At 71.9% G+C, this 57,671-nt stretch carries 51 protein-coding genes (1 of these 51 running past the window's edge); 25 read left to right on the plus strand and 26 right to left on the minus strand.

All coding sequences use genetic code 11. From position 1 onward, the window contains the following. The 6 genes from VET29_RS43525 to VET29_RS43550 form a co-directional block, all read left to right on the plus strand. The coding region (locus tag VET29_RS43525) for a TNT domain-containing protein (protein ID WP_324933336.1) at positions 1-3,136 on the plus strand (3,136 nt) is incomplete at its 5' end. Positions 3,137-3,153: 17 nt separating this feature from the next. Next, positions 3,154-3,609 carry a hypothetical protein gene (locus VET29_RS43530; RefSeq protein WP_324933339.1) on the plus strand — a complete coding sequence of 152 codons (456 nt, stop codon included), beginning with the start codon at positions 3,154-3,156 and terminating at the stop codon, positions 3,607-3,609. Between the two features lie 31 nt (positions 3,610-3,640). Further along, positions 3,641-5,236, plus strand: coding sequence for a TNT domain-containing protein (locus tag VET29_RS43535; RefSeq protein ID WP_324933341.1), 1,596 nt, complete (start codon positions 3,641-3,643; stop codon positions 5,234-5,236). 31 nt (positions 5,237-5,267) lie between these two features. After that, on the plus strand, positions 5,268-6,260 hold the full coding sequence (locus tag VET29_RS43540; protein ID WP_324933344.1) for a methyltransferase: 993 nt from the start codon (positions 5,268-5,270) through the stop codon (positions 6,258-6,260). A gap of 45 nt (positions 6,261-6,305) precedes the next feature. Continuing rightward, positions 6,306-7,142: an aldo/keto reductase gene (locus VET29_RS43545; RefSeq protein WP_324933347.1), complete on the plus strand. Its 837-nt coding sequence runs from the start codon at positions 6,306-6,308 to the stop codon at positions 7,140-7,142. 186 nt (positions 7,143-7,328) lie between these two features. Further along, positions 7,329-7,814, plus strand: a complete 486-nt coding sequence (locus tag VET29_RS43550) for a MarR family winged helix-turn-helix transcriptional regulator (protein ID WP_324933350.1) — start codon at positions 7,329-7,331, stop codon at positions 7,812-7,814. A 5-nt stretch (positions 7,815-7,819) separates the two neighbouring features. Here the strand turns inward: VET29_RS43550 and VET29_RS43555 are convergent, their stop codons facing one another. The 4 genes from VET29_RS43555 to VET29_RS43570 all read right to left on the minus strand — a co-directional run bounded on the left by VET29_RS43555 (position 7,820) and on the right by VET29_RS43570 (position 11,576). Further along, positions 7,820-8,614: a methyltransferase domain-containing protein gene (locus VET29_RS43555; RefSeq protein WP_324933352.1), complete on the minus strand. Its 795-nt coding sequence runs from the start codon at positions 8,612-8,614 to the stop codon at positions 7,820-7,822. Beyond that, positions 8,607-9,692 (minus strand): cupin domain-containing protein, encoded by a 1,086-nt coding sequence (locus tag VET29_RS43560; RefSeq protein ID WP_324933607.1) that lies wholly within the window; start codon positions 9,690-9,692, stop codon positions 8,607-8,609. The genes VET29_RS43555 and VET29_RS43560 overlap by 8 nt, the downstream gene beginning before the upstream one ends. A 20-nt stretch (positions 9,693-9,712) precedes the next feature. Continuing rightward, positions 9,713-10,357: a maleylpyruvate isomerase N-terminal domain-containing protein gene (locus tag VET29_RS43565; protein ID WP_324933355.1), complete on the minus strand. Its 645-nt coding sequence runs from the start codon at positions 10,355-10,357 to the stop codon at positions 9,713-9,715. A 67-nt stretch (positions 10,358-10,424) separates the two neighbouring features. Continuing rightward, the gene (locus VET29_RS43570) at positions 10,425-11,576 is read right to left on the minus strand and encodes a beta-ketoacyl synthase N-terminal-like domain-containing protein (RefSeq protein WP_414636770.1); all 1,152 of its coding nucleotides are present in this window, start codon (positions 11,574-11,576) and stop codon (positions 10,425-10,427) included. Between the two features lie 111 nt (positions 11,577-11,687). On the opposite strand from VET29_RS43570, the gene VET29_RS43575 reads away from it, so the two are divergent. Continuing rightward, positions 11,688-14,438, plus strand: coding sequence for a sensor domain-containing protein (locus VET29_RS43575; RefSeq protein WP_324933357.1), 2,751 nt, complete (start codon positions 11,688-11,690; stop codon positions 14,436-14,438). A gap of 17 nt (positions 14,439-14,455) precedes the next feature. Here the strand turns inward: VET29_RS43575 and VET29_RS43580 are convergent, their stop codons facing one another. Further along, a complete protein-coding gene (locus VET29_RS43580) occupies positions 14,456-15,082 on the minus strand; it encodes a helix-turn-helix domain-containing protein (RefSeq protein ID WP_324933360.1) in 627 nt (208 codons plus the stop codon). Between the two features lie 50 nt (positions 15,083-15,132). Here VET29_RS43580 and VET29_RS43585 point away from each other — a divergent pair, with 50 nt between their 5' ends. After that, positions 15,133-16,095, plus strand: coding sequence for a zinc-binding dehydrogenase (locus tag VET29_RS43585; protein ID WP_324933363.1), 963 nt, complete (start codon positions 15,133-15,135; stop codon positions 16,093-16,095). Between the two features lie 35 nt (positions 16,096-16,130). Here VET29_RS43585 and VET29_RS43590 read toward each other — a convergent pair whose 3' ends face one another. Next, positions 16,131-16,445 (minus strand): nuclear transport factor 2 family protein, encoded by a 315-nt coding sequence (locus tag VET29_RS43590; RefSeq protein ID WP_324933366.1) that lies wholly within the window; start codon positions 16,443-16,445, stop codon positions 16,131-16,133. A gap of 149 nt (positions 16,446-16,594) precedes the next feature. On the opposite strand from VET29_RS43590, the gene VET29_RS43595 reads away from it, so the two are divergent. Both VET29_RS43595 and VET29_RS43600 read left to right on the plus strand, forming a co-directional pair. Continuing rightward, a complete protein-coding gene (locus VET29_RS43595; protein WP_324933369.1) occupies positions 16,595-17,809 on the plus strand; it encodes an MFS transporter in 1,215 nt (404 codons plus the stop codon). A 78-nt stretch (positions 17,810-17,887) separates the two neighbouring features. After that, positions 17,888-19,486 carry a carboxylesterase/lipase family protein gene (locus tag VET29_RS43600; RefSeq protein ID WP_324933372.1) on the plus strand — a complete coding sequence of 533 codons (1,599 nt, stop codon included), beginning with the start codon at positions 17,888-17,890 and terminating at the stop codon, positions 19,484-19,486. Here VET29_RS43600 and VET29_RS43605 read toward each other — a convergent pair. From VET29_RS43605 to VET29_RS43625, 5 genes are read right to left on the minus strand one after another with little or no spacing between them, the layout of a single operon-like run. Next, entirely contained in the window at positions 19,396-19,803 is a 408-nt protein-coding gene (locus tag VET29_RS43605) for a hypothetical protein (protein ID WP_324933375.1), read from the minus strand. The genes VET29_RS43600 and VET29_RS43605 overlap by 91 nt on opposite strands. Continuing rightward, on the minus strand, positions 19,803-20,930 hold the full coding sequence (locus VET29_RS43610; protein WP_324933378.1) for a molybdopterin-dependent oxidoreductase: 1,128 nt from the start codon (positions 20,928-20,930) through the stop codon (positions 19,803-19,805). Before VET29_RS43610 ends, VET29_RS43605 begins: the two co-directional genes overlap by 1 nt. Then, positions 20,927-21,544: a class I SAM-dependent methyltransferase gene (locus tag VET29_RS43615; protein ID WP_324933381.1), complete on the minus strand. Its 618-nt coding sequence runs from the start codon at positions 21,542-21,544 to the stop codon at positions 20,927-20,929. Before VET29_RS43615 ends, VET29_RS43610 begins: the two co-directional genes overlap by 4 nt. Continuing rightward, positions 21,541-22,191: a TIGR04282 family arsenosugar biosynthesis glycosyltransferase gene (locus tag VET29_RS43620; RefSeq protein ID WP_324933384.1), complete on the minus strand. Its 651-nt coding sequence runs from the start codon at positions 22,189-22,191 to the stop codon at positions 21,541-21,543. Before VET29_RS43620 ends, VET29_RS43615 begins: the two co-directional genes overlap by 4 nt. After that, the gene (locus VET29_RS43625) at positions 22,188-22,838 is read right to left on the minus strand and encodes a glycosyltransferase family 2 protein (RefSeq protein WP_324933387.1); all 651 of its coding nucleotides are present in this window, start codon (positions 22,836-22,838) and stop codon (positions 22,188-22,190) included. Before VET29_RS43625 ends, VET29_RS43620 begins: the two co-directional genes overlap by 4 nt. A 142-nt stretch (positions 22,839-22,980) precedes the next feature. Between VET29_RS43625 and VET29_RS43630 the strand changes: the two genes are divergently transcribed. After that, on the plus strand, positions 22,981-24,330 hold the full coding sequence (locus VET29_RS43630) for a hypothetical protein (RefSeq protein WP_324933390.1): 1,350 nt from the start codon (positions 22,981-22,983) through the stop codon (positions 24,328-24,330). Here VET29_RS43630 and VET29_RS43635 read toward each other — a convergent pair. Then, complete coding sequence (locus VET29_RS43635; protein ID WP_324933393.1) at positions 24,317-25,369, minus strand: NAD-dependent epimerase/dehydratase family protein; 1,053 nt, start codon at positions 25,367-25,369, stop codon at positions 24,317-24,319. The genes VET29_RS43630 and VET29_RS43635 overlap by 14 nt on opposite strands. Positions 25,370-25,850: 481 nt before the next feature. On the opposite strand from VET29_RS43635, the gene VET29_RS43640 reads away from it, so the two are divergent. Then, entirely contained in the window at positions 25,851-26,015 is a 165-nt protein-coding gene (locus VET29_RS43640) for a hypothetical protein (protein WP_324933395.1), read from the plus strand. 46 nt (positions 26,016-26,061) lie between these two features. Here the strand turns inward: VET29_RS43640 and VET29_RS43645 are convergent, their stop codons facing one another. From VET29_RS43645 to VET29_RS43680, 8 genes are all read right to left on the minus strand, one after another. Next, positions 26,062-26,835, minus strand: a complete 774-nt coding sequence (locus VET29_RS43645) for a TauD/TfdA dioxygenase family protein (protein WP_324933398.1) — start codon at positions 26,833-26,835, stop codon at positions 26,062-26,064. Beyond that, positions 26,832-27,776 (minus strand): isocyanide synthase family protein, encoded by a 945-nt coding sequence (locus VET29_RS43650; protein WP_324933400.1) that lies wholly within the window; start codon positions 27,774-27,776, stop codon positions 26,832-26,834. The genes VET29_RS43645 and VET29_RS43650 overlap by 4 nt, the downstream gene beginning before the upstream one ends. Positions 27,777-27,943: 167 nt before the next feature. Continuing rightward, complete coding sequence (locus VET29_RS43655; protein WP_324933402.1) at positions 27,944-29,326, minus strand: pyridoxal phosphate-dependent decarboxylase family protein; 1,383 nt, start codon at positions 29,324-29,326, stop codon at positions 27,944-27,946. A gap of 42 nt (positions 29,327-29,368) precedes the next feature. Beyond that, positions 29,369-31,906, minus strand: coding sequence for a CHAT domain-containing tetratricopeptide repeat protein (locus tag VET29_RS43660; RefSeq protein WP_324933405.1), 2,538 nt, complete (start codon positions 31,904-31,906; stop codon positions 29,369-29,371). Between the two features lie 41 nt (positions 31,907-31,947). Then, positions 31,948-32,397 (minus strand): hypothetical protein, encoded by a 450-nt coding sequence (locus VET29_RS43665; protein ID WP_324933409.1) that lies wholly within the window; start codon positions 32,395-32,397, stop codon positions 31,948-31,950. 43 nt (positions 32,398-32,440) lie between these two features. Next, positions 32,441-34,051, minus strand: coding sequence for a S8/S53 family peptidase (locus tag VET29_RS43670; RefSeq protein ID WP_324933412.1), 1,611 nt, complete (start codon positions 34,049-34,051; stop codon positions 32,441-32,443). Positions 34,052-34,202: 151 nt separating this feature from the next. After that, positions 34,203-34,658, minus strand: coding sequence for a DoxX family protein (locus tag VET29_RS43675; protein ID WP_324933415.1), 456 nt, complete (start codon positions 34,656-34,658; stop codon positions 34,203-34,205). Between the two features lie 148 nt (positions 34,659-34,806). Continuing rightward, complete coding sequence (locus VET29_RS43680; protein ID WP_324933418.1) at positions 34,807-36,189, minus strand: PLP-dependent aminotransferase family protein; 1,383 nt, start codon at positions 36,187-36,189, stop codon at positions 34,807-34,809. Positions 36,190-36,319: 130 nt separating this feature from the next. Between VET29_RS43680 and VET29_RS43685 the strand changes: the two genes are divergently transcribed. The 9 genes from VET29_RS43685 (at position 36,320) to VET29_RS43725 (ending at position 46,057) form a co-directional block, all read left to right on the plus strand. After that, positions 36,320-37,567, plus strand: coding sequence for a Tm-1-like ATP-binding domain-containing protein (locus VET29_RS43685; RefSeq protein WP_324933421.1), 1,248 nt, complete (start codon positions 36,320-36,322; stop codon positions 37,565-37,567). Then, positions 37,567-37,905 (plus strand): hypothetical protein, encoded by a 339-nt coding sequence (locus VET29_RS43690; RefSeq protein WP_324933613.1) that lies wholly within the window; start codon positions 37,567-37,569, stop codon positions 37,903-37,905. The genes VET29_RS43685 and VET29_RS43690 overlap by 1 nt, the downstream gene beginning before the upstream one ends. Positions 37,906-37,917: 12 nt before the next feature. After that, positions 37,918-38,739, plus strand: coding sequence for a phosphoenolpyruvate hydrolase family protein (locus tag VET29_RS43695; protein WP_324933424.1), 822 nt, complete (start codon positions 37,918-37,920; stop codon positions 38,737-38,739). 87 nt (positions 38,740-38,826) lie between these two features. After that, positions 38,827-40,302, plus strand: a complete 1,476-nt coding sequence (locus VET29_RS43700; RefSeq protein WP_414636767.1) for a right-handed parallel beta-helix repeat-containing protein — start codon at positions 38,827-38,829, stop codon at positions 40,300-40,302. A gap of 60 nt (positions 40,303-40,362) precedes the next feature. Further along, positions 40,363-41,748 carry an APC family permease gene (locus VET29_RS43705; RefSeq protein ID WP_324933427.1) on the plus strand — a complete coding sequence of 462 codons (1,386 nt, stop codon included), beginning with the start codon at positions 40,363-40,365 and terminating at the stop codon, positions 41,746-41,748. Beyond that, positions 41,723-42,724, plus strand: a complete 1,002-nt coding sequence (locus VET29_RS43710) for an acetamidase/formamidase family protein (protein WP_324933430.1) — start codon at positions 41,723-41,725, stop codon at positions 42,722-42,724. The genes VET29_RS43705 and VET29_RS43710 overlap by 26 nt, the downstream gene beginning before the upstream one ends. A gap of 225 nt (positions 42,725-42,949) precedes the next feature. Beyond that, on the plus strand, positions 42,950-43,219 hold the full coding sequence (locus tag VET29_RS43715; protein ID WP_324933433.1) for a hypothetical protein: 270 nt from the start codon (positions 42,950-42,952) through the stop codon (positions 43,217-43,219). A 12-nt stretch (positions 43,220-43,231) separates the two neighbouring features. Beyond that, positions 43,232-43,645: a hypothetical protein gene (locus VET29_RS43720; protein ID WP_324933436.1), complete on the plus strand. Its 414-nt coding sequence runs from the start codon at positions 43,232-43,234 to the stop codon at positions 43,643-43,645. A gap of 3 nt (positions 43,646-43,648) precedes the next feature. Further along, positions 43,649-46,057 (plus strand): hypothetical protein, encoded by a 2,409-nt coding sequence (locus tag VET29_RS43725; protein WP_324933439.1) that lies wholly within the window; start codon positions 43,649-43,651, stop codon positions 46,055-46,057. Between the two features lie 19 nt (positions 46,058-46,076). Here VET29_RS43725 and VET29_RS43730 read toward each other — a convergent pair whose 3' ends face one another. From VET29_RS43730 to VET29_RS43740, 3 genes are all read right to left on the minus strand, one after another. Further along, positions 46,077-47,711, minus strand: a complete 1,635-nt coding sequence (locus VET29_RS43730) for an MOSC and FAD-binding oxidoreductase domain-containing protein (RefSeq protein ID WP_324933442.1) — start codon at positions 47,709-47,711, stop codon at positions 46,077-46,079. Positions 47,712-47,810: 99 nt separating this feature from the next. Continuing rightward, a complete protein-coding gene (locus VET29_RS43735) occupies positions 47,811-48,590 on the minus strand; it encodes a hypothetical protein (protein ID WP_324933445.1) in 780 nt (259 codons plus the stop codon). 64 nt (positions 48,591-48,654) lie between these two features. Next, positions 48,655-49,560: a MerR family transcriptional regulator gene (locus VET29_RS43740; RefSeq protein ID WP_324933449.1), complete on the minus strand. Its 906-nt coding sequence runs from the start codon at positions 49,558-49,560 to the stop codon at positions 48,655-48,657. A gap of 44 nt (positions 49,561-49,604) precedes the next feature. Here VET29_RS43740 and VET29_RS43745 point away from each other — a divergent pair, with 44 nt between their 5' ends. Continuing rightward, positions 49,605-50,342, plus strand: a complete 738-nt coding sequence (locus tag VET29_RS43745) for a maleylpyruvate isomerase family mycothiol-dependent enzyme (RefSeq protein WP_324933452.1) — start codon at positions 49,605-49,607, stop codon at positions 50,340-50,342. Positions 50,343-50,349: 7 nt separating this feature from the next. On the opposite strand, the gene VET29_RS43750 is transcribed toward VET29_RS43745, so the two are convergent. Both VET29_RS43750 and VET29_RS43755 read right to left on the minus strand, forming a co-directional pair. Continuing rightward, positions 50,350-51,564 carry a glycosyltransferase gene (locus VET29_RS43750; RefSeq protein ID WP_324933454.1) on the minus strand — a complete coding sequence of 405 codons (1,215 nt, stop codon included), beginning with the start codon at positions 51,562-51,564 and terminating at the stop codon, positions 50,350-50,352. A gap of 137 nt (positions 51,565-51,701) precedes the next feature. After that, positions 51,702-52,604, minus strand: coding sequence for a LysR family transcriptional regulator (locus VET29_RS43755; protein ID WP_414636771.1), 903 nt, complete (start codon positions 52,602-52,604; stop codon positions 51,702-51,704). 88 nt (positions 52,605-52,692) lie between these two features. Between VET29_RS43755 and VET29_RS43760 the strand changes: the two genes are divergently transcribed. Genes VET29_RS43760 through VET29_RS43770 form a run of 3 tightly spaced genes read left to right on the plus strand, consistent with a single transcriptional unit; the run spans position 52,693 to position 56,048 of the window. Continuing rightward, positions 52,693-53,379, plus strand: a complete 687-nt coding sequence (locus tag VET29_RS43760) for a succinate dehydrogenase cytochrome b subunit (RefSeq protein WP_324933460.1) — start codon at positions 52,693-52,695, stop codon at positions 53,377-53,379. Between the two features lie 3 nt (positions 53,380-53,382). Then, positions 53,383-55,299 carry a fumarate reductase/succinate dehydrogenase flavoprotein subunit gene (locus tag VET29_RS43765; RefSeq protein ID WP_324933463.1) on the plus strand — a complete coding sequence of 639 codons (1,917 nt, stop codon included), beginning with the start codon at positions 53,383-53,385 and terminating at the stop codon, positions 55,297-55,299. Then, positions 55,296-56,048 carry a succinate dehydrogenase/fumarate reductase iron-sulfur subunit gene (locus VET29_RS43770; protein ID WP_324933467.1) on the plus strand — a complete coding sequence of 251 codons (753 nt, stop codon included), beginning with the start codon at positions 55,296-55,298 and terminating at the stop codon, positions 56,046-56,048. Before VET29_RS43765 ends, VET29_RS43770 begins: the two co-directional genes overlap by 4 nt. A 101-nt stretch (positions 56,049-56,149) precedes the next feature. Here VET29_RS43770 and VET29_RS43775 read toward each other — a convergent pair whose 3' ends face one another. Beyond that, on the minus strand, positions 56,150-57,671 hold the 3' portion of the coding sequence (locus VET29_RS43775; RefSeq protein ID WP_324933470.1) for a hypothetical protein. It continues 542 nt past the right edge of the window; the window shows 1,522 of its 2,064 coding nt (coding positions 543-2,064); the start codon falls outside the window, past its right edge; it ends in the stop codon at positions 56,150-56,152.

The following is a 57,671-nucleotide window of genomic DNA, read 5'->3' on the forward strand; positions in this document are numbered from 1 at the left end:
GAACGGCGACGTGTCGCGCTCCCCCTCGCACCCGACGCGCGAACCGGACTCCGATAAGCCGGCAACCGCCGACACCGACACCACGTCCGACCCCGACGGCCCAGCCACCGACGACGGCCCACCCACCGACGACCAGCCGGACAACAACTCACCCGCCCCCAACACCGAGGTGGACTCCGACACCCGGCCGGACTCCGAGCCCACGCCTGGCACCGATCCCAACCCGGACACCGATCCCAACCCGGACACCGACTCCACGCCTGACTCCGAACACAAGCCCGAGCCGATCCACGGTGAGGAGTCGGACGGGCCTGCTCCGGACGACACGCCCGACGACAGCTCCCCGGACGACAGCACCGCCGACGACACAGACTCCGGCGACGACACCGACGGGCCGCCTGCCAGTACGGCGCCCACCGGACCGCGGGTCGACGAGAACGGTGTGCCGCTCAACTTCCTCGGCAACCACCAGGGCGAGCACCCCTTCGCCGACATGGGCGACTACATCCCCATGAACGGGGACCGCGCCAACGGGATGGGCAGCTACGACCAGCGTGTCGCCCCCCTCATCGCCGATCACAACCCCTGGGGTGTGCACGGCACCCGCGACGAGTTCAACGCCAACCACCGGCCCGACGGCACCTACCGGACCAACAGGTGGCCGCTCTACGACGGTGCGGTCCACGGCTCGGAGCGGGACGTCACCATTCCGGAAGGCACAGTCCTCGACCGGTTCGGGGGTGAGAACGGTCGGTTCCTCTCCCCGATGGACACCGACGGCACGCCCTACCACTACCGCGAGCGGGCGATCTTCCCGGACAACGCCGAGGTCGGGTACCACGTCTACGTCGTCGCCGACCCCGACGGGTTGCGGGGGACCCTCGCCGACGTCGCGCCGGCACTCGGGCAGCCCGGCGGCGGACGGCAGTTCACCCTCCCCGACGACGTCAACGTTCAGCGCCTGCTCGACGAGGGTGTCATCCGCGAGGTCCATGTCCCGCCGGACGACGGCCGCGTGCTCTCGGAGTCCTTCGGGGCGGAGCAGCCCGACGGCACCCGGGACACCGGCACCGTCAGCGTCGACGACGCCCGCGACACCAACCACCCGAGCGACACCGACCACCCGAGCGACCCCAACCACCCGAGCGACACAGGCGACACCGACAGCACCGAGCACCAAGACCGGCCGGACGACACCGACCAGAGCACACCGCCGGACGGCGACGCGACGCCGCCCCTGCCGGAACACCTCCAGCAGGTCGCGGACGAGAGTTCCTTCCGCACCCCGGCCGGCGCGGCGCTCTACGACGCGTCCGACGTACGCACCCGCGACGCCGCCGCGGCCGTGCGGCCCATCGACGGACACTTCGTCCTGGACGTCCACAGCGACGGCCAGCACGCCTACGTCAACGGCCAGCAGCTGACCGGCAGCGACCTCGCCCACCTGGCCCGCGACCTCGGCTGGAACGGCACCGACCCGATCATCCTCAACGGCTGTGAGGCCGGCCGGCACGACACGGGGCTGGCCGCCGACCTGGCGAGGGAGTCCGGCGCCCGAGTCATCGCCCCGACGGAGCGGTCGTGGTCCGGCCAGCAGAACACCACCCCGTACTCGGCCAGCGCCGACCACGTCGACGCCCAGGGCCGGGCCCGCCCGACCCATCCGCCGGACGGCGGCTGGCGGGAGTTCGACTCCGAAGGCAACGTCCGCGACACCGGCCACAACGGGCTCCCGGTCGACACCCGGCCAGCCACGCCAACCGACGGCAGGCCAGCCGACAGCACATCAAACGACAGCACACCGACGGACAGCACACCAGGCGACGGCACACCAACCGACAACACAGCGGCCGACGGGACACCAGGCGACGGGCCACCGACCGACGGCACACCGGGCGACCCGGGAGACGGTCCGCCGCCGGACCACGGTCAGCCCCTGCCGTTCGGCGACGACGTCGACCGCGGCCGGATCCAGTCGCAGTTCATCCCGCCGCGGGTCGACAACGCGGACGACCCGGTCACGATCGACGTCGACGACGCCGCGGCCGGCGGCGCGGACCCGAACGACCCGCACCGCCCACTGCACGACGGCGAGCGGCTGATCGGACGGGACGGGCTCCAGCCCAACACGGCCTACCACGTCCCCGGCCGCGGCACCTACTACACCAACGACGCCGGCGTGATCAGCCACGCGGACCTCGCGGTGAGCAACCGCACGGAGGGGATCCACGAGGCCGGCGCGAACGTCAACCCGGACGCGTCCTACCCGCGGCCCAACACCACCTACCGGGTGGACGTGGACGGCGCCGAGCACGTCTACACCACCGACGACACCGGGCTGCCGCCGCGCTACCAGGCGTGGGACACACCGCGGCACGACCAGACCGTCACGTTCCCGTCGAACGACCCGAGCCTGCCGGCGGACCACCCGCTGCGGCAGCCGCTCCACCAGCCGGCACGCGGCATCGGCGAGGCGCTCAGCTCCCGCACCGGCTACCCGCCCTACACCGAGATCGTGCACACCACCCCGCAGGGGACGACCAGGCTCTACACCGGTCCCCCCGGCCCGGACGGCACCGCGCGGGTCGTGGCGATCGACACCTGGTCGAGCCAGAGCGCGAGCGGCTCGTCCCGGGTCCGGGTGGGCGAGCTCAACCCGGAGCTGAACAACTTCCCGCCGAACACGGTCACCCGGATCAACGGCGAGGACGTGTACCGCACCAACGACCACGGCGTGACCACCGAGGCCTCCGACGAGCGCGACTACTCCCAGACCTCGCCGCGCAGTGGCGAGGCACAGAAGCTGGTCAAGGCGGCGGGTGGCTCGACCGGCGTCGACGGCGGGCACTTCCGGCCGACCCAGGGCGGTGGCCACGTCGACGCGCGCAACCAGTTCCCGCAGATGAGCAGCGAGAACCGATCGCTGGGCGGGCCGGCCGACCAGATCTGGTGGGGCCAGGACATGGCCGCCGCACGGGAGCAGAACACGCACGGCACCGACCACCTGTGGCACGACACCGAGACGGAGGGGTCCACCCCCGGCGCGCCGGCCCGTCCGCAGCAGGTGCACGAGCGGTTCGTCATGCGGGACAGCCATGGCAGGATCAGGATCCACTTCCGGCGCTATGACAACTAGCAGGAGATCAGGAGAACATGTCTCAGCCGTGGGACCAGCAGGCCCGGCAACAGCGGTACGACGAGCTGCTCCAGCTGATCGGGGGCGGCCTGATCGGCGTCGCGCCGCAGGGTTGGCGCCGGGTCGACCTGATCGCGCGGATCGCGGAGGGCGTGCAGGACTTCGGCCTGACGGTGATCATGAACGACCTGTCCTACGCGGAGGTCGGGCCGCCCGCCCAGTCCGCGCAGGCGTTCCTGGAGCTGCGCAGGCTGATGTACGACCAGGAGCGCGGCGCCTGGTTCTCGGCCCGGTACATGATGAACCCGCCCGGCGAGTTCCAGATCTTCTACAACTACGACTTCGACCCGCAGTGGGAGCCGCCGATCCCGCCCGCGTTGTTCAAGCGTGACATCGAGACCTATCCCCGGCCCGCGGACAAGGTGCCCGACTGGCTCCGCCGGGCGGTCGAACAGGCCGGCATACCCGCGTGACGCGCATACCTGGTAGGAGGACTCCCCTTTCATGACCCGCCCAGCACCGCTCGGTTTCGAGGAGCAGCGCGAACTGCAGCGGAAGATCGCCGACCTGCTGGCGCTGCGCGCGCCGTCCGATCGCGACCAGATCCGGGTCGTGTACCGCGGCTGCGGCAACAACGAGGAGATCATCGGGCAGATCATCGGCATCGACGGCCAGCTCCGGGACTGGGAGGCGCCGCGCGAGCTCGGCGAGTTCTACCGGCGGCTGCGGGCCGGCATGTACCGGGAGGGCGCCGGCACCTGGTCAGCGGCCAGCACGGTGGTCGAGTGGCCGATCCGGCTGTCGATCAACTACCTGTTCCCCGAGGACCCACGCTGGCGGCAGCCGCCGTCCCGGTACGACGTGCTCGACGAGCTGGAGATGTACCCGCGGGCGCCGTCGAGCGTCCCGGACTGGATGAAGACCATCCTGCCGAACGCGGAGCGGGTCGCGGAGGTGGCCGGCCGGTTCCGCCAGGCCCGCATCTTCGACCACCGCGAGCCGAACGGCCGGCCGGTGGTGAACCGGCCGCCGGTGCCGGAGAGCGACCTGGCCGGGGTGCTGAACTACCTGAACACCGCCCACGTGATCATGGGCGGCCGCGGCTTCGACGTGGACCTGTTCGACCCGAACGGCGCGCGGGACACCCCCGCCGCGTTCCACACGGACGGGACGTGGATCTGGCCGGCGGCGATTCCGCACTACCTGGCCAAGCACGGCGTGCCGCCGGAGGCGGACCTGGTCGAGCACATCCGTGCGAACGGGTTCACGCCGCCGCAACTGGAGCGGGAGCCCAAGGACGCCGCGTACATCGCGCTCACGGGCGAGCTTCCGGCGCCACCACAACCGGACGCCCAGCCGCCGGCAGCCCAGCCGGAGCCGGCCCAGCAGCCGGCAGCGCAACCCGAGCCGGCCCAGCCGCCGGCCGCGGAGCCACCGGGCCGGCAGGACCAGCCGCAGGTCACGCCGCCGGGCGAGGCCGAGCTGTCCGACCGCGACCGTCGCGTCCTCGCGATCATCGACCGGCGGGCGAGCGAGGCGGGCGCGCTGCCCGAGGCGTACCGGATCCTGGGCTCGGCGGAAGGCGCCGTGTGCCTGGAACGGGTCGACGACGAGTGGCAGGTCGCCGACTACGAGCGCGGCCAACCCCGCAACCCCAAGCGGTTCGGGCAGCTGTGGGACGCGGGCGCTTACCTGCTCGGCAGCCTGACCGTCACCCCCGGGCGCCTGCGGGCGGGCGGCAGCGACGTGAACACCTCGCAGGCCCTCAACGACTGGCCGATCCAGCCGCTGCCGGGCGAGCCGCCGCTGACGCTGGTCGCGGACAAGCACATCGCGGTGCTGATGCCGGGCCGGGAGATCGTCCGGTACGGCTCGCCGGCGGGCAATCTCACGTTCGCGGCGGACACCGAGTTCTCCGCCATGTCGCTGCGGGCCGAACGCGAGGAGCTGGGGCCGCGCCGCTACCGGGTGGTGCGGGAGCTGCGGACGCTGTCCGGCAGGACCGTGCCGTGGCACAACCAGCCCGGCGGCGGGACCGCGTACCTGCTCCCCCGGTCCGTCGAGGAGCACCTGGCGAACGGGAGCATCGCCGAGGCCTGAATCCGGTTGACAGGCGTGCCAGCGTGGTGATGTGAGCGCACCGGACGACGTCGCCGCGATACGGAAGATGGCCGGCCTCAGCACCCCCATGGCGCTGCGTGTCGCCGTGACGCTGGGCCTGCCGGACCGGCTGGCTGAGGAAGCCACCGCCGAGGAGGTCGCGGCCGAACGCGGTCTCTCGCCGGTGCCGCTCCGGCTCCTGCTGAACCACCTGGCAACCCTCGGGATCGTCGCGCGGGCGGACTGCGGCTACCGGACCACCGAGCTCGGCGCGGCGCTGCGGCGCGACGCGGACAACGGCCTGGCCAACCTCCTGCACCTGGACCTGGCCGGTGGGCGCGCCGAGCTGGCGTTCGTCGAGCTGCTGCACAGCGTCACCACCGGTGAGAGCGGTTACGCGCGCCTGTTCGGACAGGACTTCTGGACCGACCTCGACCAGCGACCGCACCTGCGCGCGTCGTTCGACAAGCAGATGACCGACCGGTTCCGCGCACAGGTCCCGCGGCTCGTCGCCGGCTTCGACTGGGCACGCTTCCCGACGATCGTCGACGTCGGCGGCGGCGTCGGCACGCTCCTCGCCGCGATCCTGGCCGCTCATCCGGGGATCCGCGGCCACCTGGTCGACCTCGACCCCACCGCGACCGAGGCGGGCGCGACCTTCCGCGCGCACCAGGTGGCGGACCGCGCACAGACGACCGTGGGCAGCTTCTTCGACCCGCTTCCCGCGGGCGCGGACGCCTACCTGCTGTGCGACATCCTGCACAACTGGGACGACGAGCACGCGCACGTGATCCTGGACCGGTGCGTCGAGGCGCTCCCGCCGGCCGGCCGCGTCCTGGTCGTCGAACCGATCGGCGGGCAGCTCGCCGCGACCGAGTTCGACCTGTCCATGCTCGTGATCTTCGGCGGCCGCGAGCGCACGGTCGACGAGTTCCGCGCGCTCGCCGCGGTCCACGGCCTGGCCATCGAGTCGCTGACCGACCTGTCCGGCGCGCGCTGCCTGCTGGAGCTGCGCCTCGGTTGATCGACGAATGGCGCGGGCCCGCGTGTCCGTGGAAGACTCGAATCCGTGGATGCGGCAACAGCAGGGACTATCGATGTCGGCGGCGACCTGACGGTCAACCGCCTCGGGTTCGGCGCCATGCGGATCACCGGCGACGGTGTGTGGGGCCCGCCGAAGGATCTGGACGAGGCGAAGGCGGTACTGCGGCGCGCGGTCGAGCTGGGTGTCAACTTCATCGACACCGCGGACTCGTACGGGCCGCACGTCAGCGAGGAGATCATCGGCGAGACGCTCTACCCGTACCCGGACGACCTGGTCATCGCGACCAAGGGCGGGCTGGAGCGGACCGGGCCGGGGCAGTGGCCGGTCAACGGGCGGCCCGAGCACCTGAAGGAGGTGTGCGAGGGCAGCCTGCGGCGGCTCAAGCTCGACCAGATCCCGCTCTACCAGTTCCACCGGCCCGACCCGGGGGTGCCGATCGAGGACTCGATCGGCGCGCTCGTCGAGCTGAAGGAGCAGGGCAAGATCCGGCACATCGGCGTGTCCAACGTGACCGAGGAGGAGCTGCGGCAGGCGCAGCGGCTCACGCCGGTCGTGTCCATCCAGAACCGCTACAACCACTCCGACCGCCGGTCGGAGTCGCTGGTGGACCTGTGTGAGCAGGAGACGCTGGTGTTCCTGCCGTGGGCGCCGATCCAGGACCTGGAGCAGGCCGCCGTGCAGGACGCGGCGCGGGAGCACGACGCGACCCCGCGGCAGATCGTGCTGGCGTGGCTGCTGGCCCGGTCGCCCTCGATCCTGCCGATCCCCGGGACCGGCACGGTCGCGCACCTGGAGGAGAACATCGCGGCGGCGGAGATCAAGCTGTCGCCGGCCGAGGTCGCCGCGCTCACCCGGGGCTGAACCGCCGGGGTGAACACGGACACAGCGGGCCGAGTCGTCGCGTGCCGACGCTCGGTCCGCGTCGGCGTGCCCGAGGTGGCAGTGGTGCGAGCGGATTCGTGCGTGTGCGCGTGAACATATGGTGGCGCCGGACGGGTGCCGGCCGTCGGTAGGCTCTGGCACCGTCCACTCACGAGAGGCAGGAGCATGACCAGCAGGCGTCGGCAGGTCACCATGGCGCGCCTGCACGGTTCCGTCGTCGACCTGGTCGCGCTCATCAACCTGCCCCAGCGCGACGACGCCCTGCTCACGGCGGCGGGGGTCACGCTGGACCGCGCGCTCTTCCCACTGCTGGTGGGCATCCAGCGGTTCGGGCCGATCGGCGTCGGTGAGCTGGCCGACCGGGCGGGGCGCGACTACACGACGGTCAGCCGGCAGGTCGCCAAACTGGCCGAGCTTGGCCTGATCGAACGCCGCCCGAACGCGACCGACCGGCGGGTCAACGAGGCCGTGCTGGCCAGCGCGGGCCGGGACGTCACCGACGCGATCGACGCCGCCCGGCACCGGTTCAGCACGGCCGCCTTCAGCGAGTGGAGCGACCGCGACCTCACGGAGCTGGACCGCCTGCTGCGCAGGTACGTCGACGACCTGCTCGCCATCGAGGCCGGCTCGCTCGGCGAGCAGCCGACGTAGCGCGGTCAGTCCGCGCGGCGGGCGGTGAACAGCAGCGTCTCCGCGGGCGTGCGCAGCTCGGTCAGTTCCAGGCCGGCGCTCACCAGCCACGACACCAGCTCGTCGACCCGGAAGGCCCGCACGTTGAACGTCTCCTCGTGCCGCCGCTGGAAATGCCGGTACGTCGGCCGCCCCGCCTGCCTGAACGTGAACGCCGTCAGGGTCCCGCCCGGCCGCAGGCACCGCCCGATCTCCTGGATCACCGCCCGTGGCTCGGGCAGCAGCTGCAACGCGTTCGAGCAGTTGACCGCCCCCAGCGACCCGGTCACGAACGGCAGTCTCGTCGCCGTGCCGCGCACGACACACAAGCCCGGCAGCTCGCCCCGAATGAGATCGATCATCGCCGTGCTGAGGTCCAGGCCGATCACCCGCTCCTCGCCGACCTCCCCGGCCACGGTTCGGGTCCACCGCCCCGCGCCGCACGCCAGGTCCAGCACCGGCCCGGCCACCGGCGTGAGTTGCGCCCGCAGGTACTCGTCCTCGTCCTCCGGTGTCAGGTCGCCGTCCCAGTTCGCGCCCATGATCCGGAGGAACGCCGCCCGAGTTTCCGTCTCGTACCTGGTGACGTGCAACGGATCCTGCAGATAGAACGGACCCAGCCCCGGCTTCATCCGCACCTCCGGCGCGAAGTCAGGATATCCCGCCGCGGTGCTGAAGAACCGGCCACATTCGGCGCACACCAACGGATCCCCCGACACCGGCGCCCGGCAGTCCGGGCACGCCAACACATCGAGGAACCGCTCGTACAACAGCTCAGCCACGTCGGGCCACCTCGTGGTCGGCCTGCGCCCCGAGATACGCCAGCAATGCCACCGTCTCCGCCTCCCACAACGTCCACGCGGCCCCGGTGTCCAACTGAAGACGCGCCCGCCACAGGTGGTCCAGCTGCCGCTCGGCGGCGTCCAGCCGCCACACCGTCGGCGACGGCCACACCCGCCCGAGCTGCTCCGCGTCGGGACGCGCCACACAGCGGGCCAGCCGCTGGCGGTCCGGCTCGGTGAGGCTCGTGCCACGCATCGCCTCGAGCGAAGCCGCGCCGTGGGCCGGAAAATGCGCCAGCAGGTAGGCGAAGGCGAGCACGGAACCCGAGTCGAGCGAAGGACCGACCACCTGGAGCAGCCGCGGCACCCCGACCTCGACATCGGCCCGCTCGACCAGGATTCCCAGCAGTACCAGTGCCCGCGCGTGCGCCGGGTCCTCGGGCAGCCGCTTGGTCACCGCGTCGACCAGCCGGGCGGCCACCTCCGGCGCGCACGTGACGACCGGCGCCGGCGCGACCAGTGCTTCGCCCAGGGACCGGTATGCCGCCAGGACCTCCGCCCGGTCGTCCGACTCCACGACGGTCGCGGCGGCCAGGAGCACGGCGTCCTCGAAGCCGCGGAACACCGTCGTGCCGCGCGCGGCGGCCGCCCGCGTCATGTCCGCCGGGTCGGTGTGCGCGTGGTCGTCCGCCTCGGGCACCCGCTCGGCGTCGGCCGGCGGGCTGACCTCGGCGAAGAACTCCTCGAACCCGCCGGGGGTGATGATCACCAGGAAGTGCGCCTCGGCGGAGATCACCTCGAACCGGTGGGCCAGGCCCCTCGGCAGGTGCACCGCCTCACCGGCAGCCGCCGTCCCCGTCACACCGTCCACTGTGTACCGGAGGATGCCCTCGATGACGTAGAGGGTCTCGTCCTCCCGCTTGTGGACGTGCGGCGGTGTGGCGTAGCCGTAGACGGCCCGCTCCTCCACGACGGCGATGGCGCCGTCCGTGTCGGCCGCGGCCGCCCTGATCGTCAGCAGGCCGCCGAGATGCCAGCGTGCCCGTTCGGACAGCGGCTCGGCGGCGGAGGTGTGCACCGACAACGTCAGGGGTCCCTTCAGGTCAGCACGGGAAAGACCGGCGCCGCGGGACGGCCGGTGGCGAGCCGGATGAGTTCCACCGGCGGGCTGAGATCGGTCAGCACGTCCACGGTGCGGCGCAGCGCCTCGGCGGGCGGCGCGCTCACGTGCGGCACCGCGACGGCGAGGTCCAGCAGGTGGACGGTGGCCTCCACGATCCGGGTGACCGCGAAGTCGGCGACCCTGATCGTGCCGGCGAGGCCACGCACGACGGAGTGCCGGGCGGCCGGCAGGACGGCGAGCACCTTCTCGGCCGGCACGTCGAACGCGTCGACCAGCACGTCGTCGGTCCGCGCGCCGGCCCAGGCCGAGGCCGTCTCGGCGACCTGGGCGGCGCCCTGCACGCCGAGCGAGCGCAGCGCGGCGAAGTAGCCGGCCGCGTCGGGCAGGCCGGGCTCACGCCCCAGCGGCGGCTGGCCCAGCAGGTCGGCCAGCGTCCACACACCGCGGCCGACATGCGCGTACAGCTCACGAACGGTCCACTCCCCCAGCCCGGACGGCGCCTTCCATGTTGGACCGGGCATCTTCAACCCCGCCTCGTGCCAGCACCGCCAGAGGTCCGCGAGCGTATCTCGGTCCGTATTGCGATACAGCGAACGAGAAATACCTTCGACTCTCCCCACAACGGAATTGTGGGACCACCGGGGTCAGTCGGGGCCGGTTATGCCCCTACCGCCACGTGAAGCTGCCCTATGAGGCCGGTGCGGCCAGCACGACCGCGGAGTTGTGGCCGCCCATCCCGATGGACGACTTGACGGTGATACCGCCGGTGACCGGTGTCGGCCCGTCGAGCAGTTGCGGGTGCGCGGTCGCCACGATCGGGGGCGCCGGGATCAGCCCACGGTCGTAGCCGAGTGCGGTCACCGCGACCTCGATGGCCGACGCGGCGCCCTGGCAGTGCCCGGTGAGCGGCTTGACCGAGTAGACGCCGACCTCCGGTGGGAACAGGTGCTCCAGCACGGCCGACTCGGCACGGTTGCACTGCGCGGTGCCCGGCCCGTGAGCGTTGAAGTACCGCACGTCCGACGCCGCCACTCCCGCGATGTCGAGCGCGTCCCGCATGCACGCCAGGATCGAGGTGAGCGACGGCTCGATGGAGGTGACGTGGTGCGCGTCGTGTGACATGGCGCCACCGAGCGAGTAGGCGTAGGGCCGGCCCTTCCGCGCCGACAGCACAAAGGACACCGAGGCCTCGCCCATGACGAAGCCACGGCTGCCCTCCTGGAACGGCCGGCATGCGTCGAGTGGCTCCATCTTCGTCACCGCGACACCCAGTCGGACGAAATGCCGGATGTTCTCCGGAGTGAGCGAGAGATCGGTGGCCACGAAGACCACGTCGTCGACGATGCCGGCGTCCAGCCAGGCCTGCGCGGTGATCAGCCCCGCGTTGCCGGACGCGCACATGGCCGAGACCGTCATCGCCGGACCGTGAAAGCCGTACTCCTGCATGAGGGTGGACATCGGCGTGGACGGCATCAACGCCAGGTACTCGCGCAACGGGAGCTTGCCGTCCCGTTCGGTGTAGAACTCCCGCCATCCGTCGACCTCGCCGAGCACGATCGCGTGCAGCAGGCCGACACGTGGCCCGGCACGCCAGCCGCGGTCCCGCGCGTCGTCGATCGCCTCCCGCGCGGCCGCACGCATGGCCCGTGCGAACCGGGTGGGCCCGTCGTTCGGGCTACCGCCGGGTGGCACCCGGGCCAGCCACATGCTTTCGCCGGGTTTGTCGGACGTCGTCGGGACGGCAGCGGGTTTGCCGGTGAGCAACCCGTCCCACAACAGTTCGCGACCCCATCCATATCCACTGACGACGCCGATACCGTGGATTCCGACCCGCCGCATGACCATGCCCCGGTCCCCCTCCACTCGTGGACCTCGTGTATCAATCGTAACTCCGATAAATTCGCGCAGATAAATATCCACAGTGGCCACACGCGACGGATTGGACAGACCATGGGGCCAGGACGCCATGACTTCCACCAGCTCATGGAAGAGGCCGCCGCCGACCCCGAGCTGCTGGTCGATCTTGCGCTGTCGGTTGGCGCCGCCGTCGCGTGGTCGCTGGACCTGGCCGCGGACGAGCTCACGTGGACCCAGGGCATGGAGGACATGCTGGGCGTCGGCGGCGAGGACGCGGTCCGCGACCGGCTGTCCACCCTGGTCGCCCCGCTGGCACTCGCCGCGAGAACGGCGCCGGTGTGGCACGACTTCGACCTGGAACAGCCGTGCGACACCGCCGACGGGGTGCGGTGGCTGCAGCTCCGGGCCAAGGTGACGGCCCGAGGGCGGCTCGTCGGCATCGTGACCAACGTGACCGGCCGGCGCGTCGAGCGCCAGCAGCTCTCCGACCTCACCGACCGTTACCGGCTCCTGATCGAACTGAGCCCGGACGCGATCGTGGTGCACGAGGCCGGCCGGCTGGTGTACGCGAACCCGGCCGCCGTGCGGTTCGCGCGGGCCGGGTCCGCGGCGGAGCTCGTCGGCCGGCCGATCGTCGACCTCGTCCACCCCGAGTCCGTGGCGGCGATGCTGGAGCGGATCGCCGACCTGAGCGAGCCGGGCGCGGTGACCGAGACGACCGACGTCGTGGTCCTGCGCTTCGGCGGCGGCACCCTCGACGTCGAGTCGGTGTCCGTGCGGACCACGTGGGAGGGCAGACCGGCCTTCCAGGTGATCATGCGCGACGTCAGCACGCAGAAGGCCGCGGCGGCGGCCCTGCACTACCAGGCCGCGCTCGTCTCGCACGTGAGCGACGCGCTCATCGCGACCACCGCGACCGGGACGGTGACGAGCTGGAACCCGGCCGCGGAGACGATCTACGGCCACTTCGCGGTCGACGCCATCGGCCGGCCGATCGAGACCCTGGTCGGCGCGCACCTCGATCCCGCCACCGTGCTCGAGGTGGGTGGTGTCGTCCAGGCCGACCATCGCGCCGCGAACGGCAGCGCGCTCGCGGTGCGCGTGTCGGTGGCCAGGATGCCCGACGGCTATGTGATCGTCTGCGCCGACGAGACCGCGCGGCGGCGCGCGGAGCAGTACTTCACGACCGTGGTCGCGGCCATCGAGGAGGGCGTGATCGTGGTCGGGGCGACCGGCGAGATCGAGTCCGTGAACCCGGCCGCGGAACGCATCCTCGCGATCAACGAGAAGGAGACGCTCGGCGCGCCGTCGACGCTGGCCGAGCTGTACGACGAGAACGGCGTGCGGATCCCGTTCGAGGAGTACCCGACCGCCCACACCCGCCGCACCGGCGAGCCGCGCAACGGCCGGATCGTCTGCTCGGTCCGTCCCGACGGGAGCCGGGTGTGGCTGTCGATGAGCACCAGGGTGCTCGACCCCGCCGAGGGGCTGCCGGCCACGGTCGTCATCTCGTTCACCGACATCACCGAACGCCGCCAGATCGAGGGGCGGCGCGAGCACGAGGCCACACACGACGCGCTGACCGGACTGGTGAACCGGACGGTCGCGATCGAGCAGCTCAGCCCCGTGAACCGGGCCGGGCGGCCCGGCGCCGCCACCGCGGTGCTGTTCATCGACCTGGACAAGTTCAAGGTCATCAACGACTCGCTCGGGCACAGCGTCGGTGACAAGGTGTTGCAGGTCGTCGGCGAGCGGCTGCGGGACGGCACCCGGCGCAGCGACGTCGTCGGCCGGTTGGGTGGCGACGAGTTCGCGGTGATCTCACACGGGGTCACGAGCGCGGAGAGCGCGCAGGGGCTGGCCGAGCACATCCGGGCCGAGCTGAACCGCCCGGTGGTCGTGGACGGGCGGAGCCTGCACATCGACGCGAGCATCGGCATCGTGATCGCCCGTCCGGATGACCCCCGCGACGGTGAGGCACTGCTGTCCGACGCGGACCTGGCGATGTACCACGCGAAGACGCGGGGGCGCGGCCGGCACGCGTTCTTCGACATCGAGCTGCGGGAGCGCAGCCAGCGGCGCATGCGGTTGGAGCAGGACCTGCGGGCCGCGCCGCGGGAGGGTCAGCTGTGGCTGGCGTACCAGCCGATCGTGGACCTTCGCACGGGACGCGCGTCGGCGGTGGAGGGTCTGGCGCGATGGACGCATCCGCGGTTCGGGGCGATCTCACCGGGTGAGTTCATCCCGCTGGCCGAGGAGAGCGACCTGATCAACCTGCTGGGCGAGCACGTGCTGCGCATCGCGACCAGGGAGATCATCGACCTGCGGGCGCGGCATCCCGACCTGGGGCTGACGGTGAACGTGTCGGTGCGCCAGCTCGACCACGACCGGCTGATCCGGACGGTGAGCAGGGTGACGGAGTCGGCGGGGCTGCCGACGGGGGCGCTGTGCCTGGAGATCACCGAGAGCGCGATCATGCGGGACCCGGCGAGCGCGTCGCGGACGCTGGACGCGTTGCGGGAGCTGGGTGCACGGCTGGCGATCGACGACTTCGGGACCGGGTACTCGTCGCTCGCGCAACTGCTGACGCTGCCGCTGGACATGCTGAAGATCGACCAGACGTTCATCGCGCGGCTGGGCGCGTCGGCGGGCGACGCGAAGAACGCCGAAGCCATCCTGACGAGCATCATCGCGATGGCCCACGCGGTGGACCTGACGGTCGTCGCCGAGGGCGTCGAGACCGCCCGTCAGCTGGAGATCCTCCAGAACCTCGACTGCGACGCGGCGCAGGGTTACCACCTCGGCCGCCCGGTCGCGGCCGGGGAGCTGAACCTGACCGTCTAGCTGGCGTCGGCGAGGCGCTAGGTCGGACGAGCCATCGCCAGCCGTGGTACCGGGGGCAGCGGCGCGGCCTGCGGCGACGCCCGGAACGCCTGGATGGCCAGTGCGGCGAACCGGCGGGAGGCCGCCACCCGGGCGGCCATCGAGGTGGCCTGGATTCCGCCGTTCGCCATGAACACGAGGATCAGGTCGTCGAGGACGAAGTCCGGGCGCAGGTCGCCGGTGGCCTTCGCGCGGCGGGCCAGGCCGGCGACCGACCGCAGCGCGTGTTCCCGGCCCGCGGCGAAGTCCATCGCGTTCGGATAGGTCGACATGAAGGCCGTGGTGAAACCCCGGTCGAGGGCGTGCAGTTCGCAGATCCTCTCGACCACCAGGCAGAAGCCCCGCCACGGGTCCGGGTCCGCCACCCCCTCCGCCACGATGGCCTGGCACGCACACATCTGTTCCTCGAACGCCTCCGTGACCAGCATCTCCTTGGTCGGGAACCGCCGGTACAGGGTCGCGGGCCCGACGCCGGCGCGCCGGGCGATCTCCCGCATCGGCACGTTCAGGCCCTCGGTGGCGAACACCTCGCGGGCCGCGTCGAGGATGCGGTCGCGGTTGTCGCGGGCGTCGGAACGCAGTGGGTGAGACAAACGGTCGGTCACGACTCTCACTCTAGCTAAGTGGACGCACCCGTCCACTACGGTCGGCGAGCATGAAGGCAGTCGCTGTCCAGACGTTCGGCCCGCCCGAGGGCCTCACGGTCGTGGACCTCCCGGATCCCGCACCCGCCGCCGGCCAGGTGCTCATCGACACCGAGGCGATCGGCGTCGGCGGTGAGCACGCCCTGATCCGCAGCGGCGCGCTCGCCGGCTACGGCTTCGAGGAGGGGCACATCCTCGGCGGCGAGATCGCGGGCACGGTCACCGCGGTCGGCGACGGCGTCGACGCCGCATGGCTCGGCCGGCGCGTGTGGACCTACACCGGCCTGTTCGGCGGCCACGCCGAACAGGCCGCCGCCCCGGTCACCGGGCTCGTCCCGGTCCCGGCGGACCTGTCGGCCGTCGACGCGGTGACGCTGGGGAGCTCGGGCATGGTGGCGCACTTCGCGCTTCGCCACGCCCACTTCGCCCCGGGCGAGTCGGTGCTGGTGCGTGGCGCGGCCGGCGGCATCGGCGTCATGGCCGTCCAGCTCGCGGCGCGCGGCGGCGCCGGCGCGATCGCGGTCACGACCTCGTCGCCGGAGCGTGGCGACCGCCTGCGTGAGCTGGGTGCGACCCACGTGCTCGACCGCGCAGGCGAGGGCGGCGGGACCTACGACACCTGCGAGACCTACGACGTCGTCGTCGACATCGTCGCCGGGCCGGACATGCCGTCGTTCTTCGCCAAGCTCAACCCGAACGGGCGACTGGTGGCCGTCGGCGTGATGGGGGGCTTCCCGCCGGCCGACTTCGGCATGGCGCTGCTCGGCGCGTTCCAGAAGTCGATGTCGTTCGCGACCTTCAGCGCGGACACCGTGCCCGACGCCGACCGGCTCGCCGCCACCGCCGACCTGTTCGGCAGCCACGGCGAGTTTCACCCGATCGTGCACGAGGTGCTGCCGCTGTCCCAGGTCGTGCTGGCGCACCGGAAGATCGACGCGGGCGGGGTGTTCGGCCGGATCGTGCTGACGCCGTAGCGTTTCGCGGTGGGTGAACCAGCCGGCGCGGGACGCTATGCCTGGCCGGTGTCGAAGCGGGTGATCTTCCCGTCGGACACGGTGAAGTGCCAGCGGGTGCGCATCTCGCCCCAGGTCGAGTTGGTGAACTCGGCGATCATGGACCGCCGGTCGTCCTCTTCGGACACGACGGTCATCCGGCCGTCGGCCGAGAAGATCTCCTTGTTCACCCACTCGTCCAGGTTCCGGGTGGTCCCGTCGTCGGACATCGTCGCGTCCCGCGCCAGCGTCGCGTCGAACGCCGCGCGGTCGCCGGCGTTGATCGCGGCGACGAACGCGGCGATCACGGGGTCCGTGGGCAGACCGGCCATCTCACACCTCCTGGTGGCGAGGAACGTCCCGGATCATCGCGCACTTCGGGGGTCGGCGTCGGTCGACGGCCGCTCGCTTCCGCCGCGAGCGGATACGCTTACCGCGATCGTGGTTGCCGGCCGGGGGGCTGTTGTCGTCCAGTGGATGGATGAACACCGCCGACCGACGATTCCCGCGCACCTCACCGTACTGGCCGGTTCTCACGCATCCCAAGCTCCGGCTCGTGCTGCCCGGTCTGGTGGTCTCCGCGCTCGGCGACGGGATGTCCCTGGTCGCGATCAGCTGGCTGGCGCTGGAACTCGCGCCTCCGGCGCAGCGCGGCACGTGGGTGGCGATCGCCGTCGCCGCGTACTCGCTGCCCAGCGCGGTGGGTGGGGTGCTTCTCGGCAGGTTCATGACCGGACGCGGTGGCGCGCAACTGGCGGGGTGGAACGCGACACTGCGTGCGGCGGCGCTCACCGCGATCGTCGTCGTGTACTTCGCCGGCCGGCTGGACCTGACCGGGTTCGTGGCACTCCTGACGGTGTCGTCGCTGCTGGCGGCATGGGGTTCGGCGGGCCGCTACACGCTCATCGCGGAGCTGTTGCCGACCCGGCACCACCTTCCGGCCAACGCCGTGATGACGACAGTCGGCGAGTTCGCCACGATCGTCGGGCCGCCGGTCGCGGGCGTGCTCATCGGCTGGACGAACGCGGCGGTCGTCATCGCCGTCGACGCGGTCAGCTTCATGGTCCTGGCCGCCACCTACCGGCTGGCGGTCACCGCCGGCAAACCCGTCGAGCCCGGTGGTTCCGGCGGATTCCGCACGATCCGCCATGACCGCACGCTGCTCGGGCTGCTGGGCCTGACGTTCCTGTTCTTCTTCTTTTTCGGCCCGGTCTACGTGGCGCTGCCGATCCACGTCGCCGAGGACCTCCACGCGTCGGCGACCGTGCTCGGCGTGTACTTCACGGCGTTCGGCGTGGGCGCGGTCATCGGCGGCATCGCGACCGGCTACCTGCGCCGCCTGCCGCTGTGGCCCACGACGGTCGGCATCGTCCTGGCCTCCGGCACGGCGTGGCTGCCGCTGGCCCTCGGCGCGCCCACGGCCGTCGCGCTGGTCAGCGTCGCGATCGCCGGAGCGGTGTGGGCACCGTACATGCCGACGTCGATGGCCTTGTTCCAGCGCGACACCCCCGCACCGCGGCTCGCCCAGGTCCTCGCCGCGAACGGCGCCGTCCTCGTGGTGGCCGTCCCACTGGGCACCGTTCTCGGCGGCCCACTCGTCACGGCCATCGGCGCGCGCGGGACGCTGCTCGCGTGCGCGCTCGCCACGATCGCGTTGGGGGTCGCGGCGCTGCTCGCGCTGGGCAGGAAGGGCTGACGGGCGCTGGCCCTTCCAATCCTTCGATGGCGGTGTCAGGGTGGGAGGGGCCGTCGAGGTCTGGGGAAGGGGCCGAGGATGTCTCCGAAGTCGGTTGTTCGTGTGCTTTCCGTGGTCATGCTCGCGTTGGCGACGGTGCTCACCGGCACGGCGAGTGCCAGTCCTGCGCCCGCCGGTTCGGTGCCGGTCGTCGCCACCACTGGTGGGTTGGTTCGCGGTGTCGCGGCCGGTGCCACCAACCAGTTCCTGGGCATTCCCTACGCCGCGCCGCCGGTCGGCGCCCTGCGGTGGCGGCCACCGCGCCCGGCCGCCCGCTGGGCGGGGGTCAGGGACGCAAGCCAGCCGGGTGCGTCGTGTGCTCAGCCCAGTGGCGGCTTCGGCACCGGCAGCACCGCGGAGGACTGCCTTTACCTCAACGTGGTCACCCCGTCGGGACCGCCGCGGCACCGGCCGGTGATGGTCTGGATCCACGGCGGCAGCCTGGTGACCGGCGCCGGCGCCGTGTACGACCCGACCCAGCTGGTGGGGAACGGCGTCGTCGTGGTGTCCGTCAACTACCGGCTCGGGGCGCTCGGGTTCCTCGCCCACCCCGCGCTCGCCGGGTCACCCGGCGGGCCGACCGGTGACTACGGGTTGATGGACCAGCAGGCGGCACTCGGATGGGTGGCACGCAACATCGACCGGTTCGGTGGCGACTCGCGGAACGTCACCATCTTCGGTGAGTCCGCCGGTGGGCTGAGCGTGCTCTCGCACCTCGTCTCCCCCACGTCGCGCGGGTTGTTCGACCGCGCCATCGTGCAGAGCGGCAGCTACTCGCTGACCCAGCCGTCACTGGCCGACGCCGAGGCGGACGGCCAGGCGTTCGCCGCCGGGACCGGGTGTGCCGACCAGTCGGCCGACTGCCTGCGCGGCCTGCCCGTGACCACGCTGCTCGCCCACCAGCACGCCAACTACATCCCGAACATCGACGGCCGTGTGCTCACCCGGTCGGTCGGACCGGCGTTGGCCGCAGGGCAGTTCGCGCGGGTGCCGGTCATCAACGGCACCAACCACGACGAGTGGCGGCTGTTCGTCGCGTCGGCCGAGTTGCAGGGCCAGTTCGTCACCGCGGACAACTACGTCGGCCAGATCTCGCAGCTGCTCGGTGTGCCGCCCGACGTCGCGGCCGCCATCGCCGCGCAGTACCCGCTCAGCGCCTACCCCAGCCCGCCGCTGGCGCTCAGCGCGCTCGGCACCGACGCGATCTTCGCCTGCAACGCCGTCGTCCTGGACGACTCGCTGTCGAGGTACGTGCCGACGTACGGGTACGAGTTCAATGACGAGAACGCGCCGGGCCTGCTGCCTCCGGTCAGCTTCCCGCAGGGTTCCGCGCATGCCGCCGAGCTTCAGTACCTCTTCCGGCTGGCCATCGGCGGGCCGCTCTCGCCGGACCAGCAGCGGCTCGCCGACACCATGCGGCGGTCCTGGGCGGGCTTCGCCACCCGCGGCACACCGTCACCCGCCTGGCCGCGGTACGCCACCGGCACCCACCGGCTGCTGTCACTGGTGCCGCCGCGGCCGACGGTCGAGACCGGCTTCGCCGCCGATCACCGGTGCGCCTTCTGGAACCGGATCACCCCGGCGACGGCGACCGCCAGCCAGACGACGCCGAGCGCGACGGCCAGGCCGGCGACGTAGTCCCGGTCGTGCAGGCCCGGGTTGGTGACCACCAGGAACGGGTGCCACAGCAACGGGATCGCCAGGAGGGTCAGCACGGCGGTCAGGACCGCGCCGACCGCCACCGGGGTGCGCCACGGACCCGGCACGAGCCGGGTCAGTGCCAGGCCGGCCAGCCCGACGGCCGGCGCGACGAGGCCGTCGTGCACCAGCGGCCCGCCGACGAACCAGGCCGCGCCCTCGACGGCGTTGACCGTGCGGGAGGCGGCGAACTCCCAGGCGAGCACGGCGCCGTAGCCGAGCAGCGCCAGTCCCACGAGTGCGAGGACGACACGCATCACAGCACCTCCAGGCGGTGGACCCACTTGGTCTGCAGCACGCCGGGGCGGCTCGGCGCGATGACGCGGCACGGGAAGCCGTGGTCGAGCGTGAGGCGTTCCCCGTTGAGGCGCAGGGCGAGCAGGGTGCCGTGCGTGTGGGTGGCGGGCAGGATGCTGGTCCGGTAGGCGCCGCGGCGTTCGAGGGAGGTCACGCGCACCGGGCGGTCGGTGCCGGCGCCGGCGAGCCGGAGGAGGTCGGCGATGGGGACGCCGGTCCAGGTTGCGGTCTGGCTCCAACCTTCGACGCAGGCGATCGGCAGGTCGGCGGTGTGCTGGGGCAGCGCCTCCAGTTCGGCGAGGGAGAGGCGGGTGGCGCCGATCTCCAGTCGCCACGAGGGATCCAGCGCCGCGTCGGTCACCCGCGCCGCGCCGGCGGTCCGGTTGACGGGCAGTCCCTGTGGGCCCCGCGACCGCCAGGAGAGCGGGGAGACGTCACGCAGCAACGGAACCGTGGCGCCGGCGGTGGCGACGACCGCGGCACCGGCGGCGAGGTAGGTGGTGCGGAGGAAGCCGCGGCGGGACAGGCCGTGCCCGGGCGGTTCCGGTGTGTCGAGGCGCGTGAGACCGCGCCGGATGACCGGCAGCTTCACCGCGACGTGCAGGAGCACGGCGCCGGCGGCGAGCCAGGCGACGGCGTAGTGCGCGGAGGGGAAGTAGAAGCCCCACAGGTAGTTCTGGGCGACGTTGAAGAGCCCGGTGGCGAGCTCGAAGAAGGCGGCACCGGAGAGGACGAGGATCGAGAGCCGTTCGAGTGCGTGCGGAAGCGAGCGGATGAGGGGGCGGGCGAAGAGCTTCGGGTAGACGGACCAGAGTTTCGCGAGCAGCAGGGGAATCGCGGCGATGCCGGAGAGCACGTGCACGCCCTGCGTGATCCGGTAGAGGTTCACCGGCGACGCCGGCCAGACGAACCAGGCCGGCGGCTTCTGCACGGCATGGCTGAGGAGTCCGGTGAGGAAGCAGAGCAGGAACGCGATGCCGAGCCAGAGCCCGAGCCGCGCGGTGACCTTCTCGTCGTGGGCGGGCGCGCGGAAGTCCTCCTCCCGCGGCTGAACCTTGTCGATGAGACGTGCCAGCCGGGCGTTCATGAGCGCACCAACTCCGTGAACCAGCGGCCGCCCGCCTCGCGCAACCAGTTCGCGCGCAGGCCGGCCCGTGCGGCGGCCGCCGGGACGGCGTCCGCGCCCAGCCAGGCCCAGTCGAACCAGCGGGTGCCGGCACTGTTGTCCGTGGACACCCTGACCTGGCCGCGGCGTAGGCCGGTGCCGGGCGGGTCCACCTCGATCAGCACGCTTCCCTTGGCGCACAACAGTTCTCCCACTCGGCCCAGCAGTCGAACCGGGTCGCCGCCGATGCCGATGTTGCCGTCGGCCAGTAGGGTGTGGCGCCAGTGACCCTCGCCTGGCTGGCGGTCGAACACGTCGCGTTGGACGGCCGCCGCACCTGCCTCCTGCGTCAACCGCACCGCGACCGGTGAGATGTCCATGCCCAGGGTCGCGACGCCCCGCTCGGTCAGTGCCGCCGTCAGCCTGCCCGGGCCGCAACCGATGTCCAGTGTCGGACCCGTACAGCTACTGAGCAGCAGCTCGTCGCCCGGGTCGGGGGTGGCACGCCAGCGTTCCGTCGGCAGCCTGATTCGCTCCCCTGTGGACAGTTCCAGCCAGCAGTGGTGGCCGAGCAGGCCCGGTTCGAAGTCGATCATCGCGCCATCACCTGCGCGAACCGCGAGCCCGGCGCCTGTGCCGCCACCGTCACGGCATCGTCCATGGTGTCCACATCGGACATCACGGGCAGGAGCTCGACCTGGAGGCCGAGGTCGTGCAACGCCCCCAGCGTGCGGGCGCCCGTGTCCGGTCGGGACATCGGCACGGTCCGCAACACGTGCGCGTCCGCGGGTCGCTGTAGGCCCAGCGCCCACCAGCCGCCGTCGGCCGCCGGGCCCAGTACCGCGTCCGCCTCCCGCAGCCGGAACAGGGCCGAGGTGAGCAGCGGTGCGCGCAGCTGGGGTGTGTCCATGCCCACCTGCAACACCGGCGTGCCGGGGAACCGCCGTGCCACGTCGGCGTGCGCGTTCGCCAGTCGCGTCGCGAAGTCACCGCCGCGCTGCGGGAACACCACGCAGTCGCCTAGTGTCTCGGCCAGCTCGGCCGACCGTTCGGCGTCGGCCAGGGAGCCCGTCAGCGCACACGCCACCGTCGCGCCGAGGACCGCCCGCGCACTGTCCACCGTGTCCAGCAACGCCGCGGCCGCAAGCTCGGCGGCCCGCTTCGCGCCGACCGTCGCCGCCAGCCGAGTCTTCGCCAGGCCGGCGACCGGTGCCTTCGCCACCACCAGTACCACCGCGGTCATCGCAGGACTCCCGCCATGTCCCGCACCGCGCGGAGCGTGCCGCGGACCGAACCCGAGACCTTCGAGTGGGTGCCCGCCGCGCGTGGCCGGTACGTGATGTCCCGCTCCACCACCGACCAGCCGGCGTCGGCGGCGCGGACCAGCAGCTCCAGCGGGTACCCGAACGCCCGGTCCCGCACGTCCAGCGCCAGCAGGTCCGCTCGCCGCACCGCGCGCATGCACGCGATGTCGGACACCGGCAGGCCACGCCGGCGCAGGATTGAGGCCAGTACGAGGTTTCCGGCGCGTGCGTGCCACGGCCACGCGTCGCGGGAGACCGGCACCCGCCGGCCCACCGCCAGGTCGGCGCCGTTCTCGACGGCCTCGACCAGCGGTAGCAGCTCGGCCGGGTCGAGCGAGCCGTCGGCGTCCAGGAAGCACACGATCTCCGTGCTGGCCAACGACAAGCCGGTGTGTACGGCCGCGCCGTAGCCACGCCTCGGCTCGTGCACCACCGTGGCGCCGTGAGCGGCCGCGACCTCCGGCGAGCCGTCGGTGGAGCCGTTGTCCACCACGATCGCCCGGTAGCCGGTTGGCAACGCCGCCAGTACCCCGGGCAGTGCGGCGGCCTCGTCCAGACAGGGAAGCACCACGTCGACTGTGTCCATACCTGGAAGCTATGGCCACCACGGGCGCGCGGAAACCCTTGCGGTGCTTACCGAATTGTGACGACGGCGAACTTCTTACGGAGTTCTGACGGATTCCCGCCACGCCGCGCGGCAATGGTCCGGTGGGCTTACGGTCCACCGGGTGGTGATCTCTCCCCCTGACCGCAGGACGTTCCGTGGCGACCTGGTCGCCGGTGCCGCCGTGCTCGGGTTCGTGTCGCTGGCCACCGCCGTCGGGTTCCTGACCGGTGCCCGGAACTACGGCGCCGACCTGTACTCCCGCGCGGCGCCGCGCTTCGGCGAGTACCCGGTGCTCGCCGACCTGTACCCCAGGGTCGGGCCCGGCAGCGTGTTCGCCGTCATGATCGCCGTCGGCGTGGTCGCGTGGGGGCCGGTGCTCGCCGAACGCCTGCGCTGGCGGACGCTTCTCGCCGCCGGCTACCTCACGTCCGTCGCGTGGATTCTCGCCCTGGCCCTTGTGGACGGTTGGCAGCGCGGTGTCGCGCACCAGCTCGCGTCCGGCGGCGAGTACCTCGGGGTGGCCGGCAAGGTCGCCGACATTCCCCGGTTCCTGGGGACGTTCACGTCCCGGATCCTCGACTTCCAGGCGGACTCCTGGCCCACGCACGTCGCCGGCCACCCGCCGGGCGCGACGCTCGTGTTCGTGTGGCTGGACCGCATCGGGCTGTCCGGTGGGGGCGCGGCCGGGGTGGTCTGCATACTCGCCGGTGCCGCGACCGCCGTCGCCGTGCCGGTGACGGTGGCCGCGCTGGGCCGGGTCGACCTGGCGCGGGCGGCGGTCCCGTTCGTCGCGTTGCTGCCGGGCGCGATCTGGCTCGGGGTGTCGGCCGACGCGATGTTCGCCGGGGTCACGGCCTGCGGTGTGGCGTTGTTCGCGATGGGCGCGAGCCGGGGCGGGCGGATGCTGTGTGTGGCGGGCGGCGTGGTGCTCGGGTTCGGGATCTTCCTGTCGTACGGGCTGTTGCTGATGGCGCCGATCGCGCTGGCCGTCGTGCTGGTGACGCGGGCCTGGCGGGCCCTCTGTTACGCGGTGCCCGGTGCGCTCGCGGTGGTCGGGCTGTTCGCGCTGGCCGGGTTCTGGTGGCTCGACGGGTACCACCTGGTGGTCGAGCGCTACCACCAGGGCATCGCGGCACACCGTCCGTACTGGTACTGGGTGTGGGCGGACCTGGCGTGCCTCGCGCTGGCGGTGGGGCCGGTGATCGCGGGCATGCGCCGCGTCGACTTCCTGACCGGCCTGCGCCGCCCGGCCGAACCGGTCGACGCACTGCTGCGCGGCGCGGCACTCGCGATCCTCACGGCCACGGTCTCCGGACTGTCGAAGGCAGAGGTGGAACGAATCTGGCTGCCGTTCGCGGTGTGGCTGGTGCTCGCGGCGGTGAAGCTACCGCCGGCCTCACGCCGCTGGTGGCTCGCGGCTCAGGCCGGTACGGCGCTCGTGGTCGAGCACCTGCTGCTCACCGTCTGGTGATCGTCGCGGGAGCACGCAGCGGCGCCGTCGCGAACTCGGCGATGCCGTCCTCGAAGGAGACCGACGCCGTGAAGCCGAGCCGTTCGCGCGCGGCGGCCGGGTCGGCCACCACGTGCCGGACGTCGCCGGGCCGCGCGCCGCCCACGATCTTCGGCGCGGGCCCGCCACACGCCCTGGCCAGTTCGGCGGCCAGGTCCCCCACGGTGTGCGGCGTGCCGGAGCAGACGTTGACGGGCACGAGACTTCCTTGCGGTGCAAGGCTTTCGACGGCGAGTGCATTGGCGAGCGCCACGTCCCGCACGTGGACGAAGTCCCGGCGCTGGTTGCCGTCCTCCAGCACGGTGGGCGCCTCGCCGCGTTCGAGTGCCGACCGGAACAGCGACGCGACTCCGGCATACGGCGTGTCCCGGGGCATCCGCGGCCCGTAGACGTTGTGGTACCGCAGGGCCCACACCGAGCCGCCTGCCTGCCGCGCCCACGCCGACGCGAGAAACTCCTGTGCCGCCTTGGTCGCCGCGTAGGTGCTGCGCGGGTCCAGCGCGGCGGACTCCGGCACCAGCCCCGGTTCCAGTGCGGCACCACAGGCCGGGCACGGCGGATCGTACCGTCCACTGTCCAGATCGGACGCGAGGCGGGGCGCCGGGCTCACCACCCCGTGCGTCGGGCATGCGTAGCGCCCCTCGCCGTAGACGACCATCGACGACGCCAGGACCAGCCGCCCGACACCGGCCCCGTGCATGGCGGCCAGCAGCACCGCGGTGCCGAAGTCGTTGTGCAGCACGTACTCCGGCGCGTCCGCGGGCGAGAGACCGTGTCCCACCATGGCCGCCTGGTGACAAACGACGTCGACGCCGTCCAGCAGGTCCGCCAGCAGCGCCGGATCGCGAACGTCACCGACGACGCCGTCGAAGTCCGGGTGCTGACCGTGCGCCTTCGGCAGCAGGTTGTCCACCGGCACGGCGTCGTGGCCACGAGCCAGCAGCGCCTCGACGACATGGGACCCGATGAAACCGGCCGCGCCGGTGACCATCACTCGCATGCCCGCGAGACTAGGCACCGCACCGGCCCACCGCGCGGCGAACCGGCGGCACGTCACGAAACCGTCAGATTTGCCGCGGTTCGCCCCGACCGACGAACTGTGACGAGTTCTCCGGGTCCTCGTGCTTGTGGAGAATCGCCGTTACCCGATAGAACGGTGTGCGAAGGCAAACGGGGAGGGACTTCGCATGCGCCTGCTCGAGTTCGTGCCGGTAAGGTCGATCCCGGGCTGCCCGGTCCGTACCGCACGGGGACCGGCGAGTACACGCTCGACCCGATCCACCTGCCCGGCTGCGACGGTGACATGTCCGACCTGCAGGGCGAGATGTACCTGGACGCCACCCGCGGGGTCAGCCGTGGCGCCGCGCTGCACAGCACGCTCTACGTCGTCGGCGCGAACCACAACTTTCTTCAACACCGAGTGGACGCCGGGCCAGTCGGAGGCGCCGTCCTCCGACGACTTCTGGCTCGAGGACGACCCCGTGTGCTCGGCGGGCACGCCCGTCCGGCTCACCGCGGCAGCGCAGCAGAACGTCGGCGCGACGTACATCGCGGCGGCCGCGCGGCTGTTCGTGGCTGGTGACCGGCGAGTGCTGCCGCTCGTCGACGGCACCGGGGTCCGGGCCCCGGGTCGTGCGCGGACGTGACGCCGGCCGGCCGGGCTGCTTCGGAGACAGCCCGGCCGGTCCGGTGTCACAGGATCTGGATCCGCTGCAGGTGCCGGGAGGAGCTGCCCCGGAACGCGTTGCGGCCGTGCAACAGCGCCTGGTTGTCCACCACGACGATGTCGCCGTCGCGCCACTCGTGGGCATAGCAGACGTCCGGGTCGTGCAGCCGCGTGCTCAGGTCGGCCAGGAACGGCGCGGCTTCCGCGTCGGACAGACCGTCCACGGTGGTCCACACCGGGTTCAGGTAGTGGTCCGGGTCGAGGGGTTCGTTGTACCGCATGATGGTCTCGCCGGTCACGGAGTGCTTTCCCAGGAGTGGCGCGGTGGTCTCGCCGCCGTAGTGCTTCAGCTTCTCCGTGCGGTAGGTGATCTCGGTCCGCGACCAGCGCTCGACGAGGTCCGCCCCCGCCCTGCGGATCACCTCGGTCGTGTCGGAGAACACCGTCTCGCCGCCGCCACCGGCCGCCGGTGCCCGCACGCACTGGAACAGGAAGAACCGCGGTGTGGCGCGCGCGAACGCGCCGTCCCAGTGGAACGGCACGTCCCCCCGGCCGAACAGGTAGTTCTTCGGTTCCTCCTCGATCACCAGGTCGAGCACGGCGCCGAAGTCCCAGGTGAGGACCTCGCCCCAGCTCTCGCCGTAGGTCGTCAGGTCCGCCTTGTCCAGCAGGGGAACCCCGCGCAGCACCAGCACCTTCGCCGCGACCGTCCAGTCCGCCAGCGTGGCGGGCGCGATGTCCCGCAGGTCGCCGGCGGGCGCGGTCACCACGCGCCCGAACGGCTCGGCTGTCACGGTCATGAGGCGTTCTCCTCAGGTCGGATGTGGACGTAGTGGCTCGGCCGCCCGTGCCGCCAGACGAGGGACGCGTTCGCGCTCTCGGCCTGGCTGCGCTTCATGAGCGTGACGCTCTGCCCGTCGTCGACGATCACGCCGTGCCACGGGGTGAGCCAGTTGTCCCTGGTGCGGATCAGGTGGAAGCCGATCTTGCCGGCGTGTGCGTGCTGCGGGTGGATCGAGAGACGCAGCGAGTCCGGGAACAGGTCGCCGACGAGGTCGCCCCAGGCGCGGCTGCGCTGGATCATCTGGTAGGCGAGCTCCTTGCACGCCTTGCTGACCTGCGACCGGCTCGTGCCCTGGGTCAGCGGCACGTGGTCCTCGACCATGAACCGGTGCATGCCGTTGAACATCGCGCGGGCCTGGAGGTCGTTGCGCACCTCCTGGCGGAGCTCCTCGAGCGGAATGCCGTAGCGCTCGACGAGCACGGCACGCATGTCGTCGTAGGAGTCGAGGCCGAACGCGTCGTCGAGGGAGTACAGGCCGATGGACTCGGTGCCGAGCGTGTCGATGATGCGTTGCAGCTCGGCGCGGTAGGCGGTGACGTCATCGTCCGGGATGCCGAGGAGGTCGGCGAAGACATGGCCGTCCGAGCAGATCAGGATGCGCGCGCCCGGTGCGTGGACGTGGCTGACCAGCTCACAGAACGTCTGCAGGAACTCGACGGAGATCCGCTCGCCGAGGTCGGGGAGCGCGCCGATCACCTTGCCCGGGTTGCGTGACTTCGCCGGGAACGCCGGAAGCAGGAAGTGCACGGGTTGCCCGCGCTCGAGGTAGCGTCGAACCCGGTCGTGGTGGACGGCGTAGCAGGTCTCGCACGGCTGTTCGCCACACGGGTCGTCGGGGTCGGCAAGCCGGCGGAACCGGAACGTCAGCTCGATGATCTGTCTGGCCAGTTCGTCCACGGGGCGACCGACTGGCTCTTCTGCGGCAAGGCTCATGTTCGGTCCGATCGCACATTGGTTTCGTGTTCTGGTCATGTTCGTGCCATGAAAAACGGTAACCAGCGATCATTGAAATTCACATGCAACGAGATTTAGTTTCGCGCACCCCGGGGTCGAGTGGATCTCACTCAGCCCACCTCGTCGAGCGCCTTGGTCAGCGCCGCACCGAGTCTGTCCACATCGGACGGCGTGGTGCGCCAGTTGCTGAACGCCACCCGGAAGCCGGGGGTGCCGTCGTACACGGTCGGCGTGACCAGGGCCTCGCCGCTCCTCGCGATCGCGTCGACGAGGGCCTGGACCCGTTCCCGCGTCGGGTCCTCCGCGAAGGTGCAGCAGACGATGTTGAGCCGGACCGGCGCCAGCAGCCGCAGCCGTGGTTCGCCGGTCAGCCATTCGCCGAGCCGGGCGGCGAGCGCGATGGTGCGTTCGACGATCTCCTGGTGGCCGGCCCGGCCGTACGCGACGAGCGAGAACCACGCGGGGAGCGCACGCAGCCGCCGGGAGCTCTCCGGTGTCAGGTGGACGAAGTCGGGCTCGCCGGCCGGCGGCGGCAGGTAGGCCCCGAGGTTCCGGAAGATCCGGACCTGGAGGTCCCGGCGGCGGGTGAACTGCACGGCCGCGTCGTAGGGAACGTTCAGCCACTTGTGGAGGTCCACGCACACCGAGTCGGCCTCGGCGATGCCGTCGACCAGTCCACTGTGCCGGGGCGAGAGCGCCGCGAAGGCACCGAAGGCGCCGTCGACGTGCAGCCAGAGGTTGAAACGTTCCTTCAGGGCCGCGATCGCCCGCAGGTCGTCGAAGTCGACGGAGTTCACCGTGCCGGCGTTGGCGACCACGATGGCGGGCCGGCCGTCGAGCGCGGCAGCGAGCTGCTCGACGTCCACCGCCTCCCGGCCCGGCAGCGTGGACACGAGCCGGACCTGCCTGCGCCCGATGCCCAACATGGACAGTGCTTTGTAGACACTGGAGTGCGGCGCGGCCGAGAAGACCGGAACCGGGCCCAGCGCGTGGACCCCGTCGTCGTTCACGGAGACGCCGAGCTGCTCGCCGAGCCATTCCCTCGCGACCGCGAGCCCGACGAAGTTCGACATCGTGGCGCCGGTGACGAACGCGCCGTGCAGGTCGGGGCCGATGCCGAGCAGTTCGGCCAGCCAGCCGACGGTCTCGCGTTCGAGGTCCACCGCCGCGGTGTCCCGGGCGACGACGTTCTGGTCGTACGCGCTGGTCAGCCAGTCCCCCACCACCGAGGCCGGCGTGGCACCGCCGGTCACGAACCCGAAGTACCGCGGTCCGGCACTGCCGGAGAACCACGGGGCCCAGTGCTCCTCGAACCGTCTGAGCGCCTCGGCCGCGCCGACCCCGTCCACCGGCATCGGCGCCGGGGCGTCCCCGGGCCGCCCCACGGTGACCGGTCGCGTGTCGAGGCTGGTCAGCGCCCGTTCGGCGGCGTCGCGGGCGGCCGTGAGTAGGTCGGGCAGGGCGGCCAGGTCGTCTTGGAACTTCGGGTGCATGGCCCCCATGATCCCCCCGTGATGGTCCACGGCCCGGGACGCTCAGCCGCTGCCGAAGCACACCAACGGGGTCAGCGGTTCCGTCAGCGCGGCGTCGGCCAGTGCGCGGGCCGGGGCGACGCCTCGGGACAGGCCGCGGTGGTAGGCCGTCATCACGCCCACCACTCTGTGGTCGTCCATCCGGGCCACGCTCGACACGACCGTTCGGGTTCCGCCGTAGAGCAGGGCCGCCGTGAAGCCGAGGATCTCGTCGCCCGCTCGTACGACCGCTCGGCCGACATCGCAGGACGCCAGGATCACGTGTTCCGGCGCCGCGTCCAGCTGGTGGATGTCGTAGGCCATCAACGGCCCGTCGGCCAGGTCGAGGCGGGAGAACAACACGCTGTCCTGCTCGTGGTGCCCATGCGTCGCGAAGTGCGCCACACCGCAGCCGTCCAGCGCCTTCATCGTCGAGTCGACCGTCGCGTTCTCCCCTACCAGCGCCTCCCCCTCGGGGTAGATCGCCGCCAGTTGCTCCACCTCGTCCTCCGCGAAGTCCAGGTTCGGGCCCGCCACCAGCAGCGTGCCCGTCACCGGTGCACGCGCCGGTTTCCGGCCGGACAACCACACCGTCGCCGACGGGGACACCGTCACCGGTCGCCCACGCAGGTCCTCCAGCAGCGACCACGGCACGCCCGACAACGGACCCGTCGGCACCACCACCAGGTCCTCGTCCCCCAGATACCGGCGCAACGGCGTGATCAGATGCTCGTTCAACATCGACAGCTGATGCTTCGCCGAGTTGCGCACCGCCGCGTCCAGCGGACCCGGTAACGCCCGGCCCGCCAGCACATCCAGGTCACTGCGCAACCGCGCCGCCGTCTCGGTCACCGCCGGTAGGTCGCCGAGTGCCACGATCCGGGTCGCGTGCCGGCCGACCAGGAACGCGTGAATCCGGGGACCCACGGTGAAGAAGCTGGCCAGCGTCGCCCCCGCGACCCCCAGCTCGGCGCGGACCTCCGCCAGCGACGCCTCCGCGTGGTGCTCGCCGGTTCCGCTCGCCTGCCAGCTCTGCGCCCGGATCTGCCGTTCCAGCTCCGCCATCCGCCGCGCCGCCGCCGGGTCGCGCCTGCCCTCCAGCTCGCTCGCGCGCACCACCTGCGACCGCTGCCGCAGCTCGGCCATCGCGTCCACGGTCACCGGGTCGTCCAGCGGATGTACCGCCCTGGACCGGAACGCCTGCGCACGCGAGTGCTCCAGCCACCGGAACACCGTGGCAGGCCTGCCCTCCGCGAGCGCCGCGTCGAGGCCGGCCCTGGCCAGGTCGGCGCCGAGCGTCGCCACGCCGGTCTGCAGGTCGATGCTGCCGAAGTGACCGCGGTGCGCCGCGAGCCGCGCCAGGCCGGCGCGTGCGTGCCGGAAGGTCGCGGTGTGGTCGCCGCGCGCCTCCGCGATCCGCGCCCGGACCAGGTGTCGCGCCAGCCTGGTGTCCCACGTCGACCGGCGGCCCGGCTGCCGGCGGACGTGGGCCGCCGCCTGGTCGACCTCACCGCGCCGCAGGTGAGCGTGGGCGGCCAACAGCTCCGCGGCCTCCGCGTCGTTGTCCAGGCCCAGCTCACGCAGCCGCTCGGCCAGCCCCGCCGCGGTCGCGGCGACCGTGGCCGCACGCCCGTTCGCGGCGAACTCCGCCCGCAGCCGCGTCAGCCCGGCGACCGCCGCCCAGGCCTCGTTGCGACGGCGGCGGAACCGGCGTTCCGCCTGGCCGGCCCACCGCCGCGCCGACGCGTGGTCGCCCACCGCGACCGCGACCTGAGCGCGGGTCAGCTCGGCCTCGGCCTGTTCCTGGTTCATGCCGAGCCCGGCGAACCGGGGCAGCGCGGCGTCGAGCACGCCGGCGGCGTCCGCGCCGAGGCCGGCCGCCAGCAGCGCCCGCGCCTTCTCCACGGCCAGCACCACGAGCATGCCGTCCGCGTTCTCGGCGTACCCGCGTTCGGCCTGTTCGAAGGCACGCAGCGCGCCCGGGATGTCGCCGGCCAGCAGCAGGCAGGAACCCCGGCCGTGGAAGGACTTCGCGACCTGGACGGTCATGCCCAGCTCTCGGCTGATCTCCTCGCTGCGTGCCAGGTCGGCGAGCGCCGGGCGCACCTGACCGGCGATCTGGTGGATGTAGGCGCGGTTGAGCAGCGTCCGGGCCAGCGCCACCCGCTCCCCCGCCCGCTCCAGCTGCGGCACGGCGGCGTCGAAGCTGCGGACGGCCTCGTCGACGCGGCCGGTCATGGTCAGCAGCAGGCCGCGCTGGAGCAGCAGGACGCCGCGGTTGTCCTCGGTGATGAGGGTGTCCATGCGGTCCAGCAGCGCGAAGCCGTCGTCGCTGTGGCCACGCGCGACCTCGGCGGCCGCGAGCGTGCCCAGCAGGCGGAACGTCAGCTCCCGGTGCGTCACCCAGGCGCCGGTGGTGTCCGGCCAGCCGAGCAGGCGCAGTCCGGCGCGCAACGACCTGGCGCCCAGCAACGGGCGCCCCCGGTTGAGCGCCTCGAGGCCGCGTCCGTGCAGCACGCGTGCGCGTGCTTCAACGGCCTTGTCGGCCACACCACCGGGCATCTGGTCAGTATCGGGTCAGGTCTAGCAGCCTGAACAGGGATTTATGGCCCTGATCCCCCCAACTCTATCGTCGGCGTGATGATGCGACAGGCCCGCCCGGCGTCATGCACGATCAGCCGGACGGCGCCGGTCGGTACCGCGGCGAGCGAGAACCGGCCGGCGCCGTCGGAGTCGGTCGACATCGGTCCGGCCGGACAGCGCAGCTCGATGCGCAGCGCGGCGCCGGGCGTGAGCCACCCGTCGATCCTCGTCGTCCCGTCGGTGGCCCGCTCCAGCATGACCATGATCGTCAGGCTGTCGCTCTGGAACGTGACGAGCCGGATGAACTCGTCGGAGCGGGCGGCGACCGGCGCCGTCATCTCGACGAGCCGGGACACCTCGACGTCGATTCCGTCGCCGTCCGGGTCCGGTTCGAGGCCGAGCTGGACCCGGTCGACGAGGCCGGAGGGCATCGGATCGGCCACGTCCCACAGCGCTCGCAGGGCGGCCATGAACGTGTTCTCCTGTTCGGTCAGTTGTGGTCGTCCGTTCCACTCAGGGCGTCGTGCACGCCTCGACGGCACGACGCGCGCGTTCCCGCATTGCTTCCTGGCTGACCAGCCCCATGCGGAGCTGGGGGTCGGCGTCCGCCTGCTCGATGAGCTTGTTCGCGAGCGAGGCGGCGGCGTGCGGCCCGGCGAACGAGGTGCCGTGCCACATCGCGAAACCGCTGGTGAAGTCGTCCGGATCCATCGACTCGCGGTCGAGCTCGCGGATCACGTTGGTGGGCCCCATGCTCCCGCGCAGCTTCGGGAACGTGCTCACGACGCTCGCGCCGGACGCCCATGCGTGCACCCACGGCGCCTGGTTGCTGAAGAACGCCTTGGTGCCGTTGGGGTTGAGCGCGCCGACGGACAGCACCGGCTGCCCGCCCCCGTCCGAGGGGACGGTCGCGAGCGCGGCCGGGTAGAACTGCCGGGTGGTGGCGTCGTTGCCGGCGGCGGCCACGACCAGCACGCCGAGGTCGGTCAGCCGGTTGAGCAGCGCGGTGAACTCGGCCGTCTCGGCCTCGTCCTCGAGCGTCTCGATGTAGTACCCGATCGAGATGGACAGGATGTCGATCATGTCGGCGGGGTTGCCGCCGTCGGCCTGCGCGTCCTCGACCTGGTGCACGAGCCGCTCCAGCGCGGCGATCAGGTCGCTCTCGTAGGCGACGCCGTCCCCGGCCATCACCCGCGCGACGGCGAGCTCGGCGTCCGGCGCGACCTGGCGGAAGATCCCGGCGATGAACGTGCCGTGCCCGGCGTGCCGGTTGAACTCGCCGGTCAGCGGGTTGTCCGGGACGATCTCCTCCCAGTAGTCCTCGATCACGCGCGCACCGGTGCCCGCCGCACGGCTGCTGGCCGTGATGGCGTCCTGGACCTCCTTGAGCACCCGGAGGTAGCCGCCGGTCGGGACCTCGCGGTCGGTGGTGCCGAACCACTCGTGCTCGGCGATGCCGGTGTCCAGCACCGCGATCACGGGCCGGCGGTCGAAGCCACTGCCGGAGACGAGCGCCCGCGGGTTCGGGGGGCGCATGGACAGGCTGACCGGCACCGGGCCGCCCCGCGCGGACCGCAGGTAGCCGTTGATGCCGAAGAGGCCGTGGGAGTCCCACGGCACCGGGCCCAGGCTGTGCGAGTCCCAGGGGGTCGGGTTCAGTGCGTGCGAGTCCCACGGGACCGGGTCGAGGCCGATGAACATGAGGTGCTCGAGCGTCACCGGGTCCGGCTTGTTGACGGCGGACGCGAGCCGGCCCTCGGGTGCGTCGGCGGCGGTCCTGCGCAGGTGCCAGAGCGCGTACCAGGCGTCGACGGTCGCGGGCTTGTCCGCGTCGAGGCGTTCGAGCCGGACCACCGGCGGACGGCTGGCGTCGGCCCGCGGCTCGGCGAGCTTCAGGTTGACGTCCGCGAGGGTCTGTTCGAGAGCGCTCCGGTCCACCGACTGGGGGACACGCAGGACGTCGGTCCGGTACGCCGTCGCGGGCGGCGGACCGGTGACGGAGTAGAGCGGGTCGGACGGCCTCAGCACCCGCGCACCGTGCCTGGCCAGCAGTTTCGTCGGAACGTCAGGCAGTTGGTTACCGAGCCCGTCGTCGCTGGAGTCGCGACGAATGTAGAAATGCATGAGACCTCCCCGCCTCTGGGCTTCTGCCCACTCCAGTGCGGTCGGACGCCCGGGAAATACACAATGGAGGTAACGAGTTGATAACGCCTGTCCTTTTCGAACATACGAATGGGCCCGGGCGAACCCGGGCCCATTCGGCGGTTGGCGGTGGTCAGCGACGCTTGCGGAGGGCGTCCAGGGCGAACGCGCCAGACCCCAGGATGCCGATCAGCAGGAAGATCCAGCTGTACAGCGCGGCGGGCTCACCACCGTTGGGGATGGGGAACACGGCCAGGGGCTGGTGGACGGTGAAGTAGGCGTAGGCCATGGCGCCGGAGCACAGCAGCGCGGCGGGGCGGGTGAACAGACCGATCCCGACGAGCGCGCCGGCGACGACGTGGATCAGCGAGGCCCAGCCACCGGGCCAGCTGAGCGGGTCGATGGTGCCGCCATGACCGTCCACGCCACCGAAGGCGCCGAACAGGCCGACGAAACCGTGGAGGACGAAGAGGAACGACACGACCACCCGGGTGACGCCGAGCGCGGCGGCGGGGAGCTTCGCGGTGGCCGGGTTCGTCGTCTCGGGGGCGGCGGCGGTGGTCGAGGTGGTGTGCAGGGTCGCGGTCATGTCGGTCCGGTCCTTCCGAAGTGGTGTCGTCGAGCGCCTTCACCACGACGTCGAGCGGGACCGGACCGGATCGACGATCCGCTCGAAGATTCTTTCCCGGGGTCGCTCCCGGCCCCGGGTGACCCCGCCGCGTCGACGGACTGGCGGGTCAGCCGGCCTCCATGCGGTCCAGGGCCTCCGTGAGCGTCGACGCCGGGTGCCAGTACGGCAGCCGAACGTGCTGGGAGAACCCGTTGAACGCCGAGAACGCCGGGCCGGCCACCAGCCGCACGCCCTGCCGGCGAGCGTGCTCCACCAGCGTCACCGCGTTCGTCCCGGTGTCGATCCACAGGCCCGTGCCACCCGCCGGCTTCTGCCACGTCCACTCCGGGCGCCGCTCGGTCAGCAACACCCCGGTCTCCGCGAGGCGGGCACGCAGCTCCGCCGCGCGGGTCGCCCGTGCCTCCTCCGCACGCGCGAGCAGGTCCGCCGTCACCAGCTGTTCGGCCACCGGCGTCGCCAGGTCCGCCGCCCGCCGCAGTCCCACCAGCCGCGCCACGAGCTCCGGCGTCGTCCGGATCCACCCCACCCGCAATCCGCCCCAGAACAGCTTCGACGCCGTCCCCACCAGCAGCGCACCGGACAGCGGCGGGATGCCCGCCTCGACATCCAGCGCCAGGTCCGCGAACGACCTGTCGTCCACGACCGTCACGCCGAACCGCGCCACCAGCTCCGCCAGCTCCCGGTGCCGGGCCCGCGACAGCGCCACGCCGGTCGGGTTGTGCAGCCCCGGCTGGCAGTACAGCAGCCGAGGCGGCCGGTGCACCAGCCGCCGCCGCAGGAAGTCGAGGTCGAGGCCGTTGTCGCGGACCGGCACGCTCACCAGCTGGGTCCCCGCGTGCCGGAACGCCTCCAGCGCCCCGCGGTAGGTCGGTTCCTCGACGATCACCTCGTCGCCCCGGCTGACCATGGCGTGTGCGATCAGCCAGACCGCGTGCTGCGCGCCCGACGTGATCAGGATCTGCGCGGGGTCGGTCGCCAGCCCGTCCCGCGTGTACCGGTCGGCCACGGCCTCGCGCAGCACCTGCATGCCCTTCGGGTGGTAGCCGTCGGTGGCCACCTCCGCGGCCAGGCGGAGCGGGTCCAGCGCGCGGAACGCCGCCGTGACGTCCGGCAGTCCGGGCAGTGCCCCGCTGGTCAGGTCGATCTCGGTGCCGTGGTGGCCGCTGTAGGTGATCAGCCGCGCGTCCGCGGCGAGCGAGCCTGCGGCGCCCCGGCTGCGGATCCGGGACCCGGTCCCCTGCCGCGCCTCGATCAGCTCCTCCCCCGCCAGCGCCTCGTACACCCTGGTCACCGTGCCGCGGGCGACGCCGAGCGCCTCCGCGAGACTCCGCTGGGACGGCAGGATCGTGCCGTCCGGCAGGGTGTTGCTGCGGATCAGGTCGGTCATGGCCTCGGCCAGCCGCAGGTACAGCGTGTCATCGTGGGTCGTCGCCCATCCGTCGAGCAGGCGACTCAAGGTCGCGGCCGCTATGCGATGTCCGTCCGCCATGTCCTTTTCCGCTCTACTCTTGGTAGGCCAATCGGGCGTGAGTGGTCTATCGCCTCCTGATGGCAATTGGCAAGGATTGACGCGGAACCAACCAGGACAGCCGCATGCCCACGTCAAGAAAGGCCGGTCGATGCCGACGGTCGCGTTGCTCGGGACGTTCGACACCAAGCAGGTCGAGTACGGCTGGCTGCGTGAACGGCTCACCGAGGCCGGCTGTGACGTGCTCGGGGTGGACGTCGGCACCTTCTCCGACGACGACGGTGGCGGCCTGGCGGACATCTCGGCCGCGGACGTGGCGAGCGCCGCCGGCGCGGACCTCGGCGAGCTGCGTGCCGCCGGCGACCGCGGCGCGGCGATGGCGGCCATGGCCGACGGCGCGGCGGCCGTGGTGACGCGGCTGTACCGGGAAGGCCGGCTCGACGGCGTGCTCGCGGTCGGCGGGTCGGGTGGCTCGTCGGTGGCCGGCCGGGCCATGCGGGCGCTACCGGTGGGGGTGCCGAAGCTGCTCGTGTCGACCATGGCGTCCGGGGACGTGCGGCCGTACGTCGGCGACGTGGACGTGACGCTGATGTACTCGGTGGTCGACATCAGCGGGGTGAACTCCGTGTCGCGACTGGTGCTCGGCAACGCCGCCGCGGCCGTCGCCGGCATGGCCGCGGCCCACGAGCGGCGACGGCGGGAACCGGAGCGGGACGACGGCAGACCGGTCGTCGCGGCGACCATGTTCGGGCTCACCACGCCCGCCGTCGACGAGGCCAGGGAGACGCTCGCCGAGCTGGGTTACGAGGTGCTGGTCTTCCACGCGACGGGTGCCGGCGGCCGGGCCATGGAGTCGCTGGTGACCTCCGGCCTGGTCGACGGCGTGCTCGACCTGACCACCACGGAGCTGGCCGACGACCTCGTCGGCGGCGTGCTGACCGCCGGGCCGGAACGCCTGACGGCGGCCGGCCGGGCGGGGGTCCCGCAGGTGGTGAGCGTCGGCGCGCTGGACATGGTCAACTTCGGCCCGCAGGAGACGGTGCCGGAGCGGTTCGCCGACCGGAAGTTCCTCGTGCACAACGCGACGGTGACGCTGATGCGCACCACCGAGGAGGAGATGGCGGTGCTCGGCGGGCGCATCGCGGGCAAGCTCGCCGCCGCGACCGGTCCCGTCGAGGTTTTCCTGCCGCTGCGGGGGGTATCGGGTATCGACACGGCAGGCGGGCAGTTCGAGGACGCCGCGGCCGACGAGGCGTGCCTTGCGGAGATCCGCACCGGGCTGGCGGGTTCCGCGGTCGTCGTGCACGAGGTGGACAGCCACATCAACGACAAGGGGTTCGGCCGGGCCGCAGCCGAGGCGCTGCACCGGCTGGTCACGAACAACAGGGGCAACAGGTGATGGTTACGGAGGGGTCGGCGCTCGCCGAGTTCCCCGAGCTGCGGCGGCTCGTCGACCTCCGCAACGCGGGCTGGCGGTTCCTGCCGGTCTCGGCGGAGGGCGAGCTGGTCGAGGTGCGTGGGGTGCGCGCCTGGCCGGACCAATGGGTGGACGTGATCGTCGTGCGGTTCACCACCGACGCGGCGGGACTGCGCTGCGACCGGTCCGGCGGTGTGGTGTGGCAGTGTGAAGGTGACCTGGACGAGGTCGTCGACGGCTTGCTCACCCTGCCGCCGCCGGCCGACCCCGAGGCGCCCCGGCTGGTCCTGCGCACCGATCCGGGGCTCTGGATGCCGTAGAGAGGGTTTGGCGTGCTGCGTGCGGAGGTTCGGGAGAGGCTGACCGCGACCGTGGCCGAGGGCAGGCCGATCGTGGGCGCCGGTGCGGGAACCGGCCTGTCCGCGAAGGCCGCCGAGGCCGGCGGGGTCGACCTGCTGATCGTCTACAACTCGGGGCGCTACCGGATGGCCGGCCGCGGCTCGCTGGCCGGCCTGCTGCCCTATGGCGACGCGAACGCGATCGTGGTTGAGATGGCCGGCGAGGTGCTGCCCGTGGTCCGGCGGACCCCGGTGCTGGCCGGGGTCTGCGGCACGGACCCGTTCCGGTCCATGGGGCCGTTCCTGGACGAGCTGGCGCGGCTGGGGTTCGCCGGCGTGCAGAACTTCCCGACCGTCGGGCTGTACGACGGAACCTTCCGGGAGAACATCGAGGAGACCGGCATGGGGTTCGGCCTCGAGGTCGACATGGTCCGGCTGGCCGCCTCGAAGGACCTGTTCACCGCGCCGTACGCGTTCGACCCCGACCAGGCCGCGGCGATGGCGGCGGCCGGCGCGGACGTGCTGGTGCCGCACGTCGGCCTGACCAGCAAGGGCACGATCGGCGCGCGCACGACGCTCACCCTCGACGAGGCCGCGGCGGCGGTGCAGCGGATGCGCGACGCCGCGGTGGCGGTGAACCCGGACATCCTGGTGCTGTGCCACGGCGGGCCGATCGCCGAGCCGGCCGACGCGCAGTACGTGCTGGACCACACCGAGGGTGTCGTGGGTTTCTTCGGCGCGTCGTCGATCGAGCGCCTGCCGACCGAGATCGCAATTCGGTCGCAGGCGGAGAGCTTCAAAGATTTGACTCTCTAAATTCTTTCGGTTGAATTATCGATCTCCCCCCGAAGAATTCATGGAAGTCACTGCAACGACATTGCCGCGTGCGGCGACACCATGGGCATGCTCTCTCGCGCACGGCGGGTGTTCCCGTTGATTGTCTCCCTGATTGTTCTGCAGACCGCCGCACCGGCGACGACGCCGGCCGAGTCCGACCGCGCGGTGTGCGGCACCACGGTCGGTGTGGCGTCGCCGCCCTCGGGCGCGGTGACCGTCGATCCCGGCACGGACCTGTCGGCCCTGACCCGGACGAGCCCGGCGGGCACGACGTTCTGGCTGAGCCCCGGCACGCACAAGCTGGCGTCGGACCAGTTCGGCCAGGTGATCCCGAAGGACGGCGACGTCTATCTCGGCGCGCCCGGCGCGGTGCTGGACGGGCAGCGCATCAACCAGGCGGCGTTCACCCAGCAGGCGGCCGACGTCGTGATCCGCGGCCTCACCATTCGCGGGTTCGTCGCGCCGCTGAACCAGGGCGTCGTCAACCATGACTCCGGGCCGCGCTGGGTGGTCGAGGACAACATCATCGAGGACAACGAAGGCGCCGCGATGATGGCGGGAATCGGGCAGGTGGTGCGCGGAAACTGCCTGCGGAACAACGGGCAGTACGGGATAAACGCCTACCGTTCCAGTGGCGGGCTGACCGATCTGGTGATCGAGGACAACGAGATCACCGGGAACAACACGGGTGACTGGGAAACCAGGGTGCCGGGTTGTGGCTGCACCGGCGGCGCGAAGTTCTGGTCGGTCGACGGCGCGGACATCCGGGACAACTGGGTGCACCACAACCACGGCGCGGGAATCTGGGCCGACACGAACAACAACGACTTCGTCGTCGAGGGCAACCTGATCGAGGACAACGCCAACGAGGGTCTGTTCTACGAGCTGTCGTACAACCTGTCGCTCAGCGGCAACACGTTCCGGCGCAACGCTCTGCCGTACGGCCAGCGGCGTGCCGAGAAGGGCGACAACTTCCCGGTGGCGGCGGTGTACATTAGCGAGTCCGGCGGCGAGCCGCGGCTGGCGGCGCGCACCAACCTGATCGACATCCGCGGGAACTACTTCACCGACAACTGGTCGGGGATCACGTTGTGGGAGAACGCGGACCGGTTCTGCAACAGCCCGGCGAACACGTCGTCGCTGTCGTGCACCCCGGTGGCGCCGGCGGTCGCGTCGTGTGCCCAGCCGGGGATCGCGACGGCGCCGCTGTTCGACGACTGCCGCTGGAAGACGCAGCGGGTCCTGGTGCGGGAGAACACGTTCGAGTTCGACTCGGAGACGCCGGGCTGCCGGTCGCTGTGCGGGCGGATGGCCGTGCTGTCCAACTACGGGACCTACCCGGACTGGTCGCCGTACAAGGCGTGGACGGTGCCGGAGGCGATCACGTTCCACCAGGGCAACCAGTGGTCGGACAACCAGTACTACGGGCCGTGGACGTTCGTCGCCCACGACGCGTCGCGGACGCTGTCGATCGCGGCGTGGCAGGCGGCCCCGTACAACCAGGACACGTGCAGCACGTTCGACGGCTCCCCCGGCTGCTAGTAGTGCTGAGTCGGCTCCCAAGGGCTTTCCCCGGGTGCCACGGGGTGTTGTAATCGGATCATGGCCGAGCGGAATGCCAGTCAGGACATTCAACGGTTCGGGTACCAGCAGGAGCTCAGGCGGTCGCTCTCCTTCTGGGACCTGTTGATCTACGGGCTGATCTTCATGGTGCCGATCGCGCCCTTCGGGATATTCGGCAGTGTCTTCGAGGTGGCCGGCGGGATGGTGGCGCTGGCCTACGCGGTCGGCGCCGTCGGCATGGTGTTCACGGCGATCTCGTACGCGCAGATGTCCAAGGCCTTCCCGCTGGCCGGCTCCGTCTACGCGTACGCAGGCCGCGGCATCGCGCGCCCGTTCGGGTTCATCGCGGGCTGGCAGATCCTCCTCGACTACATCCTCGTCCCCGCCCTGCTCTACATCATCTCCGGCATCGCGATGAACGCCTTCGTGCCGGGGATCCCCGTCGTGGTCTGGGTGCTCGGGTTCATCGTCCTCAACACGGTCATCAACTACTTCGGCATCGAGCTCACCGCACGCACCAACCGGGTCATGCTCGTCGTCGAGCTCGTCGTGCTCGTGATCTTCCTCGTCGTCGGGGTCGTCGCCCTCGCGGACGGCAGGAGCACCGGGGACACGTGGTCGCCGCTCTACGACTCGGGCACGTTCTCCGTCGGCCTGGTCTTCGGCGCGGTCTCGCTCGCCGCGCTGAGCTTCCTCGGCTTCGACGCGATCTCCACGCTCTCGGAGGAGAGCCGCGAGACCGGCAACCAGGTCGCGCGGGCGACCGTGCTGTCGCTGCTGGTCGTGGCCGTGCTGTTCGTCGTCCAGACATGGGTCGCCGCGCTCCTCGTGCCCGACCGGGAACGCCTGCTGTCCGAGGGCGACACGGCCGGCACCGCCTTCTACGACGCGGCCGAGCACGCCGGCGGGCACTGGCTCTACGTGCTGACCGCCGTGACGACCGCCATGGCCTGGGGGTTCGCGGACGCGCTGGTCGCACAGGCCGCGACGTCCCGGTTGCTGTACTCGATGGCCCGCGACCGCCAGCTGCCGCGCTTCCTCGCGAAGGTCCACCCCGGCCACCAGGTGCCGGAGCGGGCCACCTTCCTGGTCGCGGCGATCTCCGTCCTGGTCGGTGGCGGCCTGACGCTGCGGGCGGACAACGGCGTCGCGCTGCTCACCGCGCTGGTGAACTTCGGTGCGCTGACGGCGTTCCTGCTGCTGCACGTGTCCGTGATCGTGCACCACCTCGTCCGGCAGCGCAGCCGGGACTACCTTCGGCACCTGGTGGTTCCGTTGTGCGGCATAGCCATCCTCGGCTACGTGGTGGTCGAGGCGAAGGTCGCCGCGCAGGCCGTCGGACTGGGCTGGCTGGCGATCGGGCTCGTCGTCATGACCGTGCTGCTGTGGAGGAGGTCGCGTGAAGGTCATCGAGTACCGGCCTGAGCCCGGGGAGTTCGCATGGACGTTCGGCGGCGCGGCGCCCGTACGCGAGGTCAGGCCCGGCGACGTGTTGCAGGTGTGGACGGAGGACTGCTTCGCCGGCAAGGTCCGCACCGAGCGGGACCTCGTGTCGCGGGTGTGCGAGTTCCCGTTCCTCAACCCGCAGACCGGACCGTTCTATGTGGACGGTGCCCGGCCGGGTGACACGCTGGCACTGCACTTCGTGTCGATCGAACCCGCCCGCGACACCGGCGCGGCGACGACCGTCCCGTTCTTCGGGGCACTGACCTCCGACGCGCACACCGCGTCGCTGCAGGAGGCGTTGCCGGAGCTGGTGTGGCTCTACGAGCTGGACAACGCCCGCCGCACGGTGACCTACCACGCGAAGAGCGCGGACCTGACGTTCGACCTGCCGATGGATCCCATGCACGGGACGGTGGGCGTGGCGCCCGGCGCGCTGGAGGCGCGGTCGTCGCTGGTGCCGGACGCCCACGGGGGCAACCTGGACACGCCGGAGATGCGGGCAGGGGTGACGGCGTACTTCGGGGTGAACGTCGAGGGTGCGTTGTTCTCGCTGGGGGACGGGCATGCGCGTCAGGGCGAGGGTGAGGCGTGCGGGACCGGCGTCGAGGTCGCGATGAACACGGTGGTGATCGTGGAGCTGGTCCCGGGGATGGCGACGCCCTGGCCGCGGTTGGAGTCGGACGCGTACCTGATGTCCGTCGGCGCGGCCACGCCGCTGGAGAACGCGTACCGGGTCGCGCAGGTGGACATGACGGGGTGGCTGTCGGAGCTGTGCGGGGTCGACCGGATGGACGCCTACCAGATCGTCGCGCAGGCGGCGCTCGCGCCGGTGGCACAGGTGTGCAACCCGATCTACACGGTGACGAGCAAGATTCCCAAGTCGCTCGTGCCCGCGGCGGCCGCCTACCGCGGGATTCACGCGGAGCTGCGTGGGCGGGCCGCGCGGCTCCGCTAGTGTCCCGCGCCGGAAATCAGGCAACTAATTCGGCGGCCCAGCTTCCTGCTGGCGGCGTTGCCGGTTCGCCCAAGTACGACCCAGTACGAGGACGAACCCGCGTCTTGCCAGCAGAAACCTGGATCCACCGACTTAATCACCGCATTCCCGGCGCGGGACACTAGTGCGGCTTGTGAATCGCCGCCGCTGAGCCATGTGCCGTACCGGCGTGCGACTGAGGATGGGATGCTGGGTGCCGTGGGGGCCGCGATGCTGGGTGCCGCCGGGACCGGGGCGGTGTGGGGCTGGCTGGTGGCGATGGCCTGGCTGGCGGGTCCGCGACGCCGCGCCACCGTGACGCTCGGAGTCGCGAGCCTGGCACCGGCCGGTGTGGCGGCGGTGGGCGCGGGGGCGGCCGGTTTGTGCCTTTTCGCCGCTGCCACGGTGGTTTTCGTGGGGGCGTATGCCGGGTGGCAGCGGTGGCTGGCAGGCTCGTCGGTGCGGGGTCGCGAGTAATGGAGGTTCGAGTTGTCGCTCGCCACGGTGGCGTCCGATGCGCAGGAGGCCAGTGCGCTGCAGTTGGTGGGCGCCTTCTTGTTCGGCATGGTCGTGGGCTGGTACCTGTACTACATCAACCGGCATCGGGACGGGGCCGTGCGGTTGTCGGACCTCGTCACGGTGATCGGGGCGGTTGGCGGGGGCACGCTGCTCGCCGTGTTCCCCGCCGGGAGTGACCTCTTCGGCGCCTACGGGGTCGGGTTGTTCTGCGGGTTCTTCGGTTACCTGACCGTGCTGTTCCTCCTGGTGCGCAAGTCCGCCAACTTCGGTGTCGACTTCTTCATCGACGGGCGGCGCAGGCCGCCCGCCGACGGTGAGGTGCTCGTGCCGGGGCCGGACAGCGGCGCGATGGGTGAGGACACGGCCGGCGGGCTTCGGCGGTAGGCCATGGCTTCCGTGCCGTCGTTCACCATCGACGTCGTCCGCGGTTGGCTGGAGGGGGACGTGTTCCACGCGGTCCTCCGCGTCACGGCCCACGAAGCGGCGCCGGTCGAGGTCGATCTTCGCGTCCAACCCGTCGCCGCCGGCGTGACCGTCGAGTTCCTCGGGCAGACCGTGCCGGACACGGCCACGCCCACCAAGCGCCAGGGACTCGGCCTGACCAACTACTACCCCACCGGGCAGTGGCAGGACGAGACTCGCGAGTACCACCTGCGTCTGCGGGTGCCGAGCACCCGCCACGGCCGGACCCTGGCCTGGGTGTCGGTCATCGCCGGCGACTTCCAGCCGCTGGCGCAGGTCTACGTGGGCACCGGTCCGGACGCGGCGTCCGACGGCGACACTCGTGGCATGGCGACCCATGCCGCTCCTCCGGACGAGAGGCGCCCCGCCCCGCCCCAGTCAGGCAGCGGGGCCGGTTGGGTCAGTCGAGGCAGTAGCGGCGAGGACGAGCACCGGCATCCGGGCTTCCTCGTCGACGACGATCCGGACAATGTCTTCGGCAAGGACGGGGTCACCGCTCCGCCGGTCATCGGCGAGGACTGGCCGCGCGAGCCCGCTCATGCCGAAGCCACGCCACCGACCACGACGCCCGGGGGCCGGGCGCCGGCAGACGGCGAGCACGTGGTCAACACCGGGTTCGCCGAGGCGGACGAGATCGCCCGGCCGCTCCCCCGGGACACGACCCTCAGCGTGGGACGGCAGTACCTGTTCTGGCTGGACCTCGGGCCGCGCTCGGCCGCGACGATCGAGACCGCCCCCGCGCCGCTGCCCACGCAGCTCCCGCCGGACGCGATCATCACCGTCGCGCTGTTCGGGTTCCCGGACGGGCTCGGTGTCGATCCGGCCAACGCCGTCGCCTTCCTGCGGATGCGGCCGGACCGCACGGCATCCCCGATCTTCCTCCCCGTCACCACCCCCGCCCACCCCGGCGCCGCGCGGCTGCGGTGCAACCTCTACTGGCGACAGGTCCTCCTCCAGTCCCGCGTCGTGACCGCCCACGTCACCGCGACACCAACGAACCGGCCCGACGCCCTGTCGTCCACAATGGACTACCGGCTCGCCGACCCCGCCGACCTCGGCCAGCTCGCCGAGCTTCCCGCGCACACCGCCAGCATCCAGCTCAACGACGACAGCGGAGGCACCCACGCACTCCGGATCGTGGCCCACGACGGCCGCGAGCTGCTGCGTGCCGAGGCCACCCTCGCCGAAGGCCAGCTCACCAACCAGATCCAGCTCGCCCGCGGCGCCCTGCGCCGCGTCGCCTGGGGTGACGACGAACCCTGGCGCCCCGGCAAGTCCTACCGCTACCGCCACCAGCCGCCCATCGGCCAGCTCGCCGGCGACCTCGCCCTCCTGGCCGTCAACGGCTACCGGCTGCACCACCTGCTCCTGCGCGGCATGGGTCGCGGCGCCGGCACCGGCGCGTACGCCATGGGCGACCGGCTCGCCAACGCGTTGCGGAACCCGGGCTACGTGCAGATCGCGTTGAAGGAGTCCGCCCAGCACGTCCTGCCCGCCGCGCTCCTGTACGACCTCCCGCTCGACACCAACGCCACCCGCCTCACGCTCTGCCCGGACTTCTTCGCCGACCTCACGCACGGCCGGCCGCTCTCGTGCGTGCGCGGGGCGTGCCGCCAGGCCGCCCGGCCATCGCCGGAAGTCGTGTGCCCCGGCGGGTTCTGGGGTTTCCGGCACGCGTTGGGGCTGCCCGTGTCACTCGGCGGCGCGGCCGGTGTCCCGGTCACCCTGCCCGTGCGCGCGCCGATGCTGGCCACCGCCGGGCTGTACCGGGACTTCCAACAGGTCGACGACCACTGCGCCGTACTGCGGCACCTGTTGCCCGGCATGGGTTGGCGGCTCACCGAGAACCGTGCCGACACACTGCACGAGCTGAGCACCAGCGAACCACAGGTCGTGTACTTCTACTGTCACGGCGGCGTCGCCGGCACCGTGCCGTACCTGCGGGTCGGCCGAGGCAACACCGACCCGGTGATCACCCCGGACAACCTGTACCACGCACGCGTGCACTGGCCGCGTTCCCGGCCGCTGGTCTTCCTCAACGGCTGCCGGACCACCGACCTCGACCCGGACCGCGCCATCGACTTCGTCAGCTTCTTCGTCGAGGACGCGCAGGCCTGTGGTGTCATCGGCACCGAGATCACCGTCTTCGAGGAGCTGGCCCGCCCCTTCGCCGAGGACTGCCTCCGCCGGTTCCTGACCGCCGGCGTCCCGATCGGCACCGCGGTCCGGGACGCCCGGATCTCCTTGCTGAACCAGGGAAACCCGCTCGGCCTCGCCTACATCCCGTTCGTGCTGCCCGCGATCAGGATCCCCGCCGAACGGTCTCTCGCGTGACCCGGGTGCCGCCGGCCGGTCACATGTCGAGGACGACGTCGGTGCCGGGGCGGGCACAGCAGATGAGCACCTGCCCCTCGGCCGGGGGTTCCAGCGGGGCGGGCGAGTACGTGATCTCCCCGGACAGCAACGGGGTCACGCAGTTGTGGCACACGCCGGTCCGGCAGCTCCACCGGGCCGGGACGTCGCACGCCTCCGCGAGCTCCAGGAGGCTCCCGGTGCCGGACGGGGTCGAGACGCCGCTCCGCGCGAACGTCACCAGCGGCCCGGTGCCGACCTCGGCCGGCTGGTGCGGCGGCCGGGCGGGCACGCCGGTCACCCCGGGGTTGAGTGACGGCAGCACGCCGAACAGCTCCGTGTGGACCCGCGTGAGGCCCCGCGCGGTCAACGCCTCCCGCATGTCGGCCATGAACGCCGCCGGGCCGCAGACGTACGCGCTCGCGTCGGCCGGCACGGCCAGTGCGGTCAGCACGGCCTCGTCCAGCCGGCCGGTCGTGGCGCTGTAGAACACGTGCTCCCGCGCGTGCGGCAGCGACGCGAGCAACGCGTGCGCCTCCGCGGCCATGGCATGCTCACGTGGCTCGCGGGCGCCGTGCAGCCACCAGATCTCCCGGTCACTCCCCTGCGCCGCCAGCTGATGCAGCATCGCCAGCACCGGGGTGACGCCGATGCCCGCCGAGACGAGCACCACGGGTTCGGTGCCGTCGGTCAGGACGAAGTCGCCGCGTGGCGCCGCCACCTCCAGGATCGCGCCGGGCCGCACGCCGGTCAGGTACGCGCTCGCCGCGCCCTCCCGCTTGACGCTGACCCGGTAGCCGCCGTCCGGCACGGACGAAAGCGAGTAGCTCCGCACCGCCCCGGGGAGCCGGAACGTCAGGTACTGGCCGGCGGAAGCGGCCGGCAGCGGGCTCCCGTCCGGCGCGGACAGGTAGATCGACGACACGGTCTCTGTCTCGGGCACCACCCTGGTCACGTGCAGCGGCCGGAACCCGGCCCACGCCGGCTCGGCGGCCGACGCGCCGGCCAACAGGTCTCGGAACGACCCCTGCCAGCCGGGACTGAGCGCCAGGATGTCCGTGGCGGCACGCAGCCGGGCCGGGTCGCGGCCGGGCAGGTACAGCAGCGCGTCGGCCTCGGCCACCGTGAGCGCGTGCGGACCGGAACGTGTCCTGGTGATCGGGTCCCCGGCCCGCACCCGGCCCTCGGCGACCACCCGCAGGTAGAAACCGGGCCGGTGGTGGCTGACCAGCAGCGCCGGCAGCTCGGGCTCCCCCATCCGCATGCCCACCCGGTAACACGTGACCCGCGGCTGGGTCACCTCGAACTCCGCCTCGCCGATCCGGTACCGGTCGCCGATGCACACCTCGTCGTCCGGCAGGCCGTCGACGGTCAGGTTCTCGCCGAACTGGCCGTAGTCCAGGTCCCGGCCGAAGTGGCGTCGCCAGTGCCGGTACGAGTCGAGCTGGTAGACCAGCACGGCCCGCTGCTCGCCGCCGTGCCCGCCCAGGTCACCCTGGCCGTCCCCGTCGATGTTCAGGCGGCGGGCCATCCGCGGGCCGGTCACGGGGTACTTCCACACGCCGGTGTGCACGGTCCGGCCCTGCCAGGCCACATCCTTCGGCATCCCGACGTTCACGGACAGGAGCTTCGCCATTCCCGTCACGCTTGTCGCCGGTGACCGCCCCGTCAAGATCGAGGTCGCAGGCAGGCCGGCCGGGTTGATGTCCAGGTGCGGTTCCTGGGCCGCTGGAGGTCACGCGAGTGGAAGCCGATGTTGGTGCGGCTTTGCCACCTCGCCGGCCACGACCGGTTGGGCCGAGATCCGCGTGGTCAGGGTGGCCACCACGACGGCCATCACCACGTAGGCGGCGGCGAACGCCCACAGCGTGCCGGTGGCCAGCACGGCCGTCATGCCGATGAGCAGCCCGCCGCCCACCGCCGCGAGCGTGGGCCACAGCCATGCCGCGCGACGCCCCGTCAGCCGGCGGCGGACGTACCCGGCGACGCCGATCACGAGTGCGACGGCCAGGCTCCACATGGCGAGCTCGAGAGCCGCGGCGGCCGGTCGCACGACGCCCCGGGTCTCGGCACGCTCGCCGTGGGGGCCGGTGATGTCGACGACCACGGTGTCGAACATGGTCACCGTGATCTTGGCGTCGCCGGTGGTGTCGTCGGGGATGCCCAGCCGCTCGGCCTCGGTGATGGTCAGCCAGGCCATGACCGTGCCGTCGTACGGGTTGGTTGGCGTGTCGGCGGGAGCGTCCGGGACGTCGAGCCCGAGCTGCCGTTCGTACGGCTCGCCTTCGCCGTAGTCGTCCCAGGTGGTGACGACGTGGGCCGGCAGGGTGGCGAGGCAGCCGGACGACGGCGCGCCGGACGGGCAGGGCTCGGCGAACGTGTACCTCGACACGGACATCAAGGCCCCGTTGGAGAGAAACGCGGCCGCGACGGCCAGCCCCAGAACGATTACGGCGCCGACCACGGCGGTCGTCCGTCTTCTGTCGAGCACGCGAATCGACTTCGCCCCAGTCATTCGCGCAGCCTACCGGGCTTCCACGCCCGGTAGGGCCAGGTACGCACCACGCCCAACACGAAGCTCAGCTGACCGAGTGGTCCAGGGCGTCCAGCAGCCAGGTGTGCGTGACGCCGACCGGTGCGGCCTCGCCGGTGATCTCGCCGGTGAGGTGCCAGTAGCGGCGCAACCGCGGGTGCCGGTCGGCGGCGGTGCGGTGGTTCAGGGCGTGCCGGAACTCCGGGGAGTCGGCGGCGCCGAGCGCGGCGGCGTGGGCCGCGACGAACCGGTCGAGTGCGGGCCCCGGCGCCGGCCGGGCGCCGGCCGTCACCTGGGGGAACGCCAGCACGCATGCCTCGGCGACGGCGGCGTGGAGTGCGCCGAGGTCGGCGATCCGGTCGTGGTTGACGAGCGTGCTGGCCCGCAGCCGGGTGGCCATTCCCCGGTCGGCGGCCAGCAGCACCAGCTCGGCGTACGCGACGACCTGCGCCGGGGTGGGCAGCTCCGGTGGCCGCGGCGCGCTGATGTCGAGGAACATGGCCGCGGTGTCCGACGGGATCGGGCCGGTCGTCATCGGGTGCCACAGGCGCACGAGGGTGTCGTGTGCGGCGAACCCGTCCTGCACCGCGGACAGCAGTTCGAGCCGGGTGGCGCGGTCGGCCGGGGACACCTCCTCGACCGCGCGGAGCACCGAGCGCCGCCAGGCCAGCGTCGCGACCTCGCGGTCGAGCGCGGCGCGCTCGGCGGCCACGGCGTCGTCGAGCGAACGCCGGCCGGCGAGGACGTCGGTGATCGACCGCAGGCCCAACCCCAGCGCACGCAGCCGCCGGACCATGGTCAGCCGGTCGACCGTGGCCGCGTCGAACCGGCGGTGCCCGCCGGCGCTGCGCGCGGGCTCCAGGAGCCCCTCGTCGCAGTAGAAGCGGATGGTGCGCACCGGCACGCCGGTGCGACGTGCCAGGTCGCCGATCCCGAGTGTGTCTCCGGTCACCAACGGTCGAACCTCCAGCCGGCTGGAGTTCCTACGTTACGGCCATGGAGAACGCACGACTTGCCGAGGGACTGCGCGAGCACACCGCCAGGTTCGCGAAGGCGGTGGCCGGCGCCGACCCGGACGCGCCGGTGCCCACGTGTCCGGAGTGGCCGCTGCGGGTCCTGGTCGGACACATCGGCCAGGCACACCGCTGGGCGGCGAGCATCGTCGCGTCCGGACCGACCCCGGTGCCGGACCCGTTGGCGGCGGACCCCGGCGCCCCCGGGGAGTGGTCCGGCTGGCTGCACGAGGGCGCGGCGAACCTCGCCGGCGCGGTGGCGTCCGCCGGCGACCGTCCGGTGTGGACGTTCTTCGGGCCGCGGCCGGCGACGTTCTGGCTGCGCCGGATGGCCCACGACACCACCGTGCACCACGCGGACGCGGCGCTCGCCACGGGTGCCGCGTTCGAGGTCGCGCCGGACCTCGCGGCCGACGCGATCAGCGAGTGGCTGGAGGTGCTGTCCGACCCGGTCACGCCGTCGATCAAGCCGGGCTTCGACCAGCTGCGCGGCACCGGCCAGACCCTCCAGCTCCGCCCCGACACCGGCACGGGCTGGCTGATCACCCGCGTCCCCGAGGGCGTGCGGTGGGCACGTGCCACGGCCACCGCTGACGTGACGCTGACCGGTCCCGTCGACGACCTGCTGCTCGTGCTCACCCGGCGGCTGCCGGCCGGCCAGGTCACCGTCACCGGCGACCGCGGCCTGGCCGACCACTGGCTGGCACACACGGCGGCCTAGAAATCCGCTACCGGCCGGCCAGGTCGAGGAGCAGCTTCGCGGCCACCGCCGCCCCGTCGGGCCGGATCGTGCCGGCCACGGTCCTGGCCCGTGTCCGGGTCTCGGGGGCGAGGGCCGCGGCGAGCGCGGCGGACAGGGAGTCGACGGTCGGCGTGGCGCCCTCGTGTGCCACGCCGATGCCCAGCTCCGCCACGCGGGCGGCCCAGTACGGCTGGTCCGCGACCTGGGGCACGACCACCTGCGGCGCGCCGGCCCGCGCGGCCGTCGTCGTGGTGCCCGCGCCGCCGTGGTGCACGACGGCGGCCACCCGGGGGAACAGTGCCTGCTGGTTGACCTCGCCGGCCACGAAACAGTCCTCGGCGTCGTCGATCGCGGACAGGCCGGCCCAGCCGCGGGCCAGCAGGACCCGGCGGCCCCGCGCCCGGGTGGCCTCGACGGCCACCCGGGCCATGTCGGCCGCGACGTACGCGGCCATGCTGCCGAAGCCCACGTACACCGGTGGTGCACCGGCGTCCAGGAACGACGCCAGCTCGCCGGGGAGCGGGCGGTCGTCGGGCAGGAGCCATGCCCCGGTCTGCACGACGTCGAGCTCGGTCATGCCCTTCGAGGGCCACAGCACCGGATCCGCCGCCAGCCACGGCCGGCCGGTGAATACGTGGTCGCGCACGTCGGCCACCGGCGGCAGGCCGATCGCCGCCCGATGGCTGTTGAGCGCCGGACCGTACAGGTCGTTCACCCGCTGGGCGTCCTGCTTCCACAGCACCCGGAGGTCGGTCTCGTCCGCCGGGGACGGCGTGCCCGGCCGCCTCCCCGGGCGGAAGTGCCGCGAGGGCAGTCCCATGGTGTGGAAACACGCGAGCACGTAAGGGATGCCCAGCTTCTCGGCCACGTCCCGCGCGCCGGCCGGCATCAGGCCGGTCGCCAGCAGCGCGTCGCATCCCCGCGCCGCCGCGCCGAGCACCTCGAACCGCGCCGCGACCAGCTCGGGCGCGAGCCGGAACGCGGCCCGCGCGTCCGGTGGCTTCGGCCGGGCGACCACCGAACGCACCGTCGGGCCCAGCGGCACCAACGGCACGCCGGCACGGGCCAGCAGCGTCACGAAGTCCTCGTCGGGCGGCGCGGCCACCAACGCCTCCGCGCCGATCTCCCGCAACGCCACCGCGAGCCCGGCCAGCGGTTCGACATCCCCGCGCGACCCCCACGCCGTCAACAGAACACGCACTTCCGGATCCCCGTTTCCCCTGGTCACAGCCTTCCGGTCAGCAATTCTGCGGCACGACCCGGGTCTTGCCACAAGCCCCGGGGTGAGCTATATGTTGAAGTGGGAGGGGAATGGCGCGCCGCTCCTTCTGGTCGGTGCTAGTCGCGTGGCGCCTTCGTCGCGAGGTAGTCCAGCAGGACGTCGCTGAAGGCCTTGGCGGCGTTCGTCGGCGGCACGTCGGTGCGGTGGGCCAACGCGATGGTGCGGCGCAGACCCGGCGGTGCGATCGGGGTGCCACGCAGCCCCGGCCGGCCGGCGAGCACCATGCTCGGCACGATGGCCACGCCCAGCCCGGCCTCGACGAACCGCAGCACGGCGTCCATCTCGCCGCCCTCGACCGCCAGCCTCGGCTCGTAGCCCACCGCCCGGCAGGCCTGCAGGGTCGTCTCCCGCAGGTCGTAGCCGCGGCGGAACATCACCATCGGGCGGTCGCGGAGGTTGACCAACCGGATCGCCGGGCGGTTCACCAGCGGCGGGCGGTTCGCTGCCGACGCGACGACCAGGTCCTCCCTCAGCACGACCCGGGTGGTCAGCGCCGGGTCGGTGCCCTCGGGAGGGACGATGACCAGCGCCAGGTCCAGGTCGCCGTGGACCAGCGACGCGGACAGGTCCCGCGAGCCGCCCTCCTCGACCAGCAGCCGGATCCCGGGGTACCGATCGTGGTAGGTCCGGAGCACGTCGGCGAACACGCTGACGCACAGGCTCGGCGTCGCGCCCACTCGTACGCGGCCGCGCCGCAGTCCGACCAGCTCGCCAACCGCCAGGCGGGCGACGTCGACGTCGGCCAGGATGCGGTGGGCCACGGGCAGCAGTGTCTCCCCCGCCGCGGTCAGCGTCACGTTGCCGCGCACCCGGCTGAACAGCGGCGCGCCGAGATCGGCCTCCAGCCCCTGGATCTGCTTGGACAGTGAGGGCTGCGCCACACGAACCAGCTCCGCGGCCTTCGTGAAGTGCCTCGTCTCGGCGACCGCGAGGAAGTACCTGAGCTGCTGCAAGGTCAGCCGGTCGGTTCGCTCCATAGCCTGAGTCTATCGACTTCAGCGTTTCGATACATTGGACGACTCGACAGCGCGGGCCTCTACTGGCCGGGTGCTCGAAGTGACCCGGCGCGGGATCTGGTCCACCACGGTCGGCAAGAAGGCCGTGATGGGCGTGACCGGCCTGCTGATGCTGCTGTACGTCGTGGTGCACATGCTGGCGAACCTGAGGATCTTCCTCGGTCGCGACAGCATCGACTCGTACGCCGTCTGGCTGCGCACCGTCCTCGACGGCGCGCTCGGCTACGCGGGGTTCGTCTGGATCGTGCGGGTGGGCCTGGTCCTCTGCGTGGTGCTGCACATGACGGCCGCCATCCAGCTGGCGCGGCGGGCACACCGGGCCACCAGCCCGGGCGGCTACCAGCACCGCCGCAAGGTCCAGGGCAGCTACGCGGCCCGCACGATGCGTTGGGGCGGCGTGATCCTGGCGCTGTTCGTGGTCTACCACGTCCTCGACCTGACGGCCGGGGTGCTCAACCCGAACGGCGTCCACCTCGCCGTGTACGACAACGTCATCGCCGACTTCCAGCACTGGTACGTCACCCTGTTCTACGCACTCGCCGTTGTCGCGCTCGGGTTTCACATCCGGCACGGGCTGTGGAGCGCGCTGCAGTCGCTCGGCGCGTCCACCGCGGCCCGCCGGCGGCGGATCCAGGCGGTCTCGGCCGGCGTCGCGGGCGCGATCACCGTCGGCTTCCTGTCCGTTCCCTTCGCCGTGCTCACCGGATTGGTTGGATAGCACATGTACGTGACCGGTGACTCCATCGTGGACACCAAGGTTCCCGACGGTCCGATCGAGAAGCGTTGGGAGCGGCGGAGGTTCACCGCCCGGCTGGTCAACCCGGCGAACAAGCGCAAGCTGACCGTGATCGTGGTCGGCACCGGCCTCGCCGGCGGCTCGGCGGCCGCGACCCTGGCGGAGCTGGGCTACCACGTCATCTCGTTCTGCTACCAGGACAGCCCGCGCCGGGCACACAGTATCGCCGCGCAGGGCGGGATCAACGCGGCCAAGAACTACCGCAACGACGGCGACAGCGTCTTCCGGCTGTTCTACGACACGGTCAAGGGCGGCGACTTCCGGTCCCGTGAGTCCAATGTGTACCGGCTGGCCGAGGTGAGCGTCGAGATCATCGACCAGTGCGTCGCGCAGGGCGTGCCGTTCGCCCGTGAGTACGGCGGGCTGCTGGACACCCGGTCCTTCGGCGGCGCGCAGGTCGCGCGCACCTTCTACGCCCGGGGGCAGACCGGCCAGCAACTGCTGCTCGGCGCCTACCAGGCGCTGGCGAGGCAGATCCACGCCGGAGGCGTCGAGATGCACCCGAGGACCGAGATGCTGGACCTCGTCGTCGACGACGGCCGGGCACGCGGGATCGTGGCTCGCGACCTGGTCACCGGCGAGGTGACCACGCACCTGGCGGACGCGGTCGTGCTGGCCACCGGCGGCTACGGCAACGTCTTCCACCTGTCCACGAACGCGAAGGGCTGCAACGCCACCGCGATCTGGCGTGCGCACCGCCGCGGCGCGCTGTTCGCCAACCCGTGCTTCACGCAGATCCACCCGACCTGCATCCCGGTGAGCGGCACGCACCAGTCGAAGCTGACGCTGATGAGCGAGTCGCTGCGCAACGACGGGCGGGTCTGGGTGCCGCGCATCGCGGGTGACTCGCGGCAGCCGCACCAGATTCCCGAGGACGCACGCGACTACTACCTGGAGCGGATGTACCCCAGTTTCGGCAACCTCGTGCCGCGCGACATCGCGTCCCGTGCGGCCAAACACATCTGCGACTCGGGACACGGTGTCGGTCCCGGCGCGCTCGGCGTGTACCTGGACTTCGCCGACGCCATCGAACGCACGGGAAAGCCCGCCGTGGCGGCGAAGTACGGCAACCTGTTCGAGATGTACGAGCGGATCACCGGCGAGGACCCGTACCGGGTGCCGATGCGGATCTACCCGGCCGTGCACTACACGATGGGCGGCCTCTGGGTGGACTACGACCTGCAGAGCTCCATCCCGGGCCTGTTCGTCATCGGTGAGGCCAACTTCTCCGACCACGGCGCGAACCGGCTCGGTGCCTCCGCGCTGATGCAGGGCCTGGCGGACGGGTACTTCATACTTCCCAACACGATCGGCGACTACCTCGCCGACGGTCCTTTCCCGACGGTGTCCGGGGAGGCGATCGCCGGGGTGGAGAGCGACGTCCGGTCGCGGGTGGACCGTCTGTTGGCGGTGGCCGGCGACCGGTCGCCGGACGACTTCCACCGCGAGCTGGGCCAGCTCATGTGGGACCACTGCGGGATGGAACGGTCGGATTCCGGGCTGCGCAAGGCGTTGTCGCGGATCCCGTCGCTGCGTGCGGAGTTCTGGCGGCGGGTGCGTGTCCTCGGCACCGGCGACAGTCTCAACCAGTCGCTCGAGAAGGCCGGCCGGGTCGCGGACTTCCTGGAGCTGGCCGAGCTGATGTGCGTCGACGCCCTGCACCGCACGGAGTCCTGCGGAGGCCACTTCCGGACCGAGAGCCAGGCACCCGACGGCGAGGCGGCGCGGGACGACGCCGAGTTCGGCTACGTCGCCGCGTGGGAGTACGCGTCGCCGCCGGTGCTGCACCGCGAGGAGCTGCGGTTCGCCGACGTCACCCCGAGCAGGAGGAGCTACCGGTGAGGTTCACCCTGCGCATCTGGCGTCAGGACGACGAGTCCGCCGAAGGCGGCCTGCGCGAGTACACCGTGGACGACGTCACGCCGGACATGTCGTTCCTGGAGATGCTGGACGTGCTGAACGAGCGGCTGATCGCCGAGGGCGAGGAGCCGGTGGCGTTCGACCACGACTGCCGCGAGGGCATCTGCGGGATGTGCGGCATGATGATCAACGGCGTCGCGCACGGGCCGTCCCGCGCGACCACGACGTGTCAGCTGCACATGCGCGCCTTCGCCGACGGCGAGACGATCACCGTCGAGCCGTGGCGGGCACGCCCGTTCCCGGTGGTGCGGGACCTCGTCGTGGACCGTTCCGCGTTCGACCGGATCATCGAGGCGGGCGGCTACATCAGCACGCCGACCGGCAGCGCCCCGGACGCCCACGCCGTCCCGGTGCCGAAGGCCGACGCGGACACGGCGTTCGAGGCCGCGGCCTGCATTGGGTGCGGCGCGTGTGTCGCCGCCTGCCCGAACGGCTCGGCGATGCTGTTCACCGCCGCCAAGACCACGCACCTGTCCCTGCTGCCGCAGGGACAGCCGGAACGGCACGACCGCGCCCTCGACATGGTCGCCACCCACGACGACCTCGGCTTCGGCGGCTGCACCAACTCCGGAGAGTGCACCGCCGTCTGCCCCAAGGGCATCCCACTCGAGACGATCGGCCGCCTCAACCGCGACGTACTCCGCGCGGCGACACGCCCCCGACGCGACTGAGACCCGATGCGCCGACGAGCCCACACGGTACGTTACTTGGGCCATACGGCAACGCCGCCAGGGACCGCACCGTGAGGTTTCGGGTCACGCGACTCAGGACACTACGGCCAGCCGATGTCGCCCTCGATCATGCGTTGGGCGAAGGCCCGCGCCTCGTCGAGGTGCTCGGCGTGCAGGGTGGCGCGTTTGGTACGGAAGTCGTGGTCGGGGTGTTCCTTCCGGTCGGGGTCGTCCTCCAGCTCCGCCATGTCGAGGTGGGTGAGGAACCCGACCAGCTCGGGGCGTGTCGTGCTCGCCGAGACCAGGGTTTGCCTTACCCGGGCGGGAAAGCCTGCGGAGTACCGCGCGCCGTGGTACTCGTCGACGATACCGAGGAAGATCGCGTCGAGGTGGGGAAACGCGGCCTGGTCCACGACTTCGGCCGGCAGTGCCGAGCCGTACCTGCGCGCGTTGGCGTTCCAGCAGTCCTGTTCCAGGTTCAGTTCCAGCAACCGTCGCGCCGCCCGGGATCCGGCCAGTTCGACCAGGCCGTCGTCGCCGATCACGTTGTCGCGCAGGTTCAGCTCCCAGAGTTGTGGCAGTACCGTCCACGACGCGAGCGCTCGCGCCCCTCGGGAGCCGATGTTGTTGTAGGCCAGCGAGATGCCGTGCAGGTTGGGCGCTGACGCCGTCGAGGACATGGCTTCGATGTCGTCATCGTCGAGGCCGCACTCGGTGACGTCCAGCGTGCGCAATGTGCGCCAGGCCGGGGCGTTCGCGAGCTTCGCGGGCCAGGCGCCCACCGGGTTCCAGGACAGGTCGAGGGTGTCGAGCCGTTCGGCCGTCATCAGTGCCGCGACGCCGGCCACGCCCAGGCCCGTGGCCGCCAGCTTCAGGTGCGTCAGGTTCGCGGCGTTGTCCGGCGACGCCCATGCCTCCGCGCCGGCGTCACCGACCGGCTGGCAGTCAGGGCGCCCGTAGTAGGGCGAGCCACCCTTGCGGCCGCTCAGGTCGAGGTGTTCCAGCGCGGGCAGCCGTACGTCGGCCAGCAGCCGGGCTCCCTTCGTGCCCAGCCGGTTGCGGCTCAGGTCGAGGTGCCGCAGGCGTGGGAAGGCGCCGGCGAACTCCGCGGCCGTCACGTCCGTCGCGACCAGGTCCGTGAGCGCCAGCTTCTCGAAGTGGTCGGGATCGAGGCCACCGAGGACACCCGCGATGGCCGCGTCGCCGATGGGCAGCAGCTCCAGGGTCAGGTCGGTCAGCCGGCGCAGCACGTCGCTCGCGACGATCGCGTGCACGCCGCGGGCGCCGACTCCCTCGCGGCCCAGCCCCATCCGGGTGCCGCGCACCATGAGGCCACGCAGGCGTGCGAGGTCGGCCCGCGCGAAGAACGCCTCGCATGCCTCGTCGTCCTCGTCGATGACGTTGCCGAAGTACGGCTTCCACAGCGGTTGCCGGCCGTCCCGTCCGCAGCGGAAGCCGATCGCCAGGCGGTCGAGCCGGGCCAGCTCCCGGCAGGCGGCCAGCTCCCGTGCCTCGCCGGTGTCGGACACCAGCACCTCGGCGGAGCGCAGCTCCGGCACGAGGCCCGAACGCAGCAGGTGGACCAGGTCGGGTGCGCGCAGGCCCGCGTGCCGTAGCCGCCAC

Source organism: Actinophytocola sp. (assembly GCF_035634895.1).
Lineage (GTDB): Bacteria > Actinomycetota > Actinomycetes > Mycobacteriales > Pseudonocardiaceae > Actinophytocola.

What these genes read in the sequence shown, in the direction of transcription:
- VET29_RS43685 (WP_324933421.1), top strand. Translation starts at nt 36,320, where the DNA reads ATGCCGACGGTCGCGTTGCTCGGGACGTTCGACACCAAGCAGGTCGAG.
- VET29_RS43735 (WP_324933445.1), bottom strand. Translation starts at nt 48,590, where the DNA reads ATGACTGGGGCGAAGTCGATTCGCGTGCTCGACAGAAGACGGACGACC.
- VET29_RS43655 (WP_324933402.1), bottom strand. Translation starts at nt 29,326, where the DNA reads ATGCACCCGAAGTTCCAAGACGACCTGGCCGCCCTGCCCGACCTACTC.
- VET29_RS43705 (WP_324933427.1), top strand. Translation starts at nt 40,363, where the DNA reads ATGGCCGAGCGGAATGCCAGTCAGGACATTCAACGGTTCGGGTACCAG.
- VET29_RS43610 (WP_324933378.1), bottom strand. Translation starts at nt 20,930, where the DNA reads ATGAACGCCCGGCTGGCACGTCTCATCGACAAGGTTCAGCCGCGGGAG.
- VET29_RS43535 (WP_324933341.1), top strand. Translation starts at nt 3,641, where the DNA reads ATGACCCGCCCAGCACCGCTCGGTTTCGAGGAGCAGCGCGAACTGCAG.
- VET29_RS43585 (WP_324933363.1), top strand. Translation starts at nt 15,133, where the DNA reads ATGAAGGCAGTCGCTGTCCAGACGTTCGGCCCGCCCGAGGGCCTCACG.
- VET29_RS43605 (WP_324933375.1), bottom strand. Translation starts at nt 19,803, where the DNA reads ATGCGTGTCGTCCTCGCACTCGTGGGACTGGCGCTGCTCGGCTACGGC.
- VET29_RS43715 (WP_324933433.1), top strand. Translation starts at nt 42,950, where the DNA reads ATGCTGGGTGCCGTGGGGGCCGCGATGCTGGGTGCCGCCGGGACCGGG.
- VET29_RS43725 (WP_324933439.1), top strand. Translation starts at nt 43,649, where the DNA reads ATGGCTTCCGTGCCGTCGTTCACCATCGACGTCGTCCGCGGTTGGCTG.
- VET29_RS43765 (WP_324933463.1), top strand. Translation starts at nt 53,383, where the DNA reads ATGTACGTGACCGGTGACTCCATCGTGGACACCAAGGTTCCCGACGGT.
- VET29_RS43665 (WP_324933409.1), bottom strand. Translation starts at nt 32,397, where the DNA reads ATGGCCGCCCTGCGAGCGCTGTGGGACGTGGCCGATCCGATGCCCTCC.
- VET29_RS43645 (WP_324933398.1), bottom strand. Translation starts at nt 26,835, where the DNA reads ATGACCGTGACAGCCGAGCCGTTCGGGCGCGTGGTGACCGCGCCCGCC.
- VET29_RS43730 (WP_324933442.1), bottom strand. Translation starts at nt 47,711, where the DNA reads ATGGCGAAGCTCCTGTCCGTGAACGTCGGGATGCCGAAGGATGTGGCC.
- VET29_RS43700 (WP_414636767.1), top strand. Translation starts at nt 38,827, where the DNA reads ATGCTCTCTCGCGCACGGCGGGTGTTCCCGTTGATTGTCTCCCTGATT.
- VET29_RS43620 (WP_324933384.1), bottom strand. Translation starts at nt 22,191, where the DNA reads ATGACCGCGGTGGTACTGGTGGTGGCGAAGGCACCGGTCGCCGGCCTG.
- VET29_RS43530 (WP_324933339.1), top strand. Translation starts at nt 3,154, where the DNA reads ATGTCTCAGCCGTGGGACCAGCAGGCCCGGCAACAGCGGTACGACGAG.
- VET29_RS43600 (WP_324933372.1), top strand. Translation starts at nt 17,888, where the DNA reads ATGTCTCCGAAGTCGGTTGTTCGTGTGCTTTCCGTGGTCATGCTCGCG.
- VET29_RS43595 (WP_324933369.1), top strand. Translation starts at nt 16,595, where the DNA reads ATGAACACCGCCGACCGACGATTCCCGCGCACCTCACCGTACTGGCCG.
- VET29_RS43575 (WP_324933357.1), top strand. Translation starts at nt 11,688, where the DNA reads ATGGGGCCAGGACGCCATGACTTCCACCAGCTCATGGAAGAGGCCGCC.
- VET29_RS43660 (WP_324933405.1), bottom strand. Translation starts at nt 31,906, where the DNA reads ATGCCCGGTGGTGTGGCCGACAAGGCCGTTGAAGCACGCGCACGCGTG.
- VET29_RS43635 (WP_324933393.1), bottom strand. Translation starts at nt 25,369, where the DNA reads ATGCGAGTGATGGTCACCGGCGCGGCCGGTTTCATCGGGTCCCATGTC.
- VET29_RS43690 (WP_324933613.1), top strand. Translation starts at nt 37,567, where the DNA reads ATGGTTACGGAGGGGTCGGCGCTCGCCGAGTTCCCCGAGCTGCGGCGG.
- VET29_RS43570 (WP_414636770.1), bottom strand. Translation starts at nt 11,576, where the DNA reads ATGCGGCGGGTCGGAATCCACGGTATCGGCGTCGTCAGTGGATATGGA.
- VET29_RS43590 (WP_324933366.1), bottom strand. Translation starts at nt 16,445, where the DNA reads ATGGCCGGTCTGCCCACGGACCCCGTGATCGCCGCGTTCGTCGCCGCG.
- VET29_RS43625 (WP_324933387.1), bottom strand. Translation starts at nt 22,838, where the DNA reads ATGGACACAGTCGACGTGGTGCTTCCCTGTCTGGACGAGGCCGCCGCA.
- VET29_RS43675 (WP_324933415.1), bottom strand. Translation starts at nt 34,658, where the DNA reads ATGACCGCGACCCTGCACACCACCTCGACCACCGCCGCCGCCCCCGAG.
- VET29_RS43615 (WP_324933381.1), bottom strand. Translation starts at nt 21,544, where the DNA reads ATGATCGACTTCGAACCGGGCCTGCTCGGCCACCACTGCTGGCTGGAA.
- VET29_RS43550 (WP_324933350.1), top strand. Translation starts at nt 7,329, where the DNA reads ATGACCAGCAGGCGTCGGCAGGTCACCATGGCGCGCCTGCACGGTTCC.
- VET29_RS43680 (WP_324933418.1), bottom strand. Translation starts at nt 36,189, where the DNA reads ATGGCGGACGGACATCGCATAGCGGCCGCGACCTTGAGTCGCCTGCTC.
- VET29_RS43670 (WP_324933412.1), bottom strand. Translation starts at nt 34,051, where the DNA reads ATGCATTTCTACATTCGTCGCGACTCCAGCGACGACGGGCTCGGTAAC.
- VET29_RS43745 (WP_324933452.1), top strand. Translation starts at nt 49,605, where the DNA reads ATGGAGAACGCACGACTTGCCGAGGGACTGCGCGAGCACACCGCCAGG.